The organism is Gimesia sp. (assembly GCF_048260065.1).
GTDB lineage: Bacteria > Planctomycetota > Planctomycetia > Planctomycetales > Planctomycetaceae > Gimesia.
The window spans coordinates 57672-115342 of record NZ_JBLXHC010000014.1 but is presented as its reverse complement, the minus strand read 5'-3'; the positions used below and the strand labels follow the sequence as shown (position 1 = coordinate 115342).

The following is a 57671-nucleotide window of genomic DNA, read 5'->3' as shown; positions in this document are numbered from 1 at the left end:
CCTGCCAGCAATTGACGTTCTTCCAGCAACTGCACCTGCCAGTTTCGGATGGGTGTGCGACATGATTTGCGTTTGTTGCGAGAGCTACAGACAGAAGAACTTGTTTTCGAAAGGTGTTTTAACAGGGAAAACATTGCGGTTCTTTCTATTATCTATCGAGACAAAGTTGAATTGCGGACCAGATTAAAATCGTCTCACAATAGAAAGATCACGGTTTGTGGAATCCCCCCGACGTGGAATGGGGAAAATTTTCAAAATGAAGGTAAGTATTAACGGACGGAGCTCAAGCCCGACATGACCACACAACCTAAACCATTATTAATTCTATGGTTCAGGAAATTCAATCGGAAATTTCATACCGGATTAAACCTGAAGGGATTCCGAATTCACCGTACGAAATGTCAGTGAAATCCGACGCGAACGGGGTATCCTGTTGCCGTCGACGTCATCGAAATTCTGCTTGGAAATCGAATGTTTCCAGTCATAGCGTGCTTCATCAGACATGACTATGATACTGCGTGGTTCCAGGTAAATTGAATGTCTGTTTGTTCCTGTCACTTCACTGAATTTCATAAAACAGCCAGAGCCCAGTGTGATTGAGGCGATTGAATTACCAAAACAGGGCTCGCAATCCACGTGGGGTGCAATCCCCTGTCCCGGCTCATATTCATTAACAATCATCTGATCGGGAAATTGTTCAAAGTATCCCTGCCCCACAATCGTTTCTGCCAGCGATAGTGCCCAGGTCGGCAAACGTCCCACCTGCATTGAAGTATCAATCGATTGAGAACGGTAATCATAACGATACCCGTAATGTTGGACTCGGCGTTTCAAATCGTTCAACCACGGAGTCTGATCGATCGTCTCAATCAGCTGCTGCTCGATCAGGGGATCGAGAAATTCTCTGTTATATGTCAGTCCCTTAATCATCTTCAGTTTATCTCCCGATCCAACTCGTTCCGCTGACAGATTTACATAACCGGTTCTCTTATCTCTGGCAGTCTTACTGTAATTTCGCCACCAGCATAATGAGTCCGGCGATGAAGCCGAATATTGCGATAAACAGAGTCAACTTAAGCAACGCGAGCATCACAGCCTGAACTTTCTCCACCACTCTGCCCGTCGCTTCTTCTGCCCACCAGATAAACTCTTCCAGTTTGCTTCCCAGATGGTAAGCCAGAGCCAGCAGATACACCGACACAGCATATGTAAAATATCGGCAAATCTTGAGTAGATAAAATCCAAGTACCGCAGCAGGAACCGCGAATACCAATCCCCCTCCCAGTTTCAGAACACCCCCAAAAGCGACGATGCCCAGCACGCTGGAGACCACTTTCCAGGTGACTGCCGGGATCAACCTGTTTACCAGGTTCTTAATCGGCGTCAGAACAGCTTGTACTTTTTTGATTCCGAATTGAATTTCTACCGACCTGTTAAGATTTGTTCCAAGCTTATCTTTTTCTGCTGTCGCTTTCTCAAGCAGTGAATTGAAAGCACACAGCATGATATAGATTGGACTAGTGATCCACAGAAAATGTAGCACCTTCTGTTTGCGACTCATACGGCTTAACACTTCCAGACGTTCTTTTTTTCGTTTTTCCTCGGCAAGACGAATAGCTTCCTGTTTCTTCAACCACGCTTTGTGGCGGGCTTCTTCTATTTTGCGCTGACGCTCTGCCTCAACCGGATCCACTTCAACTGGCTCGGGTATCCACACCGCACTGCTGGAGTTCGTATTCTGAGTAGCCGCTTCCCTTTTTTTCTGTCGCTCACCTGCACGCGCTAAACGTTCTTCATGTTGTTGGGCATACTGTCTGCGTTTAAATTCCTGATATCCGGCTGTATTTTCGACACTGCCTCCAGTGTAAACCCCCGTATACCCCAATCCGTAAGTCATGATCCCTGCCCCTTATTGATTTTTTCAACGATCTGATTTCTGGTTCTTGAATTAACTTCCTCGTCTATAGAAAGATCAAGAATCACTCTGTCATCCCGACAGCTCAGACAAAACTATTTCTAAAAAAACAAAAAAACGAGACGGGAACGCCCTCTACTCGTTCCCGCCTCGCAACGCCCCGCCTGAAACGGGTTTCACGTAAGCCACTATTTTATATAAAGTTCAGCAACTCAGTCCGCAGCCTGCTTTACATGCTGGGGGTAAGGAACCAGCTTCAGTTCGTGTGCCCGCTTTCCCGTTTGCTGATTGATCAACCATGCTGCTGTAACTTCGACATCAAACAGGGCGTACTTGCCGTGATCTTTTCGACTGAGTTTATCGCTATATTTTCCAGACAATTTCGGATCAAAAAGATCAGGAGGCGTCTCTTGTGATGTTGCCGATTTGACATCGAACTCCACTTCAACCTCCCATTTCCTGTTTCCCGGTTTGATCTGCAATCCTGTGGGGAGAACAATCTGGTGACTCATATTGAGTGTGGGGAAGATCGGTTCATAAATTTTCTGCAATCGCTCCTCTTCCAGACTTGATGTTCCATACGCCTGCAGATTTCCACGCAGGTTGGTCAAACCATATTGGTTTCCAATATCGCGCAGGATGAATACGGGAGGTGCGCTGCTGAGATACTGTTCGAGTCGGGTAAGTTCTTCGATCTCCTGCAGAATTTTTTTGTTCTTCTCACTGACTTGTACAGTCTGAGATGAATCAGTCGGCTGTTTTCCAAGCCCCAGGCTACCCCCGCTCCCTCCAAATCCCCCACCACCTGATTTGGGTCGTTCCGGGAAATTTTTTTCCATATACTTATTCGTTTCGATGCTGCGTTTGGCCCTCTTGATTTCCGAACCGATATGAAACATTATTTGCGAATATTGCATGGAACCGTCAAATTCCCTGACACTTACCAGAGCCTGTCGATAACCTTTCACCTCATCAGAAAGGTCCGCAAATTTGGTTTCAAACCGCAGTGAATAACGACTGCCCGGTAGACTTTCCGGTCGGTTCAACCATTGGACGAATGCCTTTCCTTCGACATTGAGCTGCTGAACTGTTGGCGCCGAAGTCTGCGAACGGAAATACAGACCACGATCCGGAACGATTCCATATTTTGACTGATCACGTTTTGACAGAAAATCCGTCTCCTGGCGCCAGCGGTTGAACATTAGCACGCCACTGTTTTCCCGCGTAAATTCAGGTAGATATCTGGCAATCAAGCGCAGGCTGGCTGCCGGTGTCCAGGCTTCGACTTTTTCTGATTTTGTTTGCTGCATTTCCTCTGCATCAGGTGCTGCTGTTTTACTTCGTAAAACCGAAACAGAGCCTGTTTTCGTTGAATCAGCAACTGGATTCAATTCCACTTCAAAAATCAACTCGCGATTATATTTCCGATCTGTAAACAGACGCAGCTGCTTGACCTCTGTTTCTAACAGCAGCCCTCCCCGTCGGTTTTCATCTGTATGGGGAAGCAGTGTGGTTTTTCCCACTGCCACCACCAGTTCCACCCGGGCTGTTCCATTCTGCTGATCAATGATCAAATCACGTATTTGATCAGGAACACGGTCAAGCACATCTTCCAGCGGTTGCGTCAGCTGCAGGCAGGGAGTATGAGATATCACCATATTTGAATCCTGATAATTCAAAACCACGAGATGGCTCGCGGGAACCCCTTCGTCGATCAGTGTTTTTGCAGGACTCCATGTATAAGGATTCGGAAGATTCTGACGCGATATCATCAGCTGCACATCGCGGAGCTGCTGATCCAGCTTGACTTCCGCATGCACAACAAAATGACGTTTTGTAGAATCGATACACTGTCTCATCCACTTCTGCCATTTCTCTCTCAGGACCGGAAACTGTCTTTCATCCAGATCACGTTGATCAATGGAAGCCGGGAAGAAGGAGGACTGTGGCTGCTGGAACAGCTGATTCACTTTCGCTTGAGCTTCTTTCCATTTCTGTATCGCCTGTTGCTTCTCTTCCGGTGTGCCTGCTGAATAACCATTGCGTACTGTGCCATATCTCGAATATTCCTCTTCTGCCCCTGTCAATTCCCTTAATGCATCGCTGACGGTGCTGGAATAACTTTTAGTATGATAGCGATAATCATCAAACAGTTTTTTCAGCTCATCTTCTTCCGCATTAATACCATCCGCTTCCTGTTTCAGAAAAAAGAGTGTACTCTGGTCGAGGGCCAGCGGTTGATCGGAGCCGGGCAGGATTTTGCCTTTCGCTTCACTTAAAACCGGAGGAGGAACCTGCTTGCTCTCCAGACTGGCAATATGCTGCTTGAGTTGCGGATCGCGGTAGAGTTCAAAAGACTCACGAGAGACTGATACGGGAGGGAGCTGCTCATCCTGATACTCTTCCAGTTGCAGTCGATCCCAGGTGACGACACGTGTGACATATGCGGGGAGGTCATATCCCTGCTGTACCCCACTGAACAGGGGACGTGCCTGCTCCGTCGTTAAAGGCAAAAATTCCTGTACAAAGCAGGGTCTGGTACGACGATCAATCTGTTCGGCCCGCAAATTAAAGGAACAGGTCGTCAGGCCGGGAAACCGACCATTCACCACTCGATGATCTATCAATACGCCACCCCGTTCGAAGTCGTAATTGCCATTTTTTCCCAAAACAACTTTCTGAATTTCGACAAATCGGATTGGCAGCTCAACCGCGTAGTGGCGTAATTTGTCCGCATAAGTCTGCTCGAACTTCTGCTGACTGGCCCGTTTGTCAAATTCGTTTTCTCCGAACCACTTTGCAGTACGAATCCCCCCCACGCGATTCGTACTGACTGTAATGAAACGCCCGATCGTTTCCGGGAAATGAGTGGCTATGAGTACCGGGCTCAAATGGTTCGGATCAAGTCCCAGCGCAACCCGATCCAGCAGTCTGGTGAATCGATCAGGATCACTCCCCACGATCGGACCATCCGAACTATACGGCAAGTCAACTCGAACTGCCGGATAGTCTCCCCATAATACCAGTTGATGTTCCTTAGCCAGACTTTGCATTTTTTGGACCAGGCCCTGTTCGTCGGCTTCAGGCTGCTCACCCGTGATTTCTACCGGCTTTTCCAGTTCCCATTTCTGAATCACCTGAGACGGTTTTGCGGCATTCACGAGAGAAAGTCCGACAATCTTCGCGTTCATGAGCAAATCGTTATATGATTCCAGAACGTCAGGATTCTGTTCATACCGGGGATACTTCAAAACCAGATCCGTCCGGAAGGCAAACTCTTTCCCCTCAATCGCTCGGGCGAACTCCCGCGCTTCTGCTGGCGTTTTTTTAATTCCCGTTGGAAGGTCCGGTGAATTCAGGTAAATCAATTTAAGGGAATTCTTACCGCCAATCTCAAGCGGGCGAATGCTCCCTCTGACATGCAATGGAAATTCACCAATCCCTTCGCGATAGTGATCCAGACTCGCTCCTGTGAACACAGCTACGGGAATCTCTTCCCCCTGATATTTAATTTGCTGAAAATCTTGATCGAACTTGCGAACCAGTTTAGAAATCTGAATCCCCTGATCGAAGTCGTTGACCCCGGAATGACGCAGATCGTAGTATTTCCTGTTCTCCTCTTTCGAGTAGAAGAGTTTGTAGAGCTTTCCAAACAGAGAATAACATTGTTCAATTCGCTCCCGGTCATCACCCGTGGTGGTATTAAATGCCCCCACTACCCCCTTCTCTTTCAGCTTCTGAGCCAGAAGTTCATAACCTTCGCGGTCTGCCAGGTAACACAGAATCGCTCCGATATAATCGGCAGAAATTTGCAGGTTCGCCTGCTGTTTACGGGAAATAAGTTGTGTCCGGGGACTGATGACGGCTGCTCCATCAATCAGCATTGGTTGAAACCGAGGCAGTATCTTTGAGACATGCTCCCACTTGAACCGCATGTCCTCTGGATCCTGTTTTTTCTCTGATGTTTTCTGTCCTTGCATTTCAGGCGATGCAGTTTTCGTCTCATTCGTGGTAGTCGACACTGCCGGTCTATTCTGATCCTCAGGAAAGATTTGGGGATACTTCTCCCGCACATAAGCCTGATCCGCTTCGCTCAACATGGAAAATGGGACGACGTGCAGAGTTCCATCCGACTGTTTCTTGAGAATAACTACTTTATCAGTCGTTCCCAGCAGTTCACCACGGACCTCGTTCTTGCCGTCGGCACTCGTCCAGGTACGCTGCTCCGCATAAACCAGACTTGGAATCAGACACAACAGCACGAGAAAAATTATCCGTATTGAGCCTCTGCATCGCAGTTGTTTTGGTCGTTGAGTGAGTTGTGCCCTGATCATTGTGTCTGCTCCTGTTCGAATGGAGTTTCGATTGTTACGACCGCAGGTTCCAAGTTGATATCGTGAGTTTTTGACTACCAAAATGTTGTGTGTCCCCTGCTCCTCAAGTACAATCGCGAAGGCAGTTTTTTTTCCGACGCAGAATCCCCCGATTTTTTTTGAATTGAGTCGTTTGTGCTGATAAACTGTCTGTAAGACCTTCTGAGAATTGACTTTGTAATCATTCAGACCAGTCAGCAATTCAGAAGGCGGACCCGCTACCCGCCTGATGAATTGAGTGCCTGACGAATCTGGATTCCTATTGAATAGATAACGGCAGCAGGCATGGATCATCAGGGCTCAGTCACCAACTGGCTGGATCAACTCAAACAGGGTGAAGCAGATGAATTGCAGCAGCAACTCTGGAATCGCTATTTCGAACAACTAGTGCAACTGGCCCGCTCCCATCTGCAGAAAGACCTCTGTCGGGTCGAAGATGAAGAAGATGCCGTCCTCAGCGCATTGAACAGCTTTTTCGTGCGACTGGAAGCAGGCAAGTTCCCCAATCTCAACGATCGGACCAGCCTCTGGCCTCTGCTTGTCAATATAACACTCTGTAAAACCCGGAACCTGTACCGCAGACAAAGCGCTCAGAAACGCGATGTCAGGCGCACGGTTTCCGGAACTTCGTCTGAAGAAGAAAACTGGCTGGATCAGCTGGCTCATCAGGCACCGAACCAGGAACTCGCAGTAGAAGCAGCCGAGGAAGCCAGTCGCCTTCTGGATTCACTGGGAAAAGAATCCCTCAAAGAGGTCGCCCAACTCAAGCTGGAAGGTTATACCAATGCGGAAATTGCCGCCAAAGTGGGAGTCATGGAACGCAGCATTGAACGCCGGCTTGTTCTGATTCGACAAACCTGGACAGAACAGATCGAAGCGGAACTAAATTGAAACCAGGCAATCATTTGGACGAATATCACATTCTTTCCCCAAATTTTTAAAAATCTGTGTCGGGGTTATCTGCTCCATTGCGATCTTGTACATAACTCGGGGTTCTCGAGTTTAGGATAAGACAAAATGAATCAACCATTTGAACTGGAAAATCTTCCAGCCGAACTACAAAGCCAGATTGAAGAACGCTGCGAAGACTTTGAACAGTCCTGGCAGAACGGGGAAAATCCGTCACTGGAAAAGACGCTCTTCGATTTTACCAATCCCTCACGCAGTATATTGCTGAAAGAACTGATCCTGATCGAACGCTACTACCGTTTGCGGGAAACAGGCAAGATCATCAGTGAGCAGGAACTGCTTGAGGCCCATCCCGAAATCGCCGGGGAACTTTCAAAACTGTTTTCCGACTCACATTCAGCCAGAACCCGCATTGCCGATCAGTCAGACTCCGGTTCCGCCGACAGTTCAGGCGGCCTGACGGTTCAGGAATCGCGCCTGCACTTCGAACAGTTTCCCGCCCGGTTTGGTCGCTACCAGATCCTCTCACGGCTGGGCGAAGGAGGTATGGGCTGCGTTTATCTGGCGCGGGATACACAACTCGAGCGCAAGGTGGCACTCAAGCTTCCGCAGATTAACTCGCACGCCGATACACAGTTCATTACCCGTTTCTACCGTGAGGCACGAGCGGCTGCCAATCTGAATCACCCGAATCTGTGTTCGGTTTATGATGTGGATCAGATCGACGATGTCCATTACATCACAATGGAATTCATCGAAGGGGAATCGCTGGCGGCGTTGATACAGGCCGGTCAGAAATTCAGCCAGACTGAAATCGCCCAACTGATTCAGCAGTTAGCACAGGCACTGGAACTGGCACATCAGCAGGGAATCGTACATCGGGATCTCAAACCCGCAAACATCATGATCCGACAGGATGGCACTCCGATCATCACTGACTTTGGACTGGCAACGATGAGCCAGAACGAAGAAGCGACCCAGCTCACACAGCATGGTCAGATCATGGGAAGCCCGTCTTACATGTCGCCCGAACAGGTGGAAGGAGACCTGGAAAAAATCGGACCAGCCAGCGATGTCTACTCGCTGGGGGTCATCATGTATGAACTGCTCGCCGGGCAACGCCCCTTCCAGGGAACGACGGCTTCCATTCTGTCTCAGATCATGACCAAAGATCCCAGACCGGTTCGAAATATTCAGCCTGATATCGATTCCAGACTGGATCAGATCTGCCGCAAAATGATGGCCCGCTCGACAGAGCTGCGCTATCACTCGATGCAGGAAGTCTCTCAGGTCCTGGCAGCCTGGCAAGAAACGACCCTGCCTGGCACATCTGGCAAACGACTCAGTCCGGGAAGAATTCTGGTGGGCATGGGGCTGGCAGCCGTTCTGTTACTGGGTATCTCGTTTCTGAGGCCCTCCAGCTCTCAGGGAACCCTACATGTCACCCTGAATGATCAACGGGCTCAAATTTTGCTTGACGGAAAGCCTCTGGATCTCACATCAGGAAGCTGGACCGGAACACAAAAGTCAGGCTCACACGAACTCAGTCTGCAAATCGGAGACCAGCGGCTCCCTTGGGGTGAGTTGACGACCGTCAAATCAGAGGGGAACGAACAACGTGTCCTGGCATCGGTGAATGGAGTTCCTCTGAAGAACGGACGTTTTGAAATCGTTGCTGACTCCAAAGAATCGGCCGAAATTAAATTAAACTGGCTCCCATCCCCGACACCGGGCAAATCAGCGAAAGCTACCAGTCCGGTTGCTGACCAGCCCGGGTCACCTGTACCACAGGTCGCTGATCCTGCCGAACCCTTTGCCCGGGAACGGGAAGTCACGGAGTGGCTGATCAAACGGGGAGGCATCGTGCGTTTCAACATGGCACATGACTTCAAATTTAACATCAAAGACATCAAGGAACTCCCTGATGAACCATTCCGACTGAAAGAAATCTATTTTGATCGATCCCGAAATAAACCATTGACGGATTTGAGCAGCCTCAGTCAGTTAATGACACTAGAGGAACTGAACCTGAATCAAGCAAAAGTATCCTCGGCTGCCCTCAAAGGGCTCGTATTGAAACAGGCATTTGAAACCTTACACATCCTGCAAGCGGAATTAAAAGTATCTGATTTGAAAGAGATTCAGGGCCTTGAATTCGTCGATACACTGGAACTGGGTGGTTCCCAGATTGATGACCACTTTGCCTTTCTGGAACAGATGCCGAACCTCAGAGCTCTGGAAATCGTTGATATCTTACCTGCCAAATTGAAAGAATTAAGCGAATCACCGCTGCTACGACAATCGAAATTGCGGTTTTTGAGACTGAGGCCCAACGGTCAGATTGATGACGCGCTCGTTCAACGTCTGCAATCCGCACAACCTGAAATGACAATTACTTCAAACGGTTCCGGCAGAGAAGAACAGTACCTTGGCAAACCGGTCGCTCAACTGGCGGCTGTCAGATTACTGGAGCTGGGTTGTACCATGGAAGGTCACGAACCAGGCCGAGGAAGCCAGACATTTTCCAGGGAGAACCTGCCATCGAAAGAGATCCCTTTCTCATTGAGTCGAGTCTCTCTCCCACCCAAGTTGAAACTGACCTCTGAAATTGTAGATGATCTGGCTGCCCTTCCCAGTTATTACCATTTAAATGCAACGGGAGTTCACAATGCTGACCTGCTGACCGGGATTCCCGGTTTAAGACGCGCCAGTGGTGTCGGATTAGAAAATTCGGACCTGACTGATGCTGCCTTTCGTAAACTGGTCGAACAGGATCCGGATGGATATTTCGATATCAAGGACACTCAGGTCACAAAGTCTCTCACTCAACAACTTGACGAGGATGCGCCTTATCTGGCATTCCATTCCAGGCATGGTACAGGACGGCGCTGGCTGGAAATTGTCTATGAAAAACTCAAATCAGCAAAACAGAATCGGGTTAAGCCAACTAAAAAAGAGACGTCCCCCCGCTTAGATGACGCACAACTGGCATTCGAACGGGAAACAGCAGAATGGGCCCTTAGACTGGGAGCCAGGGTCGTTGTCAAAACAACAAACAAAGATGATATTTGGGTATCCCAAATCGATCAACTACCGAAGGAACCATTTCGGATTTTGCAAATCCCCTTTGATCAATCGAGAGAGATAATCCAGCTTCCCAGCCTGTCGCGTTTAAGTCGCCTGTTATCACTCCACTCACTTAGTATCTCAAATTGTGGTTTGCGCCCCGGTGCCCTGAAAGGGTTGGAGTTCGGCAATGGTATGACTCATTTCCGCATGTCTCATAGTCTCGCAAAAGCGACACACCTCAGCAATGAGATCAAAGGCCTGGAAAACCTCGATACATTTGAAATCAGTACTGCCCAGGTGAATGATCACTTTCAGTTCCTCGACCTGATGCCGCGACTGAGAGATTTAAGGCTCTGGAACCCGAATACACAGCAGTTGCAGGATCTGGCCGACTCATCTGGATTCAAACAGGGGAACCTGCGTTTCCTCAATCTGTATGCCAACGGCCGCACTTTTGACTCTGATGCGATTCGCGCGTTACAGGCTGAAAAGCCGGGCATGTCTATCATTGTCAATGATAAGAAGGGGCACCAGCGCTACCTGGGAACCCCGGTCGCACGGGAAGCTGCGATAAAACTGCTGGAACTGGGCATTACAATTGTTGCCAGCGGTCCCAACCAGAGCGAGATCCTTTTTAACAAGTCAAACTCCCCGTCCGAGTCCGAACTGTTCAAACCTCTGGAAATCATTCTACCGAACAATCTGGAAATCACGCCGGAGATCGCTGAGATGTTTTCTCGCCTGCCTCCCTTCCCCAGGCTGGATTCGAAAGGACTGAAAAATGCAGACCTGCTGACTGCTGTCCCGGTGATGGCACTCTGCAGCGGAGTTCGACTCCCCGATTCCGACCTGACAGACAAAGGATTTGAATCATTTTATCAAAGCAATCCGGAAGTTTATATAAATCTGATAGGAACCCCAGTCACCGACGAGAAAGCGAAACAGGTCGATCAGGATTATCCGTTTGCAGCATTTCATTCAAGCAGTCATCATGGCATCAGCTGGCTGAAACTCAGAGCGAAAACCGATCCACAGCCCCCGCGTACTTCTCCACCAGAACGGAATGATTCAGCCATCCTGGCTTCCGAACGGGCGATCGCAGAATGGGTGATTAACCTGGGTGGTAAAGTCAGCTTCAAGAAGGCCAATGGAACTGAAAAATCAAAAAATCAGCTGAATCAACTCCCGGACGAGCCATTCCGGGTGATCGAAATTGTTTTCAGCAGGGCAGATCAAAAGATCACCATTACCAGTCTGTCTCGATTAAGCAGTCTGCTCACGCTGCATTCACTCAATATCATGAACTGTCACCTGGAACCCGGGGCACTGGAGGGGTTGCAGTTCAATGAAAACACGACCGATTTTCACATCTACAACACCCCGCTGAAAACATCAGAGCTGACTTCCAACATGGGACTGGAACACCTTGACACATTCAATGTTGGTGCCATTCAGATCGATGATCAATTTCGTTTTCTGGAATTGATGCCACGCTTGAGAAACCTGCATCTGTATAACCCCATCCCCCAGACCCTGGAAGATCTGGCGCGTTCACCCGGTTTTTCAAAATTGAAACTGCGGTTTTTGAACATCAATTCTTTCGGTCGAAAATATGATCCGGAACTGATAGCGGAACTGCAAAAAATTCAGCCAGGCATGACAGTCATCGATAACGATCTCAATGGGCACAATCGTTATCTGGGCACCCCTGTGGCCCGGCAGGCCGCGATCAAACTGCTCGATCTGGGAGTCACAATCAACGCGACGAATGGAAAAACGTATCAAAAGTCTGAGTATCCGCCAGACTCAGAACTGTTTTTTCCTGTACGAGTTATTTTACCACCTGCTCTGGAGATCACACCAGAAACTGTCGAGGCACTCTCACAACTGCCTCCCTTTTTTGGACTGGAAGCTTCCGGAGTCAGGAATGCTGACCTGCTGGCAAAAGTTCCCGTGTTAAAGCTGTGTGGAGGGATTCAGATTTCCGATACAGACCTCTCAGAACAGGGATTTGAGGCATTAATTCAGATTCATCCTGATGGTTATGTAAACGCCATGCGAACAAAGATCACTCGCGAAAAAGCCAGGCAAATCAATCGCGACTATCCTTACGCTGCATTTAATACTGATTATCACTCAGGAAAACGCTGGCTGAATGATCTGAAAAGCCAAAGTCCGCCCCCACAGAAACAACAGACACCAACCTCTCCAACAGGTAACGAGAAATCGTCGGATGGGTGATCGAACAGAGAAGTTATTTGAAGTGCACACAACAAAATACCCACACGCAATTTTTCCCGGAAACTGCCTGAAAATCCCTTCCGCGTGCTGATGGTTGATTTCGCGAGTATTCTCTCCTGTTGGACTCTCAAAATCCGAACTAATAGAGCAAAGCAGCAGCAAGACTGACTCACGTACCAGAGAACTGGATTCCGCTGAAATTGCTTGCTACTTGTTCTCAAGCTGTCTAAACTGAAATAAGTCAGCATTGATGTTTCGCTCCACATTATTACCAGCCTTGATTCCTCCAACGTTTAATCCGAAACGAGAACCATCACTCCTTCGACTCGGTCAGCTTCCCAAAACGTTCCTCATGATATGAAACCAGAGCCATGCACCAGATATTTCGAGTTGTCTGTATTGTCCTGCTGTTGAATTCCTGCCTGTTCTTAGAAACTTCTGCTGCCGAAAATCCGTCTGCTGTAAAATCGAATCTCAAAGCAGGCGTGGCCAAAGTGGACATCACTCCTGCCGAAGTCAAAGAGCTGGAAGTCGTCGGGCACCGTCGCAAAGTTACCGGCGTACGTGATCCCCTGCGGGCGGGTGTGCTGGTGCTGGATGATGGTCAGACCAAAGTGGCCATCGTGACGCTGGACCTGATCGGTGCCTACACGGAAATTGTGAAACCGGCCCGGGCACAAATCGAAAAAGAAACGGGGATCCCGGCGGCCAATATCATGGTGGCAGCCTCACACAATCACTCCGGCCCGGGATTCAATGCGGATTCGGCCTGGGGAAAAGAACTGATCGCCAAGCTCGGTACCGCTGCAAAACAGGCGGCTTCGAAAATGACACCGGTCACTGTCGGCTACGGTGAAGACAAAATCGGATTCAGTATCAATCGTCGCAAAGTAATCAACGGTCGGGCCGTGGTACGGCTCAATGAAGACGGTCCCAACGACCCCCGCGTCAAAGTCCTGCGATTCGACGATGGGAAATCGCTGACCCCAGTCGCGGTTCTGATGCACGCCGTCTGCCACCCCTGTTTTTTCACTTGGGGTGATAAAGGCTCGATGCCATACCCTAACGGTTTCCCGAAGATGAGTGCCGACTTTCCCGGCGAAGCCCAGACCTTTGTGGAAATGTGCTATGGAAATCAGACCAGTTCGCTGTTCCTGCAGGGTTGCGCAGGAGACATTCGCCCGAACCTGCCCGGCTATCCCTATCGTTGTGCAGATGAAGCCGACATCCAGTGGGCTGGTCGAGATCTGGGTAGCGCTGTCGTGCGAACCCTGGCCCATAGTATGACGCGGGAAGAGTTGGCTGAACGGGCTGAATACTATCCGATTCGCGTCGCCAACTCTGTGATTTCGCTCCCCGGCAAGGAAGGTCGAATTGAAGCTGAGCTGCAGGCCATGAAAATTGGTCCCTATCTGCTGCTGACGATGCCAGGGGAACCGATGGTCGAATACGGACTGAAGCTGGAAAATGACATTGCCGACCGCGCCATTCCCATCATCGTGGGATATGCCAACGGACACGTCGGCTACATTGCAACTACTGATTCCTACAGCGTAGGCGGCTACGAACCAAACACCTCAAAACTGCTGCCCGAAGCAGAGCCCATCATTCTCACAGAGTTGAGTCTGCTCGCGGACCGTGTCATCGGGGACGTCTTCGAATCGTTCTCCAAGCATCCCAAAGACATCAAAAAACGGGAACAGGCCGAGAAACTCCGGGCAGGAAAGAAGTAAGCGCTGTCTGCTCTGCAACTCAAAATGCCTCAAACAGTCTAAGTCCGACAATATGTCCGAATGAGCTGCTTTCAGGAATTTTTTTCAACCTGATTTAGTGCCTGCTACTACCTTTTCCTTTATGCTCATGTCTGTAACATCAGAATTCGTTCTATGATGTGTTGGCAGAGACTGTTCTCTCTGTTTTTGTAAAGGCGTTTTGTTATGATTATTTTCAGAACCAATTGACCACGATAGACTGATTGAAATAATCAGACTGACACCAGTCGGAAACTGGAATTCATTTTTGCAGACCCGCAGGCACAAAATTCTGAACGGGTAAAAAACACGGATGTAATCGATTAAAGTTTCCGCATGTCAGTAAACCGTCTGTCGGAGCCAAATCCCTAAGACAAGCTTCTCTCTCCCTGCCATCAGATTTTGCAGGAACAAAGGCGTTAGATGAATCAGAACCGTCAACAAAACAACAATCTACCGATTATTGTTGGCGTCGGCGCGTCTGCCGGTGGTCTGGATGCGTTCAGAAACCTGCTTGGCTCACTCGAAGAGGCACTGGGCTTGTCGCTGGTTTATATCCAGCATCTGGATCCGGACAGCAAACCGGTGCTGATGGAACTCCTGGTGAAGTCGACTTCATGGGAAGTGATTGAGCTGAATGAACGCACGAAGCTGGAAGCAGGCAGAATTTATATCTGTCCTCCCCAGAGACTGCTGGAAATCAAGAACGGCGTTGTCACACTGGCCGAAGCCGAAACGGGACCCCATCCATCCCTGAATATCGATCACTTTTTCCATTCACTTGCTGACGATCAAGGCAAGCGTGCTGTAGGAATCATTCTCTCTGGAGCAGGCACTGACGGCACACTGGGTCTGAAGGCCATCAGTGACAGTGGGGGACTGACATTTGCACAAGATCCGAATTCTGCCAGGTACGACAGCATGCCGCGGAGCGCTGCCACGACAGGTGTGGCAGACTATGTACTCCCGCCTGATGACATCGCACGCGAGTTGCAGCAATATGGACAGCATCTGCTCAATGTCAACACGTCAGAAACGCAGACCCAGATTCAGGATCAGATTGCAGAGGCGATACCTCAAATCACAGCGATCCTGTTGAAAAAGTCCGGGCATAATTTTCAACATTATAAAATCAGCACGCTTTCCCGGCGGATTCAACGGCGAATGCAGATCTTGAAATGCCGTGAAGCGAAAAGATACATCGATTATCTGCAAGAAAACGAAGAGGAAACCCAGGCATTATTTCGGGAACTGCTGATTGGCGTGACCGAGTTTTTTCGCGATCCGCAGGCGTTTGACCAACTCGCCAGGGATGTGCTTCCCCGATTGTTCGAGAACCGTTCGCCCGACGATTGTGTGCGTATCTGGGTCGCTGGTTGCGCCAATGGATCGGAAGCTTATACGCTGGCCATTCTCTGCAGCGAAGTCATGGATCAATTAAAATCACCGCCGCAACTGCAGATCTTTGCCACAGATATTGACGAACGCGCGCTCCAGGTGGGACGGGCTGGTATCTATCCGGTTGGTATCGAGGATCATGTTTCCCCCGAGCGATTGAAACGTTTTTTTATCAGACGGGGAAAACGATATGAGGTCACCCGAGAAATCCGGGAACTGGTCCTGTTTTCGGTTCACAATCTGATCAGCGATCCCCCCTTCTCGCGTCTGGACCTGATATCATGCCGGAATCTTCTGATTTACCTGGGACCTCATCTGCAGAAAAAACTCATTCCCCTGTTTCACTATGCGCTGCATCCCTCAGGCTATCTGTTTCTGGGTCCCAGTGAGAACATCACATCTCACGGTGAGTTATTTCGCACAATTGACAGTAAATTCCGTATCTCTCAACGAAAAGGAACAGCAGTTGACTCCGCTACGTCGCTCCCCTTCATTCAGGGAAAGTTACAACTCAAATCAAACCCGGAACGGGAAGCGGATGAAAAAGTGGATCTGAAATTAATCCGGCAACGTATTCTGCTCGACGAATTTTCCCCGAAATCGTGTGTGATCGATGAATCAGGACAGATTCTGAATGCGGACGCCGACATGGAGAAGTACCTGACAATTGGGGAGGGAGATTTCCAGAACAACATTGTAAGAATGGCGGCACGAGGGTTACGTGTCGGCCTGCGTTCCACCCTGAATGAAGCCATCAAAACACGGCGAAAAGTACAGCAGGAACATCTGACAATTCGCAAAGGTGATCAGATTCAACAGGTAATGATTACGGTCCAGCCCCTGCCGCGCCTGGGTGAAGATGAGGGCCTGTTCATGGTTGTGTTTCATGACGTCGGCCTGCCCATCAAAAATGGCACCGGTGAAGGCGCTTCCACAGAATCGGTCCCCCATGCAGATCTGATTATCGCGCAGCTGGAACACGAATTACAGAATACGCGAGACGAACTGGAAAAAACACTGCAGGAAAAAGATGTCGCTCATGAAGAGCTGAAGTCGTCGAACGAAGAACTGCTCTCGATGAACGAGGAGCTGCAGTCAGCCAACGAAGAACTGGAAACCTCCAAGGAAGAAATCACCGCTGTCAGCAATTCCGTGGCCCAGACTAACAGTGACCTGGAAAACCTGCTCCGCAGCACGCAGATCGCCACCGTTTTTCTCGACGATGAATTACTGATCCGAAACTTTACGCCTGCGATTACTGAAATCTATGGTCTCATCAGCACAGACATCGGTCGTCCGCTTGAACGCTTTGTTCCCCTGGTTGAGGAAATGCCTCCCCTGCCCGATCCGCGCAAGCTGCAGGAGGGCACTCCTGTAGAACATACCGTGATCTCTAACTCGGGAAAGGTCTATATCCGTCGGGTTTTGCCTTACCAGTCCCATTCCGGAAAGAACGAAGGGATCGTCGTTACCTTTATTGACGTCTCAGAGTTACATAACAGTCAGGAGCTCTTTCAGTTACTCATTGATGCCTCGGCTCAGATCGTCTGGATGACCGATGCGGAAGGCATGGTCGTTGAGGACTCCCCCAGCTGGCGTGCCTTCACCGGGCAGTCATTCGATGAATGGAAAGAGACAGGCTGGCTGGACGTGATCCACAAAGATGATCAACAGCCTACCATTCAAGCCTGGCATCAGGCGGTTGAGAACCTGGAAACGTTCTCGGTGGAATATCGACTCTGGCATCAACGGGGCGAATGGCGGTGGGTGCACGCCCGAGGCGTCCCCCAGAAGAACCGCGATGGATCAATCTTACGCTGGGTCGGTATGAATACTGATATCACAGAACAAAAAGAAGCCCAACAGGTGATACTGGAATCCCGCCGACAGTTGCAGCTGGGTGTAGAAATCGCCAACCTGGGACTGGGTCGTGTGAATTATGCCAATAACAGAATCACATTGACACCGGAAGCTGCTGCGATCTACGGTCTGGGTCATGAAGAAATCTCAATGACCCGGGAAGAAATGCTTCAACTCTACCACCCGGAAGATCGCCAACATGCGTCAAATCTGATTGAGGAATGCATTCGGACAGGCGGGGATGGCCGCTGCGATCTGGAACACCGACTGATTCTGCCTTCAGGAGAAATCCGCTGGATCAGTGCTCGCAAGCAGATTTATTTTGACCGCAGTGTCGAGCCGGCTGCCCCAGTGTACGCAACCCTGGTCGCTCAGGATATCACCATCAATAAACGCGAAGAATTGAACCTCGCTTTTCTGGCTGATCTACAGACACAGTTGATTCCCATTTCCAATATCAACGATCTGATGAAAGTTGCCACCAGACTAACAGCTAAGCATCTTGACCTGTCTCGCTGCCTGATTGTCGAATTCGATGAAAATGCGGACTATGCAGATATCCTGTGCGAATACCATGCTGACGCACTGCAGTCCATTGTAGGAAAACATCCGGTTCGTGATTTTCATACAGAAGGCGAAAGGCAGCGACTGCTCGCCGGTCAACAGTTTTACCTCTCAGATACACAGTACAATGAGCAGCCTGCTCCGATCGCAGAGAAATTCCGGTCGATTGGCGTTGGCGCCTACTGCAATTCTGCTTATGTGACCCCGCAGGGGATCAAATTTGTGATTTCTGCGCTCAAGCGCGACGCATATCAATGGCGGGCGGATGAATTAATCTTACTGCAGGAGATCACAAACCGACTCTGCATTCGCATTGAACGCGCCCGCGCCGAAGCAGAGTTGGCGGACCGCGAAGCGCATCTGCGGCGGGTGATCAATAATCAGCTGGGACTGGTCGGCGTCATTGACCGCGAGAGCAGACTCGTGGAAGTTGATGACGATTCCCTGAGGATCGCAGGATTAACGCGCGAAGATGTGATCGGTAAACATTTCGCCGAGTGTGCATGGTGGACATACGACGAAACGGTCTCACAGAAGATGCGCGAGTCAATGGAAAAAGCCTTTTCCGGTGAAGTCGTCCGCTACGATGTGCCGTTGTTTGCAGCTGGCCTGGGAGGATCGGAGCGAAGACTGATGATCGATTTCATGATCGCCCCGGTATTTGGTAAGAACGGTGATGTCGAATACCTGATTCCTTCCGGAGTTGATATCAGCGAACGAGTCGTTGTTGAAAATCTGCATAAAGAAACAGCGGCACGACTGGAATCGATGTTCAATTCTGCCGTAGATGGAATGATTACAATTGATGCCGCCGGAAACATGGGATCGATCAATCCGGCGGCCCTGGAACTTTTTGGCTATGAACGAGAAGAACTTCAAGGCCAGAACGTCAATATGTTAATGCCGGACCCCTGGCACAGCGAACATGATTCCTACCTCGATGCATATCTGACGACAGGTCAGGCAAAAATAATTGGAAGTAAACGAGAGGTCCAGGGGTTACGTAAAGACGGCAGTACCTTTGACATGGAACTGGCTGTCAGTGAAGCAATGATGCGCGGCGAAATCATGTTCGTGGGAACGGTACGCGACATCTCCGAGCGGAAACAGCGTGAATTGAATCTGTCTTTCATTGATGATCTGCAACAGCTGCAGGAAGCCAGCTTGAATACACAGGAAACCATGCAGCAGACCTGTGCCTGCATCGCAGAATTTCTGGACCTGTCACGTTGTCTGTTGATCGAGTTAGATACAGAAGCAGAAATCGCTAATATCGTCTACGAATACCATAAACCAGGCTTAACCAGTATCTCAGGCAGGCATACTATCACCAATTTTCTGGGAGAGGAGGAACGTGAGCCTTTCCTGGCAGGACAGTCGGTACTGATTGACGATACCCAGAATCAACACAGGAATTCAAAAACAGCAAAAAACTTTGCCGAGCTCCAGATTGGATCACTCCTCTCTACTCCTTTTGTCAGTGATAAACGTTTGAAATTTGTACTGACTGTCTGCAAACAGCAGCCTTACCACTGGCAGACTGGTGAGATTGATCTGTTACAGGAACTCGCGCCGCGTATCTTCGTCCGTCTGGAGCGTGCACGTGCGGAAGCTGCATTACGAGAAAGCGAAGCTCGTTTTCGTGACCTGGCCGATAACATGTCCCAGTTTGCCTGGATGGCAGACGAAAAAGGATTTATTTTCTGGTACAACCAACGCTGGTTTGAATATACCGGTACGACTTTGGAAGAGATGCAGGGCTGGGGTTGGAGGAAAGTGCATCACCCGGAACACGTCGATCGGGTGGTAAAACGTATCCAGCATTCCTGGGACACAGGCGAAATCTGGGAAGATACATTCCCCCTGCGCTCCAAAGAGGGAGAATACCGCTGGTTTCTTTCTCGTGCCATCCCCATTCGTGATGCCGCTGGTAATATTTTAAGGTGGTTTGGGACCAATACCGATATCACCAGCACCCGCGAACAGGAGCAGCGAGTCCGTGCCAGCGAAGCAAGACTGCGGCTGGCCATGCAGGCCGCAAATCTATCCTTGTGGCAGTGGGATATTGAAAGAGATCAATTTTTCTGGTCACATCACAGTCAGGAGTTTTCGAACAGAGAACCTGATCAATCTGAAGAGGGATTACAACAGTTTCTGGATCTGATCCACAAAAATGACCGCGAAAACATCGAACGCAGTCTTCGAAATTGTCTGTCCAGCGGAAAACCGTTTCGTGCGGAGTTTCGTACCAGACAAAAAGAGAATACCTATGCCTGGGTACTCTCAACCGCGTATCTGACGACAGACTCATCAGACAATTCCACGATCATGGTGGGAGTGAATCTGGATATTACAGAGCGTAAAAAATCGGAACTGGCGATCAGACTGAGTGAAGAACGATTAAGAAATGCAGCCGAATCTGCAGGCTTCGGTATGCTTCACATCGACCTGGTGGAAGAAACAACATCGTTCTCACCTGAAATGAAGCGAATGCTGGGGCTGCCTGCAGACGCTGATAAAAAACTGAAGTTCGGCGAAGTTCCCGAGTGGATTCATCCTGCAGACCGTAGCGCCTATCGCAGACATCTGCTGGAATCAGCAGCGCTTCCGGAAGGGAGCAACCAGAGTCTGGACCATCGCATTATTCACTCCAATGGACAGACCCGCTGGGTTCGTCTACATGCGAGACCCGTTTTCACAGGTAAAGGCGCGCGACGCAAGCCAACCCAGCTGATTGGCACACTGCTCGATATCACCAGTCAGCGAGAGTTTGAACAGTCATTGAAAGAAGCCCGCCTGATGGCCGAGGCAGCGAATGAATCCAAGAGTGCCTTCCTGGCAAACATGAGTCATGAAATACGCACGCCAATGACCGCCATCATGGGCTATATCGATCTGATTGATGAATTAATCGACCACAAAATCGCGACCGCTTATCTGGGTACGGTGCGCCGCAATGGAGAATTCCTGCTGGATATCATCAACGATATTCTGGATCTTTCAAAGATTGAGGCAGGAAAACTGGATATCATCCGCGAACGATTTTCACCACATCAGCTTCTGGAAGATGTCTGCTCCATCATGGACGTCCGGGCGGTTGAGAACCATCTGGAACTGGACATCTTTTATGACGGTAAAATCCCCGCAGAAATCGAATCTGATCCCAAGCGGCTCAAACAGATTCTGATCAACCTGGTTGGAAATGCCATTAAATTCACAATGAAGGGCAGTGTCAAAATCTTTGTTTCCTGCAGCGATCAACAGTTGCAGTTTGTCATTGTCGATACGGGAATTGGCATTACCACTCGCCAGCAGAAACGATTGTTCCGCCCTTTTTCACAGGGAGATCACACCGTCAACCGAGAGTTCGGCGGAACTGGTCTGGGACTGGCCATCAGCAAGCGTCTGGCAAATATGCTGGGGGGAGAAATCTACGTCGAAAGTGAGAAAGGTAAAGGGAGTAGATTCACCGTGACCATTGCTACGGGAGACATTTCCGGGGTAAAGATGATTCAACCTCTGGCCAGTACCGAAGCAAATGAAGAACCAAAACAGAAAGAAGAAATCGTACTCAATTGCCATGTCCTGGTGGTTGATGACCGCCGCGAGATTCGTTTTCTCAGTAAACGGTTTCTGACACTCGCTGGTGCGAAAGTGACTGAAGCTGTCGATGGAGAACAGGCCATAGCCATCGTAACTGAATCCATGCAGCAGGATCAGCCATTCGATCTGATCCTGCTCGACATGCAAATGCCAAAACTGGATGGATATGAAACAGCCAGACAACTTCGCAAACTCGGTTTTACCGCCCCCATCATTGCATTGACCGCCGATGCCATGCAGGGAGATATGAGCCGCTGCATCGCATGTGGCTGCAACGACTATTTAAGCAAACCGATCGACAAAAATCTTTTACTTCAGACGATCAAACGTTACATCGGTTCTGATGCTCCCCCTGCATAACCGTCTCAATTTCAATTCTCATTTAACCAGAACACGATTGAACCGATCTGCTGTCACTGACTGAAACGAATCAGTTCAGGCAAAGAGTTCCTGAACCGCTTCGCCCTTGGCATCCTTCGTTACATAAAAGGGGCGGCCTTCAATATCGAAACCGGTTTTCGGACTGATTCCCATCGCCGTCATAATCGTGGCATGCAGATTTTCAATCGAAACGGGATTTTCTATCGCCATCAGCGGTCGCTCGTCGGCTGTTTTTCCATAAACAAATCCCCGTTTCATTCCCCCGCCGAACATCACAACACTCGTCCCGCCGGTGAAATGTCGGTGCAGGCCATAATGCTTCATCTCGGATACTTCGTCCACTTTCTCGCGTGCCTGATCATTGGCATTAGAGCCCGGCTGTCCCTCCATCAACGCATCCCGACTGAACTCAGAGGCAATAATCACCAGCGTCCGGTCGAGCAGCCCCCGCTCTTCAAGATCGAGAATCAGTTGAGTCACCGGCGCATCAATTTCCTGATGCATCCGATCCACCGTAGTATGACCCTCGGCATGAGTATCCCAGTGCAGAAAGGGAACATATTCTGTGGTGACTTCTACGAACCGGGCTCCCGATTCCACCAGTCGCCTCGCCAGCAGACAGCCACGTCCGAATCGGCCGGTGTCATATTTCTGGCGTTTCTCTTCCGGCTCTAATGTAATGTCGAATGCATCCCGTTCCTTCGAACTGAGCAGCCGATAGGCTTTGTCCATCGAACGCAGCATGGATTCCTGATGATAGTCACTCATCAGGTCGCGCTGCGGACTCTGATCAATTAAACGACGATATAACTTATTACGGTTGACGAATCGTTGTCCCGTCATTCCCTGCGGAGGCCGAACCGAACGGGCGGCTTCTTCAGGATAAGGAAGATTCAAAGGTCCATATTCGCTGCCAAAGAAACCGGCAGTGGTAAACGCCTTGAGTTCTTCACTTTCACCGACTCCTTCCAACCGTTGACCAATATTGATGAAGGCCGGCATCACAGGATTACGGGGTCCAGCGACTCGCGCCATCCAGGCCCCCAGATGCGGGGTCGCTACGGTCTGCGGGGGCACATAACCGGTGTGCCAGTGATACTGATGTCGGGAATGCAGAATGCTGCCAAGATCGGGTTGCACTGCCGACCGGATCAAAGTCGCACGGTCCATCACCGAGGCAATGCCTTCCAGCCCTTCGCAGATCTGCAGACCATCAACGGCAGTCGGAATCGCGGGAAAAGTGCTCAGCATGTCGGCTACTTTGAGCCCCTTCTTGAACGGGAGATAGCGTTTGGGATCGAACGTATCCGGTGCCGCCATCCCTCCCCCCATCCAGAGCAGAATGCAGCTGTCCGCGGTCGCCTCTGGATGTTTCACTTTTCCAGCTTCACTGGCCTGCAGGAGACGCGGCGTCCCCGTCATTAAAGCAGCAGAACCAGCTGCAGCGAGCTTTCTGAGAAAATCACGTCGAACTATCTGTTCGGGAGCATCAGGATCGATTTCAAATGTCATCAGTCGTTCTCGCAGAGTTTTGAAAAATGTTCTCTGGTATTTTAATTATACATTCTAACACAAATCAGCGTATCAGGAAAAACTCGGGCAGCATGCAGACCGACCATAGCAGATCTTCCACTTCCGCAGGCTCTGGCGTCTCCCCCAGCATCTGACCAACCAGCTCCGATTCTGCCGGCGTTGGTGAGCGTGATAAAGCAAATTGAAACAGGTATTCGGTCAGCCGTTTCGGATCACCGTCTGACTGCTCAATCAGTCGTTTTGCCCCGTTTGAAAAAGCTTCCGCCAGCGAAGCTTCATTGGAAAGATCGATCGCTTCCAGAGTCGTCAACTGGCTGGGACGCATTGAGACAATCTGCTCGCGCATCGGTCGTCCCAGAGACTTCATCAAAGCCGTATTCTTCAGAAGCGAGGCCCGAATCATAGGCCGTTTCCCCTCTGCAGCAACAGCGAGTAAACTTTTAGCCTGTGCATCCACTGCTGCGGTCCAGCTGCCCACTGGCTTCACGATCGTCACCGGATTCCATTTGCCTTTAATGCCTCCCAGTCGCCCTTCGCGTGTGGCAGGTGCATGGGGGTTCCATTCCCACGTTTCATCAGAAGCGATAGAGATCTGCTCGCCGTTCTCCAGCTCCAGACGTGCTTCAAAAAAGAAGCCCGCCGGATTCGGACCCTTCCCACCATTTTTCACGATCGCAGTAATATCGTTTTTTCCCGGTTTTAATAACGTATGCAGCGGGAGAGTTCGAACCTGTGACCAGTTCTCACCCCGGTCAACTTCCCGCCGGTTGATAAACAGAATGTGTGAATTATCGCAGGTCAGAACGGCACCACCTCGATTTACCGCAGAGGGGAGTTCGATGATTTTCCTGACGACAATGGTCTCGTCGGAGGGAGGCGTTCCCTTCGCAGAGTCACCCCAGATCCATTGTGCTGTGAGATCCAGCTCCGGTCCCCCTCCCTGCTCGACTTTTGTTCGGAAGATCGGAGCATCGAACTTGTCAGGGGCAGCGCCGGTCAACTGCCAGACGCCATCCAGAAACTGCTCTGCTGTCAATCGACGGGAACGAGGTCCGCGGTAGACATAGTCAGAACTTTCGGTTCCTTCAACAATTTCTACTTGAGACTGATACGCCTCCGATGTGGCAATCAGTTCGAGTATCTGTTTCAAATCGTACTTGTGATCACTTAAAGCAACAGCCAGATAGTCCAGCAGATCTTCATTCCAGGGTTTGGTCTGCATCGCATCCAGCGGATGGACTATTCCCCGCCCCATCAGGCGATGCCAGAGTCGATTCACAATCGTCCGGGTAAAACGACCATTTTCAGGATGTGTCATCAGTGCCGCCAGTTGCTGCAGGCGGGCTTCACGTGGGGCGCTGGCATCGATCGTTCCAATCTCTGGAAACAACCAGCTTGCCTGCGCTGTCTTGCCGATCGGTTTATCGCAGCGGTGAATTTCCAGTTCGCGTTCCGAGTAGATCGCTGCCAGCCCATACGATTCATCCAGGGTCCAGCGGTCAATAAAACTGTCGTGGCAGGAAGCACATTTCAGATTGATTCCGAGAAACGCCTGCCCCAGACTTTGTGCAAATTGAATTTCAATCGTCTGACCGGCAGACACATTCCCCCGCCATTTGATCCCGTCAATAAAACCGCGACTCGCATCCGAAGGCGGCGCAATTAATTCCCGGGTCAACTGATCGAATGGTTTGTTATATAACAGCGATTCGTACAACCAGCCGGAAACCTGTTTTCGCCCGCCGGTAATGAAGCCGGTCCCACTGTAATCATTCCGCAACAGATCATTGAAAAACGACAACCAGTGATCGGCGTAAGCAGTATCATCCGCGAGTAACTCTCTGATTTTCAGCGTCCGTTTCTCGGGTGACTTGTCAGCCAGAAACATATTCAATTCTTCGGGAGTAGGGAGCAGGCCCACCAGATCGAGGTGCACCCGTCGCAGGAAAGTCGCATCATCAATCGGATCGGGCCGCGGGATTTTATGCGTAGACAGATATTGATCGATCAACCGGTCAATCGGATGATTGCGATTTCCTTCCGCCGGCGGAAGAACGGGACGACGCGGTTTTAAGGGTGGTTCGTAGGCGACAATTCCAAATGAAAATCCAGCTTCCCAGGGGAGATCTTCCGAGATCCACTGTTTGAGCGTCGCGACCTCTTTTGCTGAGAGACGCGGTTTACCTTTGGGGGGCATCTGCATTTCAGGATCGCTGGAGGTGACCAGTTCCAGGACATAAGAAGCGTTGACATCCTTGGGATCCACGAAGCCGGATTCCAGCCACAGTTCGCGAGTGTTAAGGGAAAACGACCCTTTCGCCTCACGGCCTCCATGACAGGCAGTACAGTGCTTCTTCAGAATCGGCACTACTTCATGAGCAAAGTCAATCGGGGCGGCCTGAACGGGTGAAGTAATGTCGACCAGAAAAACGACCAACATGTGTAACAGGTAGCGTGATTTCATCGGGCGAGTCTGTTTCGAGGTTATGAACAAGGTTATGCACAACTTTTCGGTGGGACATAAATGATATCACATATCAACCAGTAATCGCAATTTGCTTTTTCGAGTTCCTGACAGAGATTCAGGCTGATGTCAGACCAGCATGGTCGATCAGCGACCTCTCCCCTGGTCGCCTGCAATACAATGACCCGGATTTCCACTTCATATTGATTCAGGCACCAATGTCACAGCCTACAGAACATTGTACATGTGCAGACAAATTTTCGTCTCTTGTGGTTTGATGAACCTGATAATAATTCGCAGTGAATGCCTCAGATTTGGCACAGCAAATGCGAAACTGCGTGGTCTCGCCAATCTGATTTGCGTGTTCTTTTATCCCTCAACTTGATCCAGGACTATCCCATGCTGAAACTGCAAGAAGCGACGCTCCCAAATGATTTTATCAGCCGCCGTATCGAAAATTCCATTCATCAGATCGGCTATCCTCAGATGAAACAGGTGCGTTGCGAATCAAACGGTTCTACCCTGACCCTCAAGGGGGAGTTGAACTCCTATTATCAGATGCAACTGGCCCTGAAAATTGCAGTCAAAGAGCCCTGGATCGAAAGAGTCGATAATCACATCAGGATCGTCCCCGATTGCCGGGACTTGAACCTGGTTTACTGACCGCAGCGCGTCAGATTTTTTGAGACAGTTTTGAAATCCCAAACCAGGAAATCACTGGATTCTCACAGTCAACTGATACCTGTGAGAATCCAGCGATCAATCCGGCCGGAACGGGTCCGACAGGTCCTGCAGGTTACCCTGGAAGGGTTCACCAGCCAATGTCTGCCACTGCAGCATCTGTTCGGGCGTAAGTAACTTCAGAATCTGCTGGAGCTCTTCTTCATTCACTTCCTGTCCGGGCCCGCGAGGAGGTCGCATTGACCGCCGATTGTGGGGAGGCTCACCGCGTGGCCTGGATCGACCCGGGTCCCGATCTTTCACCGCATGCGGATCTGCATCACCGGGTTTCTCATCTGGTCTCAGGCGGCGTACTTTCTGATGAAGACGATACTCGGCTTCAATCGCCCGCATCGCCACACGTTGCTCATTCGTCAGATGTAATGACTGAATGATTTCGGTTTCATGTAAGGCTCGTGTTCCCTGAAATTGCAGGGAGAGCTGTTTCAGACGTTTCAGTTGTGATGCTGTTAAGATCTGTTCGACACCACGCTTCGTCGCCTTCGCATCTGCAAACATCCGATCACGAATGGCATAGGCGGCCTGTCCATTATACTGAGTCAGCTTATTCTCTAACTGTTTTACGCCCCCCTGCATCTGATTCTGACGCCAGTCGATCAATTCGGACAGTTTCTGTTTTTGATCAGCAGTCAGTCCCAGATCAGTCTGCACATCCGGCTGCAGCAGATATTGTGTTTCCCGATCGGACTGTAAGGCAATCAGATCTGACAGACTCTGTTCAATTCGATTTCGGGTTGCTTTCAGTTTTGACTGCGCTGCTGGATTTTCCTGCTGTTCTTCAATCATCGCTTCATAATGAGCCAGTGCCGACTCGAGCAGTTTCTTCCGCAGACTCTCGTCGAAGGGGTTATGCGACAATTCAATTTCCGCCAGCGCCAGCATGTCATCCGCTGCCCGCTGCGCGAGAGCCAGTCGTTCCTCCGCTTCCGTTGCCCGCTGCTGCTCCCTGTCCAGAGCGAGCCGCGTATTCTGTTCCTCACGGGAGATCGCCGCCATGGAAATAGAAAGTCCGATGATACCCAGCAACAGAATAATGAACGAAGAAACAATCACCGAAGGATGCCGTCGCAACCATTTACGCGCACGATCAACCAGAGTCGGTCGGCGTGCCAGAATCGGCCGTTCATCCAGAAAGCGATGCAGATCATCGGCCAGTTCCGCCGCTGACTGATAGCGTTCCCCTGGCGATTTTGACAATGCTTTCATCACAATCGTTTCCAGTTCCACTGGAATCAACCGGTTTATCTCACGCAACGGACGTGGCTCGTCGTACAGAATATTATGCAGCAGCTGTTGTCGATCACTGGCAGAATAAATGGGCTGCAGGCAGAGCAGTTCGTAGAGTGTCGCCCCCAGCGAATAGATATCGGTTCGCTGATCGATCAGAGTCCGCTTGCCGCTCAACTGTTCGGGGCTCATATACCGCAGCGTTCCAACCAGGTCACCCGTTCGGGTCACACTGGAACCGGCGGTCACCTGGGCCAGACCGAAATCGGTAATCCAGGCATTCCCTTTCACATCAACCAGCAGATTTGCCGGCTTGATATCCCGGTGAACGACTCCCGATTCATGAGCATAATCCAATGCTTCGGCAACCTGCGCAATGATCCGTGCAATCGTCTGATACCAGACGCGGGCTTTACGATGATCCGTATGCGTTACCGATTCTGTCACTGAAGACCGAACCTGGGAACCGGATTTCTCAGCAGAAAACTCTTCAGCCTGCTCCTCGACGGAGTGCGCAGTAAACTGATGCCCGCTCAGTTCCGCTCTCTGCCTCAAAATCCATTCCGATAGCGACTCTCCGTTGATCAGCTGCATGGCGTAATAATGCATGCCCCGCTCACAGCCCACCGCATGCACGGGTACAATATTCGTATGATGCAGATTCGCAGCGGCCTGCGATTCAATCTGAAACCGTTGCCGCTGACATTCATCCAGAGAAGCAGCAAAGGGGAGTACTTTCAATGCGACCCGTCTTCCCAGCGAAAGCTGAACCGCTTCATAAACGGTTGCCATCCCCCCGTGGCCAATTTCACGAATGATTTTAAAATCTCCCAGCGGTTGAGACATCATCTCGGAAATCCGGGGAGTCAGATGCTGTGACAGGGAATGTGCCAGATCAATTCCATCCAGACACTCTTCGACGACTTCAGATAACTCGGGGTAGCGTTCAATGTAACTCTGTTTGTCAGGTGTGCGTCCGGCTTCAAGCACCGCCAGATATTCACGCGAAATTTCGATCACCCGTGGGTCTTCGCTCTCATCCCTGCGAAATACAAAGGTGTTGACCAGACTGTCTTCATAATCAGACACTATTTCCCCTCCGAATCAGCACCCGTTTTGGCAAACTCTTTCTTGAGCCTGCTTAAGCCTCGTAACCACAGCTTCTCCACGGAATCCACCGTTTTTTCCATACGTTCTGCGATCTTGGGAAAGGTTAATCCTTCCAGATGTCGCAGGATCAACACACTCTGATAATCTTCGGGCAGACGCGCCAGGGCCTCTGAAACAAGGCGGGTCTGCTCCACGCGAACCACCTGCTGACTGGGTGATGTCCCCGGATCGACCAGCATGCCTCCCAGCGAAACCGCAGAGTGATCCAGGCTCGCAGCGACCTGTTGTTCCAGTCTCGGGTCTCGCGCCTGGGTACCAAAATACCGTCTGACGGTGTTGGCAATCGTATGTGACAGAATCGAGCGAATCCACTGATTGAATTGAGGCTCCAGCGTCCCCTGAAACTCGGGAAAACTTTTATGTGCTTCGAGAAAGACTTCCTGAATGATATCGGATACATCCAGCTTCGTCTGTAAACGCCGTCCCACTTCGACACGTGCCAGAACCTTCAGATAAGAACGCTGAAGCGACAGAATTTTTCCCAGCGCCTTCTCATCGCCGGCCCGGGCACGGGCAAGCAAATCCAGCATGGAGTTCGTACCGTGTTCATTATCTGGATCTGCAAGCATGTGGGAAGAGATCATTTTCTGAATACTTTGGTTACTCGGTTTGTTTGATCAGGTATCAGCTTGAACCGCCTCACTCTCTGTTATTAGTAACGCGGAAATCACAGAAACCGCCGCCTTTTTTGGTCAATCTGAAATAATTATACAAATTGAGCGGCGGTATTAAGGGATTTTTCGTTACTGAAACTCCAGGCAAACCCGATTTAAACTCTCTGACAGAGCATTGACGAGGATTTCATGCGACCGATTTTTCAACGAAATCTGTTCTATCTTATTACTTTCACGCTCCTTACAGCATCTGTATCTGCTCAGCCCCCCGGTTCGGGTCCGCCACAGCCAGGCGAAAATCCGGAGCGATCTCGAGACGTCCCTCCGTTCGGATCTGGTCCCGGCGGTCAGCGCGGAGGGCCCGGAGCCGAAGAACGGAAGCTGGTCAAACAGTTCGATCAGGATCAGGATGGCGTTTTGAATAATGCCGAACGTCAGACAGCACGCCAGTACCTCAAAGAGAATCCTGCCCAGCGCCGCGGTCCTGGTGGACCGGGAGGCCCGGGTGGTTTCGGCCCCCCTCCCGGCAGAGAATCCGACCGTCAGGGATCGCGTGATTCCGACAGAAGATCTCGCCGACGGGGCCCCTCGCAACATGATCGTCCGGCAGCCAGAGCGGGTAAGAAAATCTCTCCCGATGATGTCCCGGTAATCTCTGCAGACTTCTATGCTCCCTCCGTCCTGCGGACCATATTTATCGATTTTGAAAATAAAGACTGGGAAGAAGAACTCGAAGCCTTTCATGGCACCGATGTCGAAGTCCCAGCCACATTGACCGTTGACGGACAGAAATACCCGGGCTGCGGAATTCATTTTCGAGGCATGTCCAGCTACATGATGGTTCCGACCGGCTACAAACGCTCGCTGAATATCTCGCTCGATTTCATGAATGAAGATCAACGCCTGCAGGGATACAAAACTCTCAATCTTCTCAATAACAGCGGCGATGACTCTCTGCTCAGTACGGTGCTCTATTCTCACATCGCCCGCAAACATATGCCGGCTCCGAAAGCCAATCTGGTTCGCGTCGTCATCAACGGTGAGAACTGGGGCATTTACACCAACGCCCAGCAGTTCAATAAAGACTTCCTCCGCGAACATTATCCCTCCGCCAAAGGAACCCGCTGGAAAGTCAGTGGCTCCCCCCGCGGTGGTGGCGGACTTGACTATCGCGGCGAAGATCCCGAACGTTACGGGTACCCTTACGAAATGAAAGACGGCAAAGAGAAATCGCTCAAGAAACTGATTGAGCTCTGTCGCATTCTCGATGAAACGCCCCCCGCTCAACTGCAGGCTGCGTTGAAAGACAAAGTCGATCTCGATGAACTGCTCTGGTTCCTGGCACTCGATAATGCCCTCTGCAACTCTGACGGCTATTGGATCCGGGCCAGTGATTACAGCATTTTTCTGGATAAGCATGACCGTTTTCATTTCTTCCCCCATGATATGAATGAAGCCTTCCGCTTCGTTGGCAGAGGTCCCGGTATGGGGCCTCCCGGTCAGGGTCCACCAGGATTTGAGAATCGGGAAGCAGGCGCGGGTCCCCGGGGAGAGAATCCACCTGAAGGACCGGGACTCCCTTTTCCCGCAGGTGGACCTCCCCGGGGAGTTTTCCCGCCCCCCGGTTTCGATCCCCGTCGCGCGAATCAGAACGGTCCTGCTGCTGAACAGCTCGACCCGCTCATCGGCCTCGACGATCCTCAGAAACCACTTCGCAGCAAACTGCTGTCGGTTCCTGAAATCCAGGCAGAATATCTGAAGAAAGTTCGCATCATCGCCGGCGACCTCGACTGGAAAGAACTGGGCCCCGTCGTCAGTCAGTACCGCAAGCTGATTGCCCGCGAAGTCCGACAGGAGACTCGCAAGCTCGGCTCTTATGAAAACTTCATCAAACTGACCGACAGTCGTATCCCTGCTGAGACTTCTGCCGGACACGGTCCCGGCGGACATGGTGCGGTCAACCTGCATCAGTTCGCGAAACAGCGCAGCGAATACCTGCTCAAAGTCACTGCAGGAAAATAGTACGTTCCATAACGATATCATGGAGACACCACATTGGATTTGAAACTGTTCTTACCAGACTCTGACACCGAGAATGTCTATCACGCCCGAGACGAGCGGATCGAACTCAAATTCATCCTGACTCCCGAGCTCAAAGATCAGGTCGCCAGCTGGGCAAAGCAATACATGCGGACCGACCCTCACTGCACCGCCACCAGAGGGGACAGCTACGAAATCAATACCCTCTATCTGGATACCGCAGCGCAAGATATCTTTCACAAAACCCCTCCCCTGGGAAATACAAAATATCGCCTGCGCCGCTACGCCGCGGAACAGACCGTCTGGCTGGAAAGTAAATTCAAACAAAATAACCTCGTTCAGAAAAATCGTTCTGCCATTCCTCTCGCACAGCTGCATTGTGTCAAACATCCCCTCTCAGCAGGAGATCACTGGCCCGGCGAATGGTTTCGAAATCGTGTGTTTCAATATGATTTACAACCTTCAGCCCTGGTACATTACCAGCGGTTTGCCCGCACCTCCTGTTATCAGGACCAGATCATTCGACTCACCATCGACAGCAAAATCACAGGCCAGCAGACCTGCAACTGGGAGATCCCTCCCGGCTGCGATGCCTCCCCTTCACTGTTACCCGATGAGCAAGTTCTGGAACTGAAATTCCATCACAGCCTCCCTCCCCTGTTTAAAGGACTGCTGCTCGATGTCCCTCTGATTTCGACAGGCTTTTCCAAATACCGTACCGCTCTTTCCTCAGAAATCACCCAAACCGGTCTGCGGAACCGTGCCGACTCAATATGATCAACCAACATGACTGACTGGCTTTCGAATATCACAACTTCCGCAGAACCCGCTGCGACCATCATCATCCTGCACCTGCTGCTCTCCTGGATGACAGGTTGTGGCGTCGCGTATCTCGCCCGTAAACACCAACGATCCGTTGCCGACGAAACACTTTCTATCACTCTCGTGCTGATGTGCATCCTGATTGCCATGGCGACGCAGATCATTGGAGAAAACGTGGCCCGCGCGTTCTCGCTGGTCGGCGCTCTCTCCATCGTCCGCTTCCGCACCGCCATGCAGTCCACACAGGATGTCGCCTTTGTCCTGTTTTCCGTGGTGGAAGGCATGGCCATCGGTGCCGGGCAGTATTCTGTTGCTGCTCTGGGTTTCGTCGTTATCGGCGGTGCCACACATTTTCAACCTCACTGGTCGAACTTCCGCAGCAATGAAAGCCATCTCCCAGCCGACGTCATGCTGCTGCGGCTGCAGGTCGCTCTGGGAGCAGAAAACAGCTGGAACGAAATTCTGGCGGAACTCTGTGAATCGTTCGAAACCACCGGCGCCGAAACCATCCGCAAAGGCTCTGCCTTCGCACTCGAATACCGGGTCACCCTCCGCGAGTCCGTCACGGCTGACGAAGTCGTCCTCCGTCTCGGCCGACTCGAACAGATCGAATCCGTCCAGATCAAACTCAACCGCCGCTGAGACATGCCCGTTCTTCAGCTGTTGATTGCGCATCGGTCTCCTCTTTCACCTGTTGAGATTCGACTTGACCCCGCCGCGCCAACGGCGATAAGCGTTGTTCTGGGTCGCGCGCGTGCCCAGTTTACAGTGCACTGAAACACGCGACAGTGGTTCGCAATCATCACTGGAAAACAGCCCGATTTTTCCGGATCTTCACTGCCTGAATCAGCACCTGTTCGTAATGTATGCCTGCGGGTCGCCGCACATCGCAGCCCCTCACCCCGGCACCGCTCCAGCACCGCCCTGCATCGCGCCGGGATCAACCTGTATCGCCACCCGATTCCGTTCATCCCTCTTGACGCCCCCGTGCCCTTCTCCAGAATAAGCACCATGAGAGACATCATTACCAGACATTCATTCGCAGAATAAAACATGAAATCAAATTCCTTCAATGAACGTCCCTGCCAACCACCCACCCAAACAACACGCCGGGTGCCATCTGTCGGCTCGCCCGACAGTGCCGATTTACCAGCCTCCCCACACAAAAATGGGTAGGCCCGAATGCAATTCGGGCCGAGCGCAGCGAGCAGGAGGTCTCAGTGAAAGCAAACAAGCCACTCAAAAAGTTAGAATTCAGAACACCCCACGAAAGCAGGAAACAGCCAGTTCAACTCACAAAAAAGCACCCCGGAATCCTACCAGAAGCCCCGCTCCCACCCCCAAATGAACAGCCACCACAAAAGTGGTCATACACCCACATCCCATCAGGTTTCCCACTACAAAAAAGGGAAATCGAGCCTCATTTCATGCAGACATCCAGATATTTTGATTTATTTCCACATTAGACCGGTAAATGACTCATTTCGCATACGTTTACTAAATGATGGGTTAAACCCATTTACACATGAACATTAGAACGCTGCCCCTCTGATCGCGTTGGAATTGCGCCCGCAATTGCTCGCACAGCAGTCACGATACTGCTGCAGAGAACCGTTCGAATGGAGCCGTCTCACGGCGTGGCATGTGTGGTCACACAGTGGCCGCTCTTAATTAATTTCTTCCATACCTTTTCAACCTGTTTCATTTGTTTTATTAGAAAGTGTGAAAATCATGACAACCAGGTCGCGCTCACATCGTTCTCGGGGCTTCACCCTGATTGAACTGCTCGTCGTCATCGCCATTATTGCCATTCTGATTGCACTCCTGCTCCCGGCGGTCCAGCAGGCCCGCGAAGCAGCCCGTCGCAGCAGCTGTAAAAACAACCTCAAGCAGCTCGGCCTGGCCGTTCACAATTACAATTCCACGTTCGGCATGCTCCCCCCCGTCTATGTAATCGACCCCAACGTCGGCGACGACGAAGGACACTGGACCTGGTCCGCGTTCCTCGCTCCGTATGTTGAACTGGGTACGGTCTACGACAAATTTGATGTCGGCAACACCCCCGCCAGCTATGCCTTCGGTCGGAACATCTCCGCCATGCAACAGACCTACGCCGTCTTCCGCTGCCCCTCCGACACCGGCCCTCAGAAGCATACCGACGCCGGTTACACAATTGACTACTTCGATTCTTCAGGCAGCAGAACCTCCAACGTGGGTGTCGCCCTTACCAACTATGTCGCTTCCAATAACAATGCCTACCATCGCGCCAACAAAGCCAGCAACTATCTGGATGGCACCACCGGAGGCACCGGCGCTTTCTGGGGCAACAGCAACTGCCGCATTCGCGATATTACCGACGGACTGAGCAATACGATTCTCATGGGAGAACGGGCCTACCAGATCCCCGGCAATAAAATGATTGCCGGCATGCTGTTTACCGTCCGCGACAACCTGGGTCAGGGTCCCACCTGTGCCAACTGCACGGGCAATACCGCTTCAAACCAGGGACTGCTGAGCGTCGCGGGGACCACTCACTTTGGTATCAACCCCACCTCCACCTCAGACCAGGCGAACGGCGGTTACAGCAGCCTGCACACCGGGGGTGCCCAGTTCTTAATGGGCGACGGTCGCGTGCAGTTCATCAGCGAAAACATCGACAACAGCATCGCCTCGGGCGGCATCGTCGACAGTACGTTTGAGCGACTGGCCTCCATTCAGGACGGCGCCGTCATCGGCGAGTATTAACAGACGCCCGCCTCTCCCCGCAATTCCTTTCACACCGAATCGCGGCGGAGACCGGTTCTCTCCCCCATCCAGGCGAAACAGATCCGACTCTGTTTCGCCCTGTTCTCTAGCGACTCGAGAAAGCAGATCGATGAAACCCGTTTCTTTTTTTAATGCAACGCTCCTCAGCCTGTCATTAGTGCTCCTGTCAGCCTGCGGCGGAGGCAGCGACACCCCTCCGCTGGGCACCGTTACCGGCGTAGTGACTCTGGACGACAAACCCCTGGCCGACGCGGAAGTCACCTTCCAGCCGGAAAAGGGACGCCCTTCCCTGGGAAAAACCGACAGCGCAGGGAACTACACCCTGGTCTACACCGCCAGCGATAACGGCGCCCTGATCGGCCCGCACAGGGTCCTCATCACCACCGCCGTCGAAGCCTTCTCCGACGAATCCGGCGGCGGCCAGGATAGAGATGCCCGCCCCGAAATCCTCCCCCCCAAATACAACGCCCAGACCACCCTGACCGCACAAGTCAAACCAGGCGCGAACACAATTGACTTCCCGCTGAAGTCGAAAGAGTGAGAAAACAAAGAGCATCAAACCACAAACGCCTGAGTCCTCAATCAAGAGAACTCAGGCGTTTTTTTGTTTGATCAACTCTGGCGAGAACAAGAGTCATTGATCCTCGCTCTTTATCGTTTCTCGATTTATTTAATACCAGCGATCATTCTCTGTTCCCCTCAGATATGCGAGAGCGGAATACTTAACAAAAATGTCGCAATGAGATTTAAAATTAATATAATAACGCCAATACCATATTGGCTTCTCGAATATTCATACTGACTCATAATGAATGTGAAAAATGTTAAAAAAACAGGGTAGAGTAAAAGCGGGGAGGACTCTTTTTTCTTTCTAGACCAAATAAGGAAGTATTTAGATGAGAATCCTAATGCATCTGGAACTGTCATGCTTACAATCTACCATCCTGAAGGGAAGGTCCGTGTCGACGTTGTAGTGGTCATGTTAAACTGTTTATCGATAATTTCAGAGACAGGATTAAATTAGAATACGCATATTGATTATTTTATTAAAAACGCAAAGTGGAGTGCTTAAATGAGGCTCACGGAATGTGTAAAATCTGGTGATTTTGATTTAGTCAAATCCTATTTAGATGAAATAAAGTCAACCGATAGAGATGAATTAGCTTTGGCTTTATTACTTTCAACAAGCGGAAAGAGTACTCTATTTGAAAATTCAGAGCCAGAAGATACAAGGATTATCGAACTCCTACTTCAACATGGAGCCGAGCCAAATGACATCCTTAATAATAAACTCTCTCCTTTATTAGCTGCAATTGAATATTATCAACCTGAAAAGGTCAAGCTACTTATCTATTTTGGAGCAGATGTTAATCTTCCGGACAAAGATGGAAATCTTCCTCTAAAATACGCGGTTGGAAGTGAATACGAGTTTTCCGATCAGATGTGTGAGCCTATAAAAATGGATATCACGATAATTTTATTTGAAGCAGGCGCTGACCCAAATCTTAAAGATAGTGATGATCAATCTGCCTTAGAGTATGCTGTCGAGTTGGGATATGAATCTGCAATTGAGCTTTTTAAGAAAAAATAAGCTCAAGACAGAAAATGGAAGAGATAAAAGGGTCAGGACTGAATGGTACTGTCACCTTTTTCAGTTCCATGGTACATGTGAACCGAACCTGTATTCAAGCAGGATTGTTCATGCAGACATCTCTTCAGCCCGGTTTTGAAATTTTGGAAAAACGGTCAGTGTTGAGCGAAATTCAAAAACGGGAAATGCAATCGGAGCCAAGTCTGATAAAATCAGAAGCAGGCACCCCTGATGATTTCACGACGGCTCCTTTAAAATAATGAGGAAAGCCATGCGCGCCCGGCACTGCCCGACCAGCTTCATTCCCGTCCTGCTCAGTCTCACCGCAGTCTGTCTGCTGATGTCCCGCGGAGCACACTCAGCATTCGCCGTCGAAGCGAAAAAGCCGCGGCCCACCCTGGCCGACACAATCCAGCAGCAGGACCGGATCCCCCGCGAACAGTTTTACGGCGAAGTCAAGCTGATGCATGCCCCGAACCCGATGGACGTCCAGTTTTCGGAAGACGGATCGGTCCTGTTCTCCCAGGCGGAAACGATTCGCCTCTGGCGGAGCGACACGGGCGCCTACCTGGGCAGCATCGCCGGTCCCGCCCGCTTCCACAAGTTCTCACAGCTCAATCACTCCCACTGGCTGGTGACCGTGGATGATATCGAGGTAGACGATCAGCAAGGCTTGTTCTATAGTATGCCCCAGCTCATCCCCTGTCTGAGAGTCTGGGATGTCCACACGGGAAAATGCCTGGCTGTCCGCCGCCTGCCGATTCCCATCAACGTGGAACGTCTCTGGATTAATTCGATCGCCACATCAGCCGATTCAACGTGGGTGCTGTTTGAATCTAGTTTCGTCAAAGCAAAAGCAGAGCAGGAACCGAAGAGTATTCTGGATGGTTCCTCTACTGACTACTGTTTTCTGGCAGGTTTCCAGGGCCCCAACCTGACACCCACCTGCCATCTGGAATTCGACAAATTGTCCAATTACCGATCCCTGAACTATAACGCGCACAACGGGAAACTGCTGATCTGTGGAGAGACCGAATTAGCCTGCTTCGACCCGGACAGTCAGAAAATCATCTGGTCGACCAGCGGCTACCAACAGGATCTGAAACATGATGAAATCAAAGGCATCATCAATCTGGAACAGCCGTTTCAAATGGAATTGACAGAGTCCGGAAAGAAGAGAACCTTCACCCCCTTCATCGTCCAGTTTGAATCGAATTCGCGTTACAATGTTCCTCCCCAGGAGGTGGACTATTCCAAACTGACCCTGCTCAAATGGGGACTGATTGACCCCTCCAATGGCAAGTTACTCCATCATGATTTAGTGATGAGAGAGACGGGCCCGGGTAACTACAAAGCTCCCAAAGCTGAAAATCTCAAATTCCCAGGACCCAAGGATGCCAATAAGTTATATGCCTGGCTCTACGACAAACAGGAACAGGCAATCAAGGCCGTTGATCTGGTCGAAGCCTGGAGGGTAGCTTCCAAACCCCTACGGGACCGCACATTCACCATCAGAACAGCACGCATTGCTGCACTGGGAGAGAAATGGAACCTGGAACGCGACGACCTGCGAAATGAAGCCGAGATGCAAACCTGGAACAGCACTTCCGGGCGGATGTGCATCGTTACCGGCTTTACCCCGGAAATTAACCTGTATGATCTCTCGACCGGAAACACGATCGCTCAGCCGTCAGGGACAGTCAACGCCCTCTCCAGATTCACCTCCGGAAAACTGGCTGCCTCTCTGGACTGGAACGATGTCTCCGTGTTCGACTTGAAAGCAAAGGGATCACTCCAGCGGACATTCAATACCAAAGTGCTCCGGAACTCCTGTGTCGCACTCTCAGTAGATGCGTCCCAATTACTCGTGGGAGAGAATTCCGGAAATGCGGGCGTCTGGGATCTCTCCCGCCGCAGCAAAGTCTTTGCCCTGGAAGGGGGCACGGAAAAGCTGCTCCGGATAGCAGGTAACCCAACCCTCAACAGTCTCGCCGCCCTCGATCAGGACGGCACTCTCTGGCGCTGGCAGACTCCGAAAGTTCCCGCAAAGCCGGGTGAAATGCAACTGCTCCGCGCGCACTCACAGGAAAAACCCAAGCGACCGGAAGGATATTATAGTAAGGAATTTGATTATCGCATTCCCCACTCGTTATGCGACCTCTCTGCCAATACCGCACTCTACCTGGCTTTCCGGGCATACGCAATCGCAGAGGAAAATAACATTGGTGAACTCAACCTTGGTTTTCCCGGCACCAATCTCATCGCTAGAGTCTCTGATGGCCCGGGACGATTATACTATTTTGAACCCAGACACGGTGCTGTCATGGAACTGCGCGCGGGACAACCGCAGAAACAGATCACTCCGCCCGTCTATCACCAAAGCCAGCTGATGCAGATCAGATGCACTGCCGACGGTCGCTTTGCCATACTCGTGTTCGATACCGGACAGATTCTGATTCTGAATCTCGAGGCGGGAACCCTGGAGGCGATCATCCCCACCGGCCTGTCAGAAATCATGGACGTCAACTACCACCCGCAACAGCAGACGCTCCTGGTCGCCTGCTATCGGGGCACCATCACGGCCTGGAACTCCGATACGTTCCTGCGGACAGGCCTGCTGCAACTGAACGACGCCCGGCTGGAACACCTGGCATCCCAGCCAGCGAAAGACGGCTTCGACCTGGTTCTGGGCACCTGGGATACCGGCCTGATCGTCAAACAGGGTGTCTTTAAGAAAAAAGAGAAGATACCAACACGCTTTCCGGCACTCCCGTTTCCCGTAAAACTTCCCGGGGAATGAAATCATTCAGAAACCGTGTCTCACAAATCCTGTATTTTCCAGAATCATCCTGAAGGTCAATTCGAAATTGAAATATCAGTTTCGCCGCATATCTTTGCTTTGCCATGATCGTATTTCTCAGCATGAGACAGATTAATGAGGAACGCCTTTCATCACTCTGCTTCCACCTGACAGAGCCAATACACTTTAATACACAAATCACTTACATCATAGAATAATCCGGGGGTCCCTTACCTCTGGCGGTCGGCTTCGATGCATTCGCCTGCAGGCAGGGCGATTTTCGGAGGCCCCAGTTGGTAACACCGGAAAATGAGAAGAATGAGACAGAAATCCTGATCCTTTCGACTCCCGGAACGCTTATAATGATCGTAGAAGTGATCGCGTCTGATGCACCGCTTCCCGCGTAAAGTCGAATGGCGGAAGTGGAACATCGACAGACTGTTTTTCCGATCTCAATGGGGAGCGCATCATTGAACATGAATCGAACTGCCATGATCTGCATGCTGTTGTTGAGCTGGTTGAGCGCGAACGTCTCTGCAGACGAGCTCCGTAACGCAGTCCGGCATGACAACGTTGACCTTGTCAGAAAGCTTGTCGAAGCCGGCGCGAATGTCAATGAGACCTACGAAAATGAATTTACGCTGATTTATTTTGCCAGAGATCCCCGTATCGCTGAGATCCTGGTCAAACATGGTGCCAGACTGAATGAACGTAATGAATTGACTGGTCAGACTCCACTGGAAGCTGCTGCGGCTGAATACCAGTTTCGTCCTGAGGAACGCAAACGCTGGAAGCAGATCATTCAGCTATATCGAAAAGCGGGTGCCAGTTACACACTGGAGACTGCGATTTATTTAAACGATATTGCCTTTATTAAAGAGGCTTTGAAAAAAGATGATACCTGGGTCAATCAACCTGGAGCGGGCCGGTCCCTGCCGCTACGACTGGCGGCAGAAACAGGACATGCGGAAATCTGCAAATTACTGCTGGAACACAAGGCAGATCCTGACAAATTTGAAGAAGGTAACGGGTACCCCATCATGGTAAATGCGGTACCACATCCCGAGGTTGTAAAACTGTTGATCAAACACGGAGCGAATCTGAAACGTCGGATTAGCTGGATTGGTGGTGGATCCGGGTACTGGATTATCAATGATGAAAGCACGGCACTGCACCATGCGATTGGTTCTGAAAATCCTGAATCCGTGAAGCTGCTGCTTCAGGCAGGGCTGGACCCCAGTGCTGCCGATATTTCTGGCCAGACTCCCCTGCATGTAGCAATACATTGTGAGCATTTTCTTTCGAACGGTAACCGCAACGAGAAGGTGACTCAGACGTATCTTAAAATCATCAATACTTTACTTGATCATGATGCTTCATTGAGATTGACCACGAATGCGGGAAAAACGCCTATGGAACTGGCGGAAGAACTCAAGAGTCCCCAATCAATTCGAGACGCATTAGAAAAAAAAGCGAACGAGTGGTCTGATGCGCTCGACCGCGAGTGGTACAAAGATGAGACACAGGAACCAGACCCCAAACAGCCGAAAAAATAAGCCGGGCGGGAACAGGGTAGGCAAGGAATAAATGGTGTCAGCAAGACGAACTAAGCTTCCAGGGCGGCTTGTCAGCAGCCTCTAATGGAAAGTCCCCAAATGCATCCCCTTTTTCCTCTACCCCCTAAAAGAAAGACTGTGCTATTGGAAAGATGAAAGATAAAACACCTGTCGAGGCTGATAGAACAAACATATTTTTTGATACTGGTTCAAGTGCCTGAATTTTAGACACCAACTCTGGTGATTGATCGGATGCAAAACATGCTGTGAAATCATGCCAATGTTCAAATGATTTAATAATCGGAATCGTGATGACAATCCATATTAACAACCAGATTACGTGAATAGAGACGGCGGATGCAAAATATCTTGATTCACCTATTGCGAGAACAATTCTCCAGAAAAAGATAGTCCAAGGTAAGAATGCTAATATGAGAAGGAGTGAGTAAATCTGCCAAGCTTCAAACTTTCGTTTTACATCCCGAGAAAAAATGTAAGCTTGGTCAAGATTCATTCTTTTATCGTTTTCCTTAGATGGTAAAGGGATAATAAACAGGCATGTGATATAACCAGCTAAAATCATCAATCCGAATGCTTGTATTTCCTGGAAAATGAATCCTGGTGGAGAAACATCAAAATGTGCGTAGGAAAATAAACGCCGATCCTCATGCCCATAACTGGAATTCCGCAGCCAATTTGACCAATGAAAAAAGATATAGAATGTTACTCCTAACAAGATTGATTTTGTGTGAAAGTTCGTCATTTGCGTAATTTCATTTGTTGATCTCATGTTCCTGATTCGAAACAAAAGGCATACACTTAACGCAAGATAACTGACGAAATAATAGTGTCTTGTCTGGGAGTTAGCGTATTTAGCGAGACGAAGCCGCTTTGAATAGTTTTGAGCGAAATTCGAGAGGAGTTCATATTCTTCAATCAATGACTCCAATTCGGATGAGTCTGCCATTGAAATTTTTGTTTCCAGTTCACGAATTGCAGAGTTCAATCTGTTTTGTTCTTCGATATAAGTTTTCGCCGATTGATTAATTTTATATACACGATCTGTAATTTCATCTTGTGTCATTGTTTTGCTAACGATTGCTACCAACAACGGACACCAATAGGTCCATACGACAATAAGAAAGATCAGAGCAATTATTCGATAAAGCGTTCTTTCTTTCATTTATTTGTATCCACCTATTGCTTAACTTTCTCGATAATGTTGCCGATTGTGATTAAAATAAAAAAGAGTTTAAAAGAATTCAGGAACGGTTTCCACTTTTCGAAGTCTGTTCTGGAGTCGAATTGTGCTCCCCAGAGTAAGATTTTGGTCCTTTTTATCCTGCATTCAGCAATTTCCATTCGCAGCGGAAAAGCATAACACCTCAATGCCCCTGCTCTTTCGGGTCGGCTTGCGTTTGCTCCTTCATCTTTTCAAACATTGGTGCTACTCGTTCCTTCTGAATGTCGAGGATTCGTTCGCGGTCTTCAGGCAGCAGGTAGCCGGACTGTTCGTAGGTCTGGCATCGGGCGGAGAGTTGCTGGAGATACGTTTTCAGGGTGCCGTAGCGTTCTTCGAGTGAGGGGCGCGGGTCCCCCTTTTGTTCGCGTTCTGATTTCGTCAGAGGGAATGGAATCATCGAGCCGGAGAGGCTGTAAAGCTGGTTGGCGGCGGGGCCGTTTTCGTCGCGTAACCGCCAGCTGGTATAAGTGGCTACCGGAACCGCAACTTCGGGAGCCGACAGGCAGCCCAGTTCGTTACCGTCAGGACCGGAACGGGGAACGAGGACCCGGTAATCGCCGCGCGGCAGCGGGGGCTGAAGATCGACAATGCGTTCGGTCTGCCAGCGGGGACCGAAATCGAGGTAAGCGGGTTGCTGAATCACCGCCGGGTAACGAATGCCGGGAATGGGGGGAAAGCCGGTGGCGTTCTGCGTCCAGCTGACGAGCGTCCCCTCGCTGATCTTCGGATACACACTGGCAGGAGGCGCAGTCCCGTCTTTGGCCCACTGGTCGAGCGCGAGCAGCAGGGCACGCAGGAACGGTTTGTAGTCGGCCGGATTGGGCGCCGTCTGGCCATCCCCCTTCTCGGTCGTGTATCCACTCGGACCATGCTGCGTTCCACCGATAATATAGATCCGCACATTCTCAGGCAGCGCGACATCGGTCGTGCCGAGGGGATCGGTATGCGTGAGCGAACCGCTGCGGTTCCAGTACTCCGAAGAAGACTGCGTGTGCATCACCAGGGGCGCGGTGCCGCTGGCTGCGGCCCGGGTCAGAATGCCTTCCGTCAGCCCCGAGAGCGGGTCGGTCTGTGTGGAATAGGAAAAGGGGAAACGGTCGGGTGGGTAATCGTGATGATCGTGCTGCCCGGCGTGCCGTGTGGGCTGGGCGAAGCGATGATTGAACGATCCCATGCCGGAGCCGGAGACGTGGGGGATGACTCCTTCGAAGACCCGCCGACCCGCTTCGTCTTCATTGAAGCCCCAGTACAGCATCTCGCGCAGGAAACGCCCGCTTTGTGAAACGCCGAAGGAGTGGGCCCGCTGGATCACCGGTTTGCCGTCGACGAGCAACGGATTACCATCGCCGGTCCCCTGCTTCAATGCCGAGACCAGATCGCGGACCGCGGTGAAGCCGGTGCCCATCACGGTGGGATCCTGCGCTTCGTAAATCAGTTCGTAGATCTCCAGTTTCTTCAGCCCGGCGGGATATTCCAGTTCCACTTTCGGTAGTTGCGCGGGGGAACCGCCGTCGACTTCCGTGACGTGCAGTTTCCACTCCGAACGGGGAATCGGCACGCGGGGATGATCGGCCCGCAGCCGATGCGTCAGTGTTGCCTGCTCGAGCCCTTTGGCGGTGGGACGATAGGAACCATGGGCGGCCCAGTTGACGACAGTGCGTGTGGTATCCTTGCTCGGCACGATTTCACAACGGACTTTGCCGGTGATGGGTTGCTCAATGGTGGGGGGAACCAGGCTCAGGCGGCTGCTTCCCGGCAGCAGTTCGCCGTCCCAGCCACTGGAAACGAACGTAAAGCCGTGCTTCATCAGGAACCCGTCGCCCGCCTGTTTCAGTGTTTTCGGATCGTTGCCACTCGAGCCAAGATTGATCATCCGCAGGGCGGTCAGGTTGCCGCGGTTATTGACATCGTAGAGCAGTGCCCCGTTCCCTTTGCTCAAATCTTTCGGTGCCAGGATGAGCAGATCGGCCGAGAGTTCCACGCGGCCCCGTTGATTGCGCGGCGCGAGTTTCAGATCGACAACGTTCTGATTCTGAGGCAGATCGGGATCGAGTTCATAATAGACGCGACCTTTAATCCGTTCGTATTCCCCGACGTTGCCGAATTTGTGACCATCGGCAAAGGGTTCACGGTCAGTGATCTCAAAGCGTGTGAGCTCCGCCGACAGGGGAGCCGCAAGCAGCAGGTAGACAAGAGCGAGGTTAAAGATCTGCAGGAGACGATTCATGAAATTCTCAGCTGTTAAACACGTTGAAGACTCGTTAGACAAACCAGACCGCCGCGAAAAAAACAGCGACGACAGCCTGCACGGCTGCTTTCGAGTATATCGTGTTCACAACCCCCGAGGTAGCGTTGTTCGTTTAAATCAATAAAAGCGGGCAGCGGGTAATGGCACCTTTTTCTACTCTTTTGTCTGTGTATCCAAATCATCTATCAAAGCCGACCTCCCACTGCATCTCCAGCCAGATCGGTTTCATTTCCAATGAGCCGACTGGCGACATATTTGAAAACCGCTTCGTGCGCTGTCCCGGCATTCGCACCGGGGCCAGCTTCCATGAAGTGCCAGTTGTGGTTCGTGTCTCGTACAAAATCTGCAGCAATCAGTCGAGACCGGAACGGTTTGGCAACCAGCGCAGCCATCGACTTCAACTGCGACAGATCAGCCGGCGAGGGTGGAAAACCAACGGGATTCGGTACGGCATGAAGGTAGTGGAAACTCCAGGCAACCGGCTGACCATCAATGACCCAAGTGCGGATTTCCTGAGGTGCGTCTCCAAACATCCATTGCCCTGCGACGGCGATGTCCAGCCACTTACGGACAAGAATCGTTGTGTCCCAGCCAAAAGCACGTCGCAGCAGGTCCGACTCATCGGCGAGTTCGTTCAGATTACGGACTTTCGACTGATCTCCCCCACGCTTCCACGAGGACTTACGAGTGCGAACGAACAATGGAAATTCCAGGTCTCTGGGGAGTTCTTCATCAATCTCAAGCACCCATGTCTGGGGAGTTGGCACTTCTATCCCGTTGACAGCCAACACGCGAAGGACTTCGTCGAGATGGATCAATTCTTCCCTCTCCTCAGGACGGTCATGAATGCCGGGACGATCTCCGACTTGATTGATGAGATGCGAGTAAGAGTACTGATAACCGAATAGAAACCCGGTCGAATCTGGTTGTGATTCACCAAGATCGACAGCCCCGATGTCCTGTAACCAGTGGAATCGCTCATCCTTGAGTTTCCTGGCATTGGGAAAGTCGTTGTGGTCATAGAACAGTTGCAGCATGAACCGGAAGTATCCTTATGAATGTGTTTAGTAAATGTTCCTGAGATGAATGATACCTTTTTCTGTTCGGGGCAGAAAAGGTGCCCTAATTTGCTTTCACCTCCACCTGGAACTGCCGCACCTTGCGCAAGCCATCAATTTCAATCGTGAATACACACGGAACCATCAATCCTGCCACAGGGCCGCTCGATTGTGTATCCCAGGAAATGTGGAGAGCCCAATCGACCGACACGCTGCCCCCTTATTACCTTCCAAAACAGACCGCCGCCTAAAAAAACGACGACAGCCTGCACGGCTGTTTTTGAGTATATCGTGTTCACAACCCCCGAAGTAGCGTTGATCGTTCAAATAAATAAAAGCGGGCAGCAGGTAATAATTTCAAGAGCCCTGCCCCCTTTCAATTTCCAGAGTAAGTGCGGATGAAAGTCTCCGATCGACAATAAAAAAATTGATGATCGGCAAAAATCCTGTTAGAAATAAACATAGTCAAATCCTGTTGATTGCATTGTCCTTTGCTTGAGTCAGTTACATGCGACTTTTCATCTTCCTTACGACCCTGTTTCTCATGAATTCCTCTTATGCTCAGGTCAAAGAAGTCCTGGAGCACCGGACCGGAAACGAAGCGTATCTTGCAGAGTACAATAACAGTGATGGTTGCGCGTATTGGCACGACTCAAAACGTGGCCAGGACCCGCACGGTTCGGAACTGATGGTTCGCCGTTCCAATAGTCCCAGGTTGCGTGTTTCGACGAAACCACTATTCAAGATGCGCGGAGTAACGAAACTGATCCTGCATGGTTACGATTTCACCGACGCTGAGCTGGATGGCATTTCAGAAATGAAAGACTTACCTGCACTGCTGATCAACGGCAAGATTACCGACGATGGCTTACGGCACCTTGATGGTCTAAGCTCGTTGAAAAAGCTGTGGATTTATCAGACAGACATTCAGGGAACAGGGCTTCGCCACTTGAACAAACTCAATCAACTCGAATGTCTCTATATCGACTCCGATCTGAGTGACGAAGGTTTTGACAGACTCACTCAAATGAAACAGCTCAAGCGATTATCGGTTCCGGACTTGAAAGTCGATCAAGTCGAGAAGTTACGCCGGGTTCTACCCAATACTGTAATCGAAAACTAGACTGTGTCCAGTTTTACTGTAGCGTCTTCAGGTCCATTTGGACCGAGTATATTAGAGTAAAAGCGGGCAGGACTCTTTAAAGAAAGAGACCTTTTCCCTTTTCCTCACCTTACTTTTCAATTTGATGAGAGTGTTCAATGTCAACGGATTATCTTATTTTTTTGGATTCAGATCATACATCCGCAGAAAACGTATACAAACCCTTATTGGCAGTTCCCAGAATAGAATTTCGAGATGGTTTACAGATACCTGGACTCGTTGATGTTTCTTGTATACAACTTGATGATTTTTATCGTGATGTCATGCGGGAGGAATATGGTGATTATGGTTTAGATGTCAACTGGTTAATTAGTGGCACCTATGACAATGAGACCGACATCTTTGAAGTGATTAGATTACTTTATGAGTGCGCTGCACAACTGGTTAATGCAAATCCTGACAAATCCTTAAGTTTAATGCGAAATGGAGAGAGCATTTACTTATTTAACTCGCAAAATCTGTTGATCCTCTCGCCTATATACTTGGATTCGATCCCCGTCATAAAGTCCCTTTTTAAGAAGCCATTTATCATCAGAGAGGTCTTGGCATGGCCCCCTTAACTTGACATAAAATGGAGAAGAGGATCGAATAAACGGGGTCAGGACTCTTTATTTCAAGTGCCCTGATCCGCTTCTTGATTTCCCCCCAATCACCGACCCGCATCAATACAATACAGGTTGTCAACGGTGCGGATGAAGATGTTGCCGTCGGCGATGGCGGGGGTGCCCCAGGCCTGCTGGTCGAGTTTGTTGACGGCGACCACGTTCAGTTCGTCACCGGCGGCGATGACATGGGTGTTGCCATTGGAATCCAGCGCGAAGAGATGTTTGCCGTCGGTCCAGGGGGACGCCCAGAACGCGCGGGCTCCCGGAACGCGGCTTTCGTAGACCAGACGCCCCGTTTCCATATCGACACAACGAATGATGCCCCGGCGGCGTTCGAAGAAATACAGGTTGCCATCTAAATAAGTAGGCGACGCCATTTGAATGCCGGAACCGTCCATCCGCCACTCCACGAACGTCCCCTTTCTGATGTCACCCGGCAGAGAAATATCGCCCGCGCCACCCGGTTTGATAGAATAAAGCCGCCCGCCTCCGTCATCATCACCGCCACGATTGCGGAGTTCATTGCCGATGAACAGCCGATCGCCGACAGCAACGGGAGTCGCCGACGAACGTCCTTTATTCATATCCAGCGTCCAGAGTAACTTTCCGGTCGCCGGATCATAGGAACGATAGACCGTGCCCCCCACGATCAGTTCATTCCGCAGTGAATTCTTCCAGATCATGGGGCTGCTGTATTGCGACTTTTCATCGCGGTTGACTTTCCAGATTTCATTTCCGGTTTTCGTATCCAAAGCCACGAGAAACGACTGCTCCTGGTTATCCACCTGAATGAACAGCCGATCTTCGAACAGCACCGGTGAGCTCGACGTGCCCCAGCCGGCCCGCATCTCATACACGCCCAGGTCTTTCTGCCACAACACATCCCCTTTCAGGTCGAGACAATAAACGCCGTTCATGCCGAAGTACGCGAAAATGCGTTTCCCGTCTGTGACCGGCGTTTCCGTAGCGTAAGTGTTGGTGTTGTGCCGCTTCAACGGCGGCTTACCTTCTTTCACCGTCTTCTTCCAGATCGTCTCGCCCGTGGCCGCATCCAGACAGACAACCTGGTATTGATACAGCACGTTGACCAGATCGTTACGTTCGCGGCTGTAGTCACCGTTTCCGGATTCCGGCTTGGCGACGTTTTTCTTCGAGGGACTGGCAGGCACCGCAGCCGTCATGTAAATGCGATTGTCCCAGACAATCGGCTGCGACCAGCCTTCGCCTTCGAGAGGCTTCTTCCAGCGAATATTGGTTTGTTCTCCGGCCTCATCCGACCAGTTGACAGGCAGCGGCGTGGCAGAGACAGCATTGGAATTCGCGCCTCGGAACTGAGGATAGTTTTCAGCCAGGCAGGTTTGCCCCACAGCCAGCACGACGAACAGCACGGTAAGTTGAGAAGTAAAATGCATAAAACTCTTCCTGACATCCATAACACACAAAGATGCTATGAATCTATTGAGAACCATACGAGAAAAAATCTGACTCACTAATTGATAGTGTAAGGGCTGCGAACCAGAATGAAACAGCAATTCTATGTGAGAGAAAACAGGAGCAGCAGGTCTGGTTGCTGGCAGAAAGGAAGGGGATGTTTCGGGACTGGTTATTTCCATTTGATATGAAAAAAGAATGGCAGGGAACCGCCCAGAATCGCTCCCCCCAGTATGCCGACAGGAACGGTGATGTAAGCGAGCACCCAACCTGCCTGGGCGAAACCGTCTCCCATGAAGAGGCAGAAATAGAGGAGCCCATAAATACCCACGATGGCACCCAGAACAACGCCAATGCCTGCTGTGATGATGGCTGAGACGATGGTCAACATCCATTTCATGACTGAAGCGAATTCGTAGTCAATTCCATCCTGGATTTCATTTACTTTTGACATGCGGGCACCTCGGGGTTAAGTCTGATCAAACGGGGATGTCTCGTACAGTAATCAGGCGTGGGAACGAACCGGGTATCACGCGTGGAATGAAAAAAATACCGGAGTGAACTGAAAAAACAGGCAGAACTTTTTCCCTGCTCCCATTCCTGCCAATTTCTGAAGCGGCATTAATACTGAATGCATAACCACACCTCTCGCCCCCCTCTCCCCAACTTTAAGATATTTTGATCAAATTAAGAATTTATCGGTAAGTGGTCTCTTTTCTGTACGATTTATTTATGTAACCGGAGTGCTAAACTCCTGTCTTACATATACATATAGTCAAATAAATTTATTATTGAACGGCTCGTTGAGTGCCGCAGCGATTGATCGCCCTGTCTTGCTGGGAACAGCATCTAATTCAGGGCCAAGTCTGCCAGCCACCCAGGCCGCCATCAGGTTCCACTCTGCAATCTTGCATTTCCTGTTGGCTGGTTCGATCAGGTGGGGACGCCCCGTGTTGAAGTCGCCTGGGTTCCATTACATCAGCCGCTTAGAGCTTTGATGATTATTTCAAATTGATACCGCACTGGTAACACACATTTCCGGGGCACTTCATCCGTAAAGCCGATGATTCGCTCCTCTCTTTTTTACCCATTCTGAGCACAGATTGAGCACTTGGGTTGTGCTTTCAAACCTCTTTTTAAAGGAACGTGTACTTATTATGAGAATGACTCAACGGAACGAGAAACGCGGCTTTACTCTGATCGAACTTCTGGTTGTGATCGCCATTATTGCCATCCTTATCGCATTACTTCTTCCTGCCGTACAACAGGCGCGCGAAGCAGCCCGCCGCAGTACCTGCAAAAATAACATGAAACAGATCGGTCTGGCGCTGCATAACTACCACGATACGCACCGTGTCTTCCCGATGATGTACCAGGGTCTGTCCAGCGGTGCTCCTAACCTGGGCGCAACCAACGGACTGGGCATTGCCTGGGGAACCTACATTCTGCCCTTCATGGATCAGGCTAACCTGTACAATAATATTTCCACACGTATGTTCGGTGCCAGCGGCAACGGTGCCGGCATTCACTGGCTGGACGACACCACCGCCACCGTGGGAACCACTACCCTGGCCAAGAATATTCTGCCTGCATTCATCTGTCCTTCTGACCCGATGGGCGGCATCAACACCGACCGCGGTTCCTACGGTAAATCAAACTACCTGGCGGTAGTCGGTACCGACTGGGACGGCGACGGCCCGATCACCGGCACGACAACCCCAACCTACAAAGGTGCCTTCTACGGAAACTCCCGCAACAGTCTCCGTGATTTCACCGACGGTGCCAGCAACACGCTGCTCGCAGGAGAACGGACTACCGAAGGCGCTGCCAACGGCGGCATCTGGCTCGGTGCCCGGGGAACACGTTCCGACAATGGTCTGCGAACCTCCGCCAACGGTAACTTCCTGATCAACAATGCCGGCGCGACCGATGGTGCCGCCAGCAGTGCCCACGTCGGCGGTTGCCACTTCGTGTTCGGCGATGGACGCGTCAGCTTCCTGAGTGAAAACATCAGCTCACAAACTTATGAGTACCTCGGGCTGATCAATGACGGTAACGTCATCGGCGAATATTAAGACAGACAGGCATCCGGTTCATCGAACCTGATTCCCGCAAACTGCAAACGGCTGTTCGTATAGAGCAGCCGTTTTTTTATGCGCATAAAAAAAGTGCGCCAGCCCTGTTCAGACTGACGCACCTGAAGAATCTGATCCGGTTAAAATTCGGCCGTCACATTTCGGCTTCCATTTCCATCAGCGGTTCAGTAATCGCATGGAGCGGCTGACGTTTTTTGCCACGTTTTTTTGCCACCTGTCGTTTAAGGGTATGCGCGGCCCGCTTGATGGCGTGCGTAATCGCTGTGGAAATCCGCTCCTGGGTATCTTGAACAATCACGGGCGCACCCGATTGTGTATGGACGACGATTCGACACCGTTTACTGATCCCGCCTCGCGGGCCGTTGATGTCCGTTAGATAAATGCTGACAGTGCGAATCCAGTTATCAATCCGCTCGATTGCCTGGTCCCACTGAGTTTCGACAAATTCTTTCGTTTGAGCGCTGCAGTCAGTCTGCAGTGCGACACATTCGAAGTCATAGTTTCGCATCTAACTCTCCTCTGTGAAAAATAAAGTCACTCGGGTACTAGACTGCGCCTCAGTTCATTGTCGTGTCTCGGTCTTAAATAATCGGTTCCAAAAAACCGCGAGGTGCGACAGTCAAACTGGACACACTCGTAAGTCCATTTTATCTAACGCAGAATCGGGGACAATAAGATAATTAGAAATTATGAAGACGGGAAAATTCTTATAATTTTTCTGTTCACATGCCCGTTTTCTCAGATTTAAGACGGAAGAAATCAGACCAGAACAGAAGTTCTGCTATGCATCACAGAAAAAGATCAACAGATTATAATTCGTTGATTTATCACCACAAAATGTTCCCGCCAATCAACGAAACTGATTCAGTGAAACAGATCCAGTTGTCCGCAACAGACGTTTTTAATGAACCACGCGAAATGAATTGTTTTCCGTACATCAGCTGGACGTGCGGTTATTGCGGTCGTTCCATTTCGAATCGATCGGTGGTGCGGCAGTACCAGCTGGGCCGTGCCATTCTACCGATGAGGCGCAGTTCTTCGGAGCGAATGCGCATCGTGTCTGCTTCCCAGTACTGATCCTGAATATGCACGCGTTTGACCAGACCGATGACCAGCCGATTATCGCCGATCTCCAGCGTCCCCCATTCGGCACACTCCAGACTCGCCGGTGCCGCCGCCAGCCGGGGAGGTTTGACTGTGGAAGAAGGCAGCACTTCCATGCCCCCTGCTTCGACTTCGCTGACGCCGTAAGGCAGACTCGCTGCGGTCTGATTCATCTGCTCTGCCAGCGATTCATCCACCAGGTTGACTACGAACTCATGCAGCTTACGCACATTGAGGGCGGTATCTTTCGGCGTCCCATCGTCGCGATTCCCCGGACAGAACCCGACGATCGGCGGATGCGCGCCCAGCACGTTGAAAAAACTGAAAGGAGCCGCATTCACAACTCCCGCCTCATCCAGTGATGTCACCCACGCAATCGGACGGGGTGTCACCAGCGACGATAATACGGCATAAGCACGATCCAGATGCGCGCCTTCAAAATCAAGTTCCATGGCAATTCAGTTCTATTTATCAATGAGGGGAGGATGCAGCAACATCTGCTTAATAATCACTTTTCAATCTACTGCCGGCAAGAAACCTCAGGATGCTGAAATAAAATTTCGTACTTTTCGTGTTTTTCGTGGTAGAAAAAAAAACGATTTAGAGGGCAAGAAGAAACGTATCTCCCCGCTGTCGCCAGCAGTGACAGCGGGGAAGAAATCGATCGCAGGTTAGTCGTTTTCTGCCAGGTTCTTTTTGAAGAAGGCCACCGTCCGCTCCCAGGCTTTTTTCGCCGCGGCATCATCGTAGCGGGGAGTCGTATCATTGTGGAAGCCATGATTGGCCCCTTCGTACACAAAGGCCTCGAATGTTTTGCCATTCTTTTTCAGTGCCGCTTCAAACGGACCGGCTCCGGCCATGATGCGTTTGTCGAGCGACGCGTTCTGGATCATCAGCGGTGCCTTGATCTTCGTGACGTCTTCCAGCTCGGGCTGGCGACCGTAGAAAGGAACCCCCGCGTCGATCACATCGGGAATCTGAACCGCCAGCTGATACACCACACCGCCCCCATAGCAGAAACCGACCGCACCGACTTTGCCGGTCGACATTGGATGGGTGTCCAGGAATTTTGCCGCCGCGATGAAGTCTTCCGTCATCTGGTCTTTATCGCGCTTCGCCTGCATCGCGCGTCCGTCATCATCGTTGCCCGGATATCCGCCCAGCGGAGTTAAAGCATCGGGAGCAAATGCAAGGAATCCTTCCACTGCCAGCCGCCGCGCGACATCAGCAATGTACGGATTCAGACCGCGGTTCTCATGAATCACCAGCACGGCCGGAAACTTCTTTCCCTTAGCCGGATATGCGAGCAGGCCTTTCATTTCGCCGGCCCCCTTGGGCGACTTGTAGATCACCGTCTCGGTTTTGATGCGCGGATCATCAGGCTTGACCTGTTCGGCCCAGGAGTAGTTGGGGCTCAGACTCGCCATCAACGCTTCGGCCGTCATTCCTCCGACGGCGAACATCCCCAGTTTTTTAATATAATCACGGCGGTTGAGTCTTCCATGTGCATAGTCGTCATACAGATCCAGAACTTCCTGATCAAACTCTGCTGCTTCTTTACGTTCCATGAGTATTCGCTTTCCTGTTATGGTTGAATGTTACTGGTTCCCTTCCCGCAAAGCCCAGTGATTGACCAGTGATACCACTCGTCTCGATACACACGGCCCGGGAAGGAACGGCCTCTGAATGATGAGGACAACTGCTGAAGCGGGGTCCTCAGTATCTGAAAGCTGTCCGTGAGCAAGCGCTCCCCGTCCCATTGGCATGCATTATAAAAGTCCGATCTCAGACCTGAAACATTTTTTCACATAAAGCCTTCGCTTCTTTCCCACCCGGGAAGTCGTTCCAGCAGAACGACCTGTCAGGCAGCATGATTCTTCCCGCTCTCTGCGAAACGGTTCATCACAGCCCCCCATTCGGTTCTGATCTGTTACCTTGTAGACACCTTGTTCCTTTGATTACGTCGCATGGCGCTGATGCAGTTCCCTCCGAATTCTGGTGATTCGAAAGAATTCCGTAAAACGCCAAGTATATGTTTGCGTCCACATGTATTCACCCGTCACAATAATACTGTACCAATTTCGCATTGAGCTCAAGACAGTCAGGTGAACACACATGAAAGAGCGCACCGAGGGCCGACTGACTTTACCTGAAAAAGTCCGCAAAGTTGAACAGGAATATATCGATCAGCGCCGTAAAGCAGTGAAACTGCCCCGTAAAGAAGCCGGACAACCTGTCGGGCTGGCTTTGTCGGGAGGCGGAATTCGTTCAGCGACCTTTGCTCTGGGTGTGCTCCAGAAGCTGGCCCGCAAAAACAGCCTGCGTCTGGTCGACTACATGACGACGGTTTCCGGCGGCGGTTACATCGGCTCATGCCTCTCTTCGCTGATGTCATTTCCCGAACCTGACATTCCTCCCGCAGATGACAATGTCAGCATCGATCAGAAAGCTTTTACCAACTTCAATCTTTCCGATAACTTCCCCCTGTCGCGCGCGGACCAGATGCATCACTTACGAAAACATGGCAGCTTTCTCGTTCTGCGCGAGGGTCTGTTTCGTAAAGATGTGCTGCGTGCCATCGGTTTATTTCTGGTCGGCATCTTCTCCACATTTTTTTTGCTCACATTGCCTTTACTGATCGTTGTTGGACTTTCCATCGCTTATATCGCTCTGGTAGGCATTCCCGATTTGAGCGCAGACTGCTTAATCAAGATCGACTGGGACCCAGAAAAACTCTTTCTCCCTGCCAGCCCCTATGCTCTGGTCACAGGAATCGGTTTCCTGATTGGAATCGCACTCAGTTTCTGTATTCCCCTGTTACATTCCATCTGGAAAAAAACGGGAGGCAATCTCGGTGAAACGGAAGAAGATTATATGGAACGCACCTGTCTGACGACGGTGTTCACAGTCTTCTATCTGGTTGCTGTCGGAATTTTTATTGGCTATATGATCAAGAACCATACGCCAACGAATCCAAAATTCTTTACATTTTCCTCGTTTCTGATACCCGTTCTGTTCTGTCTGGGAAATTTCGCAGGGGCAGCTTTCTTTTATACATTCATCGTTGCGAAACGCAGCTCCATGTGGACGCTGAAGAGCCGTTCCCTCCTGGGTGCCTCGATCGCCGTCATGTTCAATTCCATCATTGTATTTCTGTTTCTGGCCATCGTGGCGTTCTGTATCTGGGCCGTTCTGGGCGAACACCTGGGTGAACTGGCACAGTGTCCTCCGAAAGATCTGAATCAGGATTGCGATACACCGCCGGGCATGTTCTTTCTGATCGTGAGTGGCATCTCTTTCATTCTGACCAGAATGTTTGCCCTCAAAGGCAATGCACCGAAATCTGACAGCGGGCTCATCGGAAAACTCACCGCGAAAATCCCGCTGCTCATTCTGCAGATCTCTGTCCCGCTGTTTATGTTCTCTGCTTATATGCTGTGCATGGAATGGAGTATTAAGCTGGGCGGGATCGACTCCTGGCAAAATGGTTTATTGCTGGCTGCAGGCAGCCTGATTACTCTGGTGGTCGGCGGATATCTGATTGACGTGAATCGACTCAGTATTCACTATTTCTATCGAGACCGTCTCGCGGAAACCTACCTGCAGACCGAACGCCATGAAGCCGGCGAACTGAAATTAATCCGTAATGACAGCTCGATGCGGATTGCCGATTTAAACTGCCAGGGAAACCACATCAATAACCCGTTCCCCTATCATATTATTCTCTGCTCGCTGAATCTGGCTGGTTCCCGGGATCTGGCGCGACGTACGCGAAAATCAGACCACTTCATTTTCTCACGAGAATACTGTGGATCGGGTTCCACGGGATACGTGCCCACCGAAAAGTATCGCAACGGAAACACCAAACTCTCCACAGCAATGACCATCTCCGGTGCCGCGGTCGGCAGTAATATGGGATTTCAAACCTCTTTTGCGCGGGCATTCGCCATGACCCTCTTTAATGTGCGACTGGGGTACTGGATTGTCAATCCCCGCGTTTACGATCAGGAACAGGCGGCCCGCCAGGAGATCATACAGTTCCCCACCGAAAAACAACCACGCGCAAAATGGCTGGAGGAAAACTGGAAACATAAGCTGTTCCCTTTCAGTCCCTACCTGCTGGAAAAGAATATCTGGTGGCCCTGGTTTCTCCGCGCGGAACTGATGGGAGATACGAACAGCCAGGGACGGCTGGTCAATTTATCAGACGGGGGACATACCGGCGACAATATCGGACTGTACCCCCTGTTTCAGAGACGCTGCCGACTGATTTTCGCCAGCGATGCAGAATGCGACCCCGGTTACAGTTTTGGCTCACTGATCAATGCGATCAACCAGATTTTCATTGACGAAAATGTCGTCGTGGAAATTGATGTCACTCAGCTGCGCCCCGATGAGGAAGGGGGCCCGGGCAAAGCGCATTATCTGATTGGTAAAATCAACTATCCCGCCGATCCCGACCGTAAAGGACAGGATGCCGAAGAGTCCACCGGCTGGCTGATCTACTTAAAGTCATCCCTGATTCACAACTATTACAAGGGGACACGCAACGAAGCGCACCATCAACGCCAGGATCTGAAACATGAACCTCCAGCTGTCCAGAGCTTTGCCATCCACAGTAAGGATTTTCCCCACGAAACCACCGCAGATCAGTTCTATGATGATGACCAGTTCGAAGCCTATCGCGCCCTGGGCTATCACGTCGCTTCGTCCATGTTTGACGCGTTTGATACCTGGTACAAACATCAGCCCACAGATAACGAAAAGAAGCCGAAAAAGCCCGGCGATCCGACCGTCGAAGACCTGATGGCCTGGTGCAAGTCCGTTTTTGAAAAAACAGAGGAAGAGAAAGAAGAGACTGAATAACGGTTGTTACCTGGTCGTAATTATTTTTCAGGAGAACCAGCGGGAACCAGCAGTTCTTCCGGCGCTAATGCCAGTACGGAAGGAATCCCCACGAGCAGGACGTAATGATCTTCAAAGCCTCCCTTAGTGGGACGCTCCAGCACCAGCCGCCAGATTTCGCCTGTCGCTGCTGGCCCGGGTGTGCCTGTAAACAACTTTGGCTCATTGATATTCTGCTCTGACCAGACCTGCTTCCCCGAGGGATCAAACAGTGTCGCGCTCACGCGTTCTCCTGCACCGCCTCCCAGGACGCCGATCGCCCATTTTTCTACTCCTGCAGGAACCCGGAAATAGAAATCGCCGGTCGCAGCCATCAGTCGAATCGGCCCCCTGTCTGAAGACAGGCACAAGGGATGCGATGATTGATCCACGGTGACAAAGTTGGCACCAGGATCGCAACTGATGCGATACACGCCCGTCTCCGGTGCCTG

General features: G+C 50.8%; 35 protein-coding genes (2 of these 35 cut by a window edge). 18 read left to right on the top strand and 17 right to left on the bottom strand.

The window, feature by feature from the left end; translation table 11 throughout:
* The 4 genes from ACN0YN_RS23315 to ACN0YN_RS23300 form a co-directional block, all read right to left on the bottom strand.
* Positions 1-134: the 5' end (the start) of a choice-of-anchor tandem repeat NxxGxxAF-containing protein gene (locus ACN0YN_RS23315; RefSeq protein WP_417387433.1), read on the bottom strand. It extends 2743 nt beyond the left edge of the window; the window shows 134 of its 2877 coding nt (coding positions 1-134); the start codon lies at positions 132-134; the stop codon falls past the left edge of the window.
* Positions 135-363: 229 nt separating this feature from the next.
* Positions 364-930 (bottom strand): alpha-ketoglutarate-dependent dioxygenase AlkB, encoded by a 567-nt coding sequence (locus ACN0YN_RS23310; protein WP_417387432.1) that lies wholly within the window; start codon positions 928-930, stop codon positions 364-366.
* Positions 931-1003: 73 nt separating this feature from the next.
* Positions 1004-1897, bottom strand: a complete 894-nt coding sequence (locus ACN0YN_RS23305; RefSeq protein WP_417387431.1) for a hypothetical protein — start codon at positions 1895-1897, stop codon at positions 1004-1006.
* Positions 1898-2127: 230 nt separating this feature from the next.
* Positions 2128-6177 (bottom strand): hypothetical protein, encoded by a 4050-nt coding sequence (locus ACN0YN_RS23300; protein ID WP_417387430.1) that lies wholly within the window; start codon positions 6175-6177, stop codon positions 2128-2130.
* Between the two features lie 396 nt (positions 6178-6573).
* Between ACN0YN_RS23300 and ACN0YN_RS23295 the strand changes: the two genes are divergently transcribed.
* From ACN0YN_RS23295 to ACN0YN_RS23280, 4 genes are all read left to right on the top strand, one after another.
* Positions 6574-7179 carry an ECF-type sigma factor gene (locus ACN0YN_RS23295; protein ID WP_417387429.1) on the top strand — a complete coding sequence of 202 codons (606 nt, stop codon included), beginning with the start codon at positions 6574-6576 and terminating at the stop codon, positions 7177-7179.
* 126 nt (positions 7180-7305) lie between these two features.
* Entirely contained in the window at positions 7306-12507 is a 5202-nt protein-coding gene (locus tag ACN0YN_RS23290) for a protein kinase domain-containing protein (protein WP_417387428.1), read from the top strand.
* Between the two features lie 371 nt (positions 12508-12878).
* Positions 12879-14240 (top strand): hypothetical protein, encoded by a 1362-nt coding sequence (locus ACN0YN_RS23285; RefSeq protein ID WP_417387427.1) that lies wholly within the window; start codon positions 12879-12881, stop codon positions 14238-14240.
* 441 nt (positions 14241-14681) lie between these two features.
* Entirely contained in the window at positions 14682-22043 is a 7362-nt protein-coding gene (locus ACN0YN_RS23280; protein WP_417387426.1) for a PAS domain S-box protein, read from the top strand.
* Positions 22044-22118: 75 nt separating this feature from the next.
* Here ACN0YN_RS23280 and ACN0YN_RS23275 read toward each other — a convergent pair whose 3' ends face one another.
* Both ACN0YN_RS23275 and ACN0YN_RS23270 read right to left on the bottom strand, forming a co-directional pair.
* Positions 22119-23576 carry a DUF1501 domain-containing protein gene (locus ACN0YN_RS23275; protein WP_417387425.1) on the bottom strand — a complete coding sequence of 486 codons (1458 nt, stop codon included), beginning with the start codon at positions 23574-23576 and terminating at the stop codon, positions 22119-22121.
* A gap of 64 nt (positions 23577-23640) precedes the next feature.
* On the bottom strand, positions 23641-26061 hold the full coding sequence (locus tag ACN0YN_RS23270) for a DUF1549 domain-containing protein (RefSeq protein ID WP_417387424.1): 2421 nt from the start codon (positions 26059-26061) through the stop codon (positions 23641-23643).
* Between the two features lie 399 nt (positions 26062-26460).
* Here ACN0YN_RS23270 and ACN0YN_RS23265 point away from each other — a divergent pair, with 399 nt between their 5' ends.
* Positions 26461-26724 carry a hypothetical protein gene (locus tag ACN0YN_RS23265; RefSeq protein WP_417387423.1) on the top strand — a complete coding sequence of 88 codons (264 nt, stop codon included), beginning with the start codon at positions 26461-26463 and terminating at the stop codon, positions 26722-26724.
* Between the two features lie 96 nt (positions 26725-26820).
* Here ACN0YN_RS23265 and ACN0YN_RS23260 read toward each other — a convergent pair whose 3' ends face one another.
* Together ACN0YN_RS23260 and ACN0YN_RS23255 are read right to left on the bottom strand one after the other, a co-directional pair.
* The gene (locus ACN0YN_RS23260) at positions 26821-29118 is read right to left on the bottom strand and encodes a serine/threonine protein kinase (protein ID WP_417387422.1); all 2298 of its coding nucleotides are present in this window, start codon (positions 29116-29118) and stop codon (positions 26821-26823) included.
* On the bottom strand, positions 29118-29768 hold the full coding sequence (locus ACN0YN_RS23255) for a sigma-70 family RNA polymerase sigma factor (protein ID WP_417387421.1): 651 nt from the start codon (positions 29766-29768) through the stop codon (positions 29118-29120). Before ACN0YN_RS23255 ends, ACN0YN_RS23260 begins: the two co-directional genes overlap by 1 nt.
* Positions 29769-30002: 234 nt before the next feature.
* On the opposite strand from ACN0YN_RS23255, the gene ACN0YN_RS23250 reads away from it, so the two are divergent.
* The 9 genes from ACN0YN_RS23250 (at position 30003) to ACN0YN_RS23210 (ending at position 41388) form a co-directional block, all read left to right on the top strand.
* Complete coding sequence (locus ACN0YN_RS23250) at positions 30003-31835, top strand: CotH kinase family protein (protein WP_417387420.1); 1833 nt, start codon at positions 30003-30005, stop codon at positions 31833-31835.
* 33 nt (positions 31836-31868) lie between these two features.
* Positions 31869-32630, top strand: a complete 762-nt coding sequence (locus ACN0YN_RS23245; protein WP_417387419.1) for a polyphosphate polymerase domain-containing protein — start codon at positions 31869-31871, stop codon at positions 32628-32630.
* Between the two features lie 9 nt (positions 32631-32639).
* Positions 32640-33317 carry a DUF4956 domain-containing protein gene (locus ACN0YN_RS23240; RefSeq protein ID WP_417387418.1) on the top strand — a complete coding sequence of 226 codons (678 nt, stop codon included), beginning with the start codon at positions 32640-32642 and terminating at the stop codon, positions 33315-33317.
* A gap of 1089 nt (positions 33318-34406) precedes the next feature.
* Positions 34407-35420, top strand: a complete 1014-nt coding sequence (locus ACN0YN_RS23235; protein ID WP_417387417.1) for a DUF1559 domain-containing protein — start codon at positions 34407-34409, stop codon at positions 35418-35420.
* Positions 35421-35550: 130 nt separating this feature from the next.
* Positions 35551-35982, top strand: a complete 432-nt coding sequence (locus ACN0YN_RS23230; RefSeq protein ID WP_417387416.1) for a hypothetical protein — start codon at positions 35551-35553, stop codon at positions 35980-35982.
* 531 nt (positions 35983-36513) lie between these two features.
* Positions 36514-37032, top strand: a complete 519-nt coding sequence (locus ACN0YN_RS23225; protein ID WP_417387415.1) for an ankyrin repeat domain-containing protein — start codon at positions 36514-36516, stop codon at positions 37030-37032.
* 14 nt (positions 37033-37046) lie between these two features.
* Positions 37047-37292 (top strand): hypothetical protein, encoded by a 246-nt coding sequence (locus tag ACN0YN_RS23220; protein ID WP_417387414.1) that lies wholly within the window; start codon positions 37047-37049, stop codon positions 37290-37292.
* 11 nt (positions 37293-37303) lie between these two features.
* A complete protein-coding gene (locus tag ACN0YN_RS23215; RefSeq protein ID WP_417387413.1) occupies positions 37304-39832 on the top strand; it encodes a hypothetical protein in 2529 nt (842 codons plus the stop codon).
* 476 nt (positions 39833-40308) lie between these two features.
* A complete protein-coding gene (locus tag ACN0YN_RS23210) occupies positions 40309-41388 on the top strand; it encodes an ankyrin repeat domain-containing protein (RefSeq protein ID WP_417387412.1) in 1080 nt (359 codons plus the stop codon).
* Between the two features lie 124 nt (positions 41389-41512).
* Here the strand turns inward: ACN0YN_RS23210 and ACN0YN_RS23205 are convergent, their stop codons facing one another.
* The 3 genes from ACN0YN_RS23205 to ACN0YN_RS23195 form a co-directional block, all read right to left on the bottom strand.
* Positions 41513-42571, bottom strand: a complete 1059-nt coding sequence (locus ACN0YN_RS23205; protein WP_417387411.1) for a hypothetical protein — start codon at positions 42569-42571, stop codon at positions 41513-41515.
* Positions 42572-42773: 202 nt separating this feature from the next.
* Positions 42774-44858 (bottom strand): alpha/beta hydrolase domain-containing protein, encoded by a 2085-nt coding sequence (locus ACN0YN_RS23200; protein ID WP_417387410.1) that lies wholly within the window; start codon positions 44856-44858, stop codon positions 42774-42776.
* Positions 44859-45064: 206 nt separating this feature from the next.
* Entirely contained in the window at positions 45065-45916 is an 852-nt protein-coding gene (locus ACN0YN_RS23195) for an ATP-grasp domain-containing protein (protein WP_417387409.1), read from the bottom strand.
* A gap of 529 nt (positions 45917-46445) precedes the next feature.
* Here ACN0YN_RS23195 and ACN0YN_RS23190 point away from each other — a divergent pair.
* Together ACN0YN_RS23190 and ACN0YN_RS23185 are read left to right on the top strand one after the other, a co-directional pair.
* On the top strand, positions 46446-47060 hold the full coding sequence (locus tag ACN0YN_RS23190) for a hypothetical protein (protein WP_417387408.1): 615 nt from the start codon (positions 46446-46448) through the stop codon (positions 47058-47060).
* A gap of 137 nt (positions 47061-47197) precedes the next feature.
* A complete protein-coding gene (locus ACN0YN_RS23185) occupies positions 47198-47659 on the top strand; it encodes a hypothetical protein (RefSeq protein ID WP_417387407.1) in 462 nt (153 codons plus the stop codon).
* An 89-nt stretch (positions 47660-47748) separates the two neighbouring features.
* On the opposite strand, the gene ACN0YN_RS23180 is transcribed toward ACN0YN_RS23185, so the two are convergent.
* Complete coding sequence (locus tag ACN0YN_RS23180; protein ID WP_417387406.1) at positions 47749-49116, bottom strand: PQQ-binding-like beta-propeller repeat protein; 1368 nt, start codon at positions 49114-49116, stop codon at positions 47749-47751.
* A 191-nt stretch (positions 49117-49307) separates the two neighbouring features.
* A complete protein-coding gene (locus ACN0YN_RS23175; RefSeq protein WP_417387405.1) occupies positions 49308-49589 on the bottom strand; it encodes a hypothetical protein in 282 nt (93 codons plus the stop codon).
* Positions 49590-50292: 703 nt separating this feature from the next.
* On the opposite strand from ACN0YN_RS23175, the gene ACN0YN_RS23170 reads away from it, so the two are divergent.
* A complete protein-coding gene (locus ACN0YN_RS23170) occupies positions 50293-51210 on the top strand; it encodes a DUF1559 domain-containing protein (protein WP_417387404.1) in 918 nt (305 codons plus the stop codon).
* A 154-nt stretch (positions 51211-51364) separates the two neighbouring features.
* Here the strand turns inward: ACN0YN_RS23170 and ACN0YN_RS23165 are convergent, their stop codons facing one another.
* The 3 genes from ACN0YN_RS23165 to ACN0YN_RS23155 all read right to left on the bottom strand — a co-directional run bounded on the left by ACN0YN_RS23165 (position 51365) and on the right by ACN0YN_RS23155 (position 53903).
* Complete coding sequence (locus ACN0YN_RS23165) at positions 51365-51739, bottom strand: HPF/RaiA family ribosome-associated protein (RefSeq protein WP_278469053.1); 375 nt, start codon at positions 51737-51739, stop codon at positions 51365-51367.
* A gap of 445 nt (positions 51740-52184) precedes the next feature.
* Positions 52185-52787: a flavin reductase family protein gene (locus ACN0YN_RS23160; protein WP_417387403.1), complete on the bottom strand. Its 603-nt coding sequence runs from the start codon at positions 52785-52787 to the stop codon at positions 52185-52187.
* Positions 52788-53006: 219 nt separating this feature from the next.
* Complete coding sequence (locus ACN0YN_RS23155; protein ID WP_417387402.1) at positions 53007-53903, bottom strand: dienelactone hydrolase family protein; 897 nt, start codon at positions 53901-53903, stop codon at positions 53007-53009.
* 547 nt (positions 53904-54450) lie between these two features.
* On the opposite strand from ACN0YN_RS23155, the gene ACN0YN_RS23150 reads away from it, so the two are divergent.
* Positions 54451-57201, top strand: coding sequence for a patatin-like phospholipase family protein (locus tag ACN0YN_RS23150; protein ID WP_417387401.1), 2751 nt, complete (start codon positions 54451-54453; stop codon positions 57199-57201).
* A 20-nt stretch (positions 57202-57221) separates the two neighbouring features.
* Here the strand turns inward: ACN0YN_RS23150 and ACN0YN_RS23145 are convergent, their stop codons facing one another.
* A protein-coding gene (locus ACN0YN_RS23145; protein WP_417387400.1) for a right-handed parallel beta-helix repeat-containing protein crosses the window boundary here: on the bottom strand, positions 57222-57671 show its 3' portion. The gene runs 1572 nt beyond the window's last position; only the last 450 of its 2022 coding nucleotides appear in the window; the start codon falls outside the window, past its right edge; its stop codon occupies positions 57222-57224.

Excerpts from the sequence above, each read along its gene's own strand:
- ACN0YN_RS23310 (WP_417387432.1), bottom strand. The coding sequence starts at position 930 with ATGATTAAGGGACTGACATATAACAGAGAATTTCTCGATCCCCTGATC.
- ACN0YN_RS23305 (WP_417387431.1), bottom strand. The coding sequence starts at position 1,897 with ATGACTTACGGATTGGGGTATACGGGGGTTTACACTGGAGGCAGTGTC.
- ACN0YN_RS23295 (WP_417387429.1), top strand. The coding sequence starts at position 6,574 with ATGGATCATCAGGGCTCAGTCACCAACTGGCTGGATCAACTCAAACAG.
- ACN0YN_RS23290 (WP_417387428.1), top strand. The coding sequence starts at position 7,306 with ATGAATCAACCATTTGAACTGGAAAATCTTCCAGCCGAACTACAAAGC.
- ACN0YN_RS23285 (WP_417387427.1), top strand. The coding sequence starts at position 12,879 with ATGCACCAGATATTTCGAGTTGTCTGTATTGTCCTGCTGTTGAATTCC.
- ACN0YN_RS23280 (WP_417387426.1), top strand. The coding sequence starts at position 14,682 with ATGAATCAGAACCGTCAACAAAACAACAATCTACCGATTATTGTTGGC.
- ACN0YN_RS23275 (WP_417387425.1), bottom strand. The coding sequence starts at position 23,576 with ATGACATTTGAAATCGATCCTGATGCTCCCGAACAGATAGTTCGACGT.
- ACN0YN_RS23270 (WP_417387424.1), bottom strand. The coding sequence starts at position 26,061 with ATGAAATCACGCTACCTGTTACACATGTTGGTCGTTTTTCTGGTCGAC.
- ACN0YN_RS23265 (WP_417387423.1), top strand. The coding sequence starts at position 26,461 with ATGCTGAAACTGCAAGAAGCGACGCTCCCAAATGATTTTATCAGCCGC.
- ACN0YN_RS23255 (WP_417387421.1), bottom strand. The coding sequence starts at position 29,768 with ATGCTTGCAGATCCAGATAATGAACACGGTACGAACTCCATGCTGGAT.
- ACN0YN_RS23250 (WP_417387420.1), top strand. The coding sequence starts at position 30,003 with ATGCGACCGATTTTTCAACGAAATCTGTTCTATCTTATTACTTTCACG.
- ACN0YN_RS23240 (WP_417387418.1), top strand. The coding sequence starts at position 32,640 with ATGACTGACTGGCTTTCGAATATCACAACTTCCGCAGAACCCGCTGCG.
- ACN0YN_RS23235 (WP_417387417.1), top strand. The coding sequence starts at position 34,407 with ATGACAACCAGGTCGCGCTCACATCGTTCTCGGGGCTTCACCCTGATT.
- ACN0YN_RS23230 (WP_417387416.1), top strand. The coding sequence starts at position 35,551 with ATGAAACCCGTTTCTTTTTTTAATGCAACGCTCCTCAGCCTGTCATTA.
- ACN0YN_RS23225 (WP_417387415.1), top strand. The coding sequence starts at position 36,514 with ATGAGGCTCACGGAATGTGTAAAATCTGGTGATTTTGATTTAGTCAAA.
- ACN0YN_RS23220 (WP_417387414.1), top strand. The coding sequence starts at position 37,047 with ATGGAAGAGATAAAAGGGTCAGGACTGAATGGTACTGTCACCTTTTTC.
- ACN0YN_RS23215 (WP_417387413.1), top strand. The coding sequence starts at position 37,304 with ATGCGCGCCCGGCACTGCCCGACCAGCTTCATTCCCGTCCTGCTCAGT.
- ACN0YN_RS23210 (WP_417387412.1), top strand. The coding sequence starts at position 40,309 with ATGAATCGAACTGCCATGATCTGCATGCTGTTGTTGAGCTGGTTGAGC.
- ACN0YN_RS23205 (WP_417387411.1), bottom strand. The coding sequence starts at position 42,571 with ATGAAAGAAAGAACGCTTTATCGAATAATTGCTCTGATCTTTCTTATT.
- ACN0YN_RS23200 (WP_417387410.1), bottom strand. The coding sequence starts at position 44,858 with ATGAATCGTCTCCTGCAGATCTTTAACCTCGCTCTTGTCTACCTGCTG.
- ACN0YN_RS23195 (WP_417387409.1), bottom strand. The coding sequence starts at position 45,916 with ATGCTGCAACTGTTCTATGACCACAACGACTTTCCCAATGCCAGGAAA.
- ACN0YN_RS23190 (WP_417387408.1), top strand. The coding sequence starts at position 46,446 with ATGCGACTTTTCATCTTCCTTACGACCCTGTTTCTCATGAATTCCTCT.
- ACN0YN_RS23185 (WP_417387407.1), top strand. The coding sequence starts at position 47,198 with ATGTCAACGGATTATCTTATTTTTTTGGATTCAGATCATACATCCGCA.
- ACN0YN_RS23180 (WP_417387406.1), bottom strand. The coding sequence starts at position 49,116 with ATGCATTTTACTTCTCAACTTACCGTGCTGTTCGTCGTGCTGGCTGTG.
- ACN0YN_RS23175 (WP_417387405.1), bottom strand. The coding sequence starts at position 49,589 with ATGTCAAAAGTAAATGAAATCCAGGATGGAATTGACTACGAATTCGCT.
- ACN0YN_RS23170 (WP_417387404.1), top strand. The coding sequence starts at position 50,293 with ATGAGAATGACTCAACGGAACGAGAAACGCGGCTTTACTCTGATCGAA.
- ACN0YN_RS23165 (WP_278469053.1), bottom strand. The coding sequence starts at position 51,739 with ATGCGAAACTATGACTTCGAATGTGTCGCACTGCAGACTGACTGCAGC.
- ACN0YN_RS23160 (WP_417387403.1), bottom strand. The coding sequence starts at position 52,787 with ATGGAACTTGATTTTGAAGGCGCGCATCTGGATCGTGCTTATGCCGTA.
- ACN0YN_RS23155 (WP_417387402.1), bottom strand. The coding sequence starts at position 53,903 with ATGGAACGTAAAGAAGCAGCAGAGTTTGATCAGGAAGTTCTGGATCTG.
- ACN0YN_RS23150 (WP_417387401.1), top strand. The coding sequence starts at position 54,451 with ATGAAAGAGCGCACCGAGGGCCGACTGACTTTACCTGAAAAAGTCCGC.